The sequence below is a fragment of the Sphingomonas phyllosphaerae genome (genome assembly GCF_029623345.1).
In the GTDB taxonomy this organism is placed as follows: Bacteria; Pseudomonadota; Alphaproteobacteria; order Sphingomonadales; family Sphingomonadaceae; genus Sphingomonas; species Sphingomonas phyllosphaerae_C.
Map to the genome: position 1 here is coordinate 54,811 of NZ_JAPYKH010000011.1, position 54,641 is coordinate 109,451.

56 protein-coding genes (2 of these 56 only partly in view) are annotated in these 54,641 nt (G+C 68.7%); 38 read left to right on the forward strand and 18 right to left on the reverse strand.

The window, feature by feature from the left end; genetic code table 11:
• The 6 genes from QBJ89_RS12040 to cyoA form a co-directional block, all read right to left on the reverse strand.
• Positions 1–327: the 5' portion of an ATP-binding protein gene (locus tag QBJ89_RS12040; RefSeq protein WP_277980736.1), read on the reverse strand. Its footprint begins 972 nt before the window's first position; the window shows 327 of its 1,299 coding nt (coding positions 1–327); it begins with the start codon at positions 325–327; its stop codon lies beyond the left edge, outside the window.
• A gap of 140 nt (positions 328–467) precedes the next feature.
• On the reverse strand, positions 468–1,151 hold the full coding sequence (locus QBJ89_RS12045) for an SURF1 family protein (protein WP_277980737.1): 684 nt from the start codon (positions 1,149–1,151) through the stop codon (positions 468–470).
• Positions 1,148–1,564, reverse strand: a complete 417-nt coding sequence (gene cyoD / locus QBJ89_RS12050; protein WP_277980738.1) for a cytochrome o ubiquinol oxidase subunit IV — start codon at positions 1,562–1,564, stop codon at positions 1,148–1,150. Before cyoD ends, QBJ89_RS12045 begins: the two co-directional genes overlap by 4 nt.
• Positions 1,564–2,196, reverse strand: coding sequence for a cytochrome o ubiquinol oxidase subunit III (gene cyoC / locus QBJ89_RS12055; protein WP_277980739.1), 633 nt, complete (start codon positions 2,194–2,196; stop codon positions 1,564–1,566). Before cyoC ends, cyoD begins: the two co-directional genes overlap by 1 nt.
• 5 nt (positions 2,197–2,201) lie before the next feature.
• Positions 2,202–4,202, reverse strand: coding sequence for a cytochrome o ubiquinol oxidase subunit I (cyoB, locus tag QBJ89_RS12060; RefSeq protein WP_277980740.1), 2,001 nt, complete (start codon positions 4,200–4,202; stop codon positions 2,202–2,204).
• A gap of 7 nt (positions 4,203–4,209) precedes the next feature.
• Positions 4,210–5,349, reverse strand: coding sequence for a ubiquinol oxidase subunit II (gene cyoA, locus QBJ89_RS12065; protein ID WP_277980741.1), 1,140 nt, complete (start codon positions 5,347–5,349; stop codon positions 4,210–4,212).
• A gap of 113 nt (positions 5,350–5,462) precedes the next feature.
• On the opposite strand from cyoA, the gene QBJ89_RS12070 reads away from it, so the two are divergent.
• Positions 5,463–6,785 (forward strand): MFS transporter, encoded by a 1,323-nt coding sequence (locus QBJ89_RS12070; protein WP_277980742.1) that lies wholly within the window; start codon positions 5,463–5,465, stop codon positions 6,783–6,785.
• Positions 6,786–7,149: 364 nt separating this feature from the next.
• Here QBJ89_RS12070 and QBJ89_RS12075 read toward each other — a convergent pair whose 3' ends face one another.
• The 4 genes from QBJ89_RS12075 to QBJ89_RS12090 form a co-directional block, all read right to left on the reverse strand.
• On the reverse strand, positions 7,150–8,940 hold the full coding sequence (locus tag QBJ89_RS12075) for an ATP-binding cassette domain-containing protein (protein ID WP_277980743.1): 1,791 nt from the start codon (positions 8,938–8,940) through the stop codon (positions 7,150–7,152).
• Positions 8,941–9,350: 410 nt separating this feature from the next.
• Positions 9,351–10,691: an HlyD family type I secretion periplasmic adaptor subunit gene (locus QBJ89_RS12080; protein ID WP_277980744.1), complete on the reverse strand. Its 1,341-nt coding sequence runs from the start codon at positions 10,689–10,691 to the stop codon at positions 9,351–9,353.
• Between the two features lies 1 nt (position 10,692).
• Positions 10,693–12,465: a type I secretion system permease/ATPase gene (locus QBJ89_RS12085; RefSeq protein ID WP_277980745.1), complete on the reverse strand. Its 1,773-nt coding sequence runs from the start codon at positions 12,463–12,465 to the stop codon at positions 10,693–10,695.
• A 68-nt stretch (positions 12,466–12,533) separates the two neighbouring features.
• On the reverse strand, positions 12,534–14,825 hold the full coding sequence (locus tag QBJ89_RS12090; protein ID WP_277980746.1) for a TonB-dependent siderophore receptor: 2,292 nt from the start codon (positions 14,823–14,825) through the stop codon (positions 12,534–12,536).
• An 82-nt stretch (positions 14,826–14,907) separates the two neighbouring features.
• On the opposite strand from QBJ89_RS12090, the gene QBJ89_RS12095 reads away from it, so the two are divergent.
• From QBJ89_RS12095 to QBJ89_RS12105, 3 genes are read left to right on the forward strand one after another with little or no spacing between them, the layout of a single operon-like run.
• Complete coding sequence (locus QBJ89_RS12095) at positions 14,908–15,225, forward strand: hypothetical protein (RefSeq protein ID WP_277980747.1); 318 nt, start codon at positions 14,908–14,910, stop codon at positions 15,223–15,225.
• The gene (locus QBJ89_RS12100) at positions 15,222–16,769 is read left to right on the forward strand and encodes a PepSY-associated TM helix domain-containing protein (RefSeq protein ID WP_277980748.1); all 1,548 of its coding nucleotides are present in this window, start codon (positions 15,222–15,224) and stop codon (positions 16,767–16,769) included. The genes QBJ89_RS12095 and QBJ89_RS12100 overlap by 4 nt, the downstream gene beginning before the upstream one ends.
• Positions 16,762–17,109 carry a DUF3325 family protein gene (locus QBJ89_RS12105; RefSeq protein WP_277980749.1) on the forward strand — a complete coding sequence of 116 codons (348 nt, stop codon included), beginning with the start codon at positions 16,762–16,764 and terminating at the stop codon, positions 17,107–17,109. Before QBJ89_RS12100 ends, QBJ89_RS12105 begins: the two co-directional genes overlap by 8 nt.
• Positions 17,110–17,262: 153 nt before the next feature.
• On the opposite strand, the gene QBJ89_RS12110 is transcribed toward QBJ89_RS12105, so the two are convergent.
• The 4 genes from QBJ89_RS12110 to QBJ89_RS12125 all read right to left on the reverse strand — a co-directional run bounded on the left by QBJ89_RS12110 (position 17,263) and on the right by QBJ89_RS12125 (position 22,820).
• Positions 17,263–20,655, reverse strand: a complete 3,393-nt coding sequence (locus QBJ89_RS12110) for a chromosome segregation SMC family protein (protein WP_277980750.1) — start codon at positions 20,653–20,655, stop codon at positions 17,263–17,265.
• A gap of 29 nt (positions 20,656–20,684) precedes the next feature.
• A complete protein-coding gene (locus QBJ89_RS12115) occupies positions 20,685–21,443 on the reverse strand; it encodes a thioredoxin domain-containing protein (RefSeq protein WP_277980751.1) in 759 nt (252 codons plus the stop codon).
• A gap of 190 nt (positions 21,444–21,633) precedes the next feature.
• Positions 21,634–22,311, reverse strand: coding sequence for a thioredoxin domain-containing protein (locus QBJ89_RS12120; protein ID WP_277980752.1), 678 nt, complete (start codon positions 22,309–22,311; stop codon positions 21,634–21,636).
• On the reverse strand, positions 22,308–22,820 hold the full coding sequence (locus tag QBJ89_RS12125) for a DUF721 domain-containing protein (protein ID WP_277980753.1): 513 nt from the start codon (positions 22,818–22,820) through the stop codon (positions 22,308–22,310). The genes QBJ89_RS12120 and QBJ89_RS12125 overlap by 4 nt, the downstream gene beginning before the upstream one ends.
• Before the next feature lie 26 nt (positions 22,821–22,846).
• On the opposite strand from QBJ89_RS12125, the gene mutY reads away from it, so the two are divergent.
• Genes mutY through nudC form a run of 3 tightly spaced genes read left to right on the forward strand, consistent with a single transcriptional unit; the run spans position 22,847 to position 26,129 of the window.
• Entirely contained in the window at positions 22,847–23,890 is a 1,044-nt protein-coding gene (mutY, locus tag QBJ89_RS12130) for an A/G-specific adenine glycosylase (RefSeq protein ID WP_277980754.1), read from the forward strand.
• Positions 23,887–25,251 (forward strand): serine hydrolase domain-containing protein, encoded by a 1,365-nt coding sequence (locus QBJ89_RS12135; protein WP_277980755.1) that lies wholly within the window; start codon positions 23,887–23,889, stop codon positions 25,249–25,251. The genes mutY and QBJ89_RS12135 overlap by 4 nt, the downstream gene beginning before the upstream one ends.
• Positions 25,248–26,129 carry an NAD(+) diphosphatase gene (gene nudC / locus QBJ89_RS12140; RefSeq protein WP_277980756.1) on the forward strand — a complete coding sequence of 294 codons (882 nt, stop codon included), beginning with the start codon at positions 25,248–25,250 and terminating at the stop codon, positions 26,127–26,129. Before QBJ89_RS12135 ends, nudC begins: the two co-directional genes overlap by 4 nt.
• Before the next feature lie 38 nt (positions 26,130–26,167).
• Here nudC and QBJ89_RS12145 read toward each other — a convergent pair whose 3' ends face one another.
• Both QBJ89_RS12145 and QBJ89_RS12150 read right to left on the reverse strand, forming a co-directional pair.
• Positions 26,168–28,282, reverse strand: a complete 2,115-nt coding sequence (locus QBJ89_RS12145) for a S9 family peptidase (RefSeq protein WP_277980757.1) — start codon at positions 28,280–28,282, stop codon at positions 26,168–26,170.
• Between the two features lie 70 nt (positions 28,283–28,352).
• A complete protein-coding gene (locus QBJ89_RS12150; RefSeq protein WP_277980758.1) occupies positions 28,353–29,243 on the reverse strand; it encodes a prephenate dehydratase in 891 nt (296 codons plus the stop codon).
• Between the two features lie 105 nt (positions 29,244–29,348).
• On the opposite strand from QBJ89_RS12150, the gene QBJ89_RS12155 reads away from it, so the two are divergent.
• Positions 29,349–30,053 carry a c-type cytochrome gene (locus tag QBJ89_RS12155; RefSeq protein WP_277980759.1) on the forward strand — a complete coding sequence of 235 codons (705 nt, stop codon included), beginning with the start codon at positions 29,349–29,351 and terminating at the stop codon, positions 30,051–30,053.
• 42 nt (positions 30,054–30,095) lie between these two features.
• On the opposite strand, the gene QBJ89_RS12160 is transcribed toward QBJ89_RS12155, so the two are convergent.
• Entirely contained in the window at positions 30,096–31,235 is a 1,140-nt protein-coding gene (locus QBJ89_RS12160) for a Gfo/Idh/MocA family protein (RefSeq protein WP_277980760.1), read from the reverse strand.
• A gap of 112 nt (positions 31,236–31,347) precedes the next feature.
• Here QBJ89_RS12160 and QBJ89_RS12165 point away from each other — a divergent pair, with 112 nt between their 5' ends.
• From QBJ89_RS12165 to QBJ89_RS12200, 8 genes are all read left to right on the forward strand, one after another.
• Positions 31,348–31,725, forward strand: coding sequence for a c-type cytochrome (locus QBJ89_RS12165; protein ID WP_277980761.1), 378 nt, complete (start codon positions 31,348–31,350; stop codon positions 31,723–31,725).
• 14 nt (positions 31,726–31,739) lie between these two features.
• Positions 31,740–32,780, forward strand: coding sequence for a sugar phosphate isomerase/epimerase family protein (locus QBJ89_RS12170; RefSeq protein ID WP_277980807.1), 1,041 nt, complete (start codon positions 31,740–31,742; stop codon positions 32,778–32,780).
• 62 nt (positions 32,781–32,842) lie between these two features.
• Positions 32,843–34,135 (forward strand): MFS transporter, encoded by a 1,293-nt coding sequence (locus QBJ89_RS12175; protein ID WP_277980762.1) that lies wholly within the window; start codon positions 32,843–32,845, stop codon positions 34,133–34,135.
• On the forward strand, positions 34,132–35,061 hold the full coding sequence (locus QBJ89_RS12180; protein ID WP_277980763.1) for a hydroxypyruvate isomerase family protein: 930 nt from the start codon (positions 34,132–34,134) through the stop codon (positions 35,059–35,061). Before QBJ89_RS12175 ends, QBJ89_RS12180 begins: the two co-directional genes overlap by 4 nt.
• A 49-nt stretch (positions 35,062–35,110) precedes the next feature.
• Positions 35,111–35,680 carry a gluconate 2-dehydrogenase subunit 3 family protein gene (locus QBJ89_RS12185; protein WP_277980764.1) on the forward strand — a complete coding sequence of 190 codons (570 nt, stop codon included), beginning with the start codon at positions 35,111–35,113 and terminating at the stop codon, positions 35,678–35,680.
• Positions 35,677–36,516, forward strand: a complete 840-nt coding sequence (locus QBJ89_RS12190; RefSeq protein ID WP_277980765.1) for a sugar phosphate isomerase/epimerase family protein — start codon at positions 35,677–35,679, stop codon at positions 36,514–36,516. The genes QBJ89_RS12185 and QBJ89_RS12190 overlap by 4 nt, the downstream gene beginning before the upstream one ends.
• A gap of 24 nt (positions 36,517–36,540) precedes the next feature.
• Positions 36,541–38,223, forward strand: coding sequence for a GMC family oxidoreductase (locus QBJ89_RS12195; protein WP_277980766.1), 1,683 nt, complete (start codon positions 36,541–36,543; stop codon positions 38,221–38,223).
• Between the two features lie 65 nt (positions 38,224–38,288).
• Complete coding sequence (locus QBJ89_RS12200; RefSeq protein ID WP_277980767.1) at positions 38,289–39,317, forward strand: LacI family DNA-binding transcriptional regulator; 1,029 nt, start codon at positions 38,289–38,291, stop codon at positions 39,315–39,317.
• A 223-nt stretch (positions 39,318–39,540) separates the two neighbouring features.
• Here QBJ89_RS12200 and wrbA read toward each other — a convergent pair whose 3' ends face one another.
• Complete coding sequence (gene wrbA, locus QBJ89_RS12205) at positions 39,541–40,143, reverse strand: NAD(P)H:quinone oxidoreductase (protein WP_277980768.1); 603 nt, start codon at positions 40,141–40,143, stop codon at positions 39,541–39,543.
• Between the two features lie 137 nt (positions 40,144–40,280).
• On the opposite strand from wrbA, the gene QBJ89_RS12210 reads away from it, so the two are divergent.
• The 22 genes from QBJ89_RS12210 to rplE form a co-directional block, all read left to right on the forward strand.
• Positions 40,281–41,168: a LysR family transcriptional regulator gene (locus QBJ89_RS12210; RefSeq protein ID WP_277980769.1), complete on the forward strand. Its 888-nt coding sequence runs from the start codon at positions 40,281–40,283 to the stop codon at positions 41,166–41,168.
• Positions 41,169–41,245: 77 nt separating this feature from the next.
• The gene (locus QBJ89_RS12215) at positions 41,246–42,529 is read left to right on the forward strand and encodes a metal-dependent hydrolase family protein (protein WP_277980770.1); all 1,284 of its coding nucleotides are present in this window, start codon (positions 41,246–41,248) and stop codon (positions 42,527–42,529) included.
• A gap of 44 nt (positions 42,530–42,573) precedes the next feature.
• The gene (locus tag QBJ89_RS12220) at positions 42,574–42,927 is read left to right on the forward strand and encodes a DUF3140 domain-containing protein (protein WP_277980771.1); all 354 of its coding nucleotides are present in this window, start codon (positions 42,574–42,576) and stop codon (positions 42,925–42,927) included.
• 207 nt (positions 42,928–43,134) lie between these two features.
• Positions 43,135–43,506: a 30S ribosomal protein S12 gene (gene rpsL / locus QBJ89_RS12225; protein ID WP_029936467.1), complete on the forward strand. Its 372-nt coding sequence runs from the start codon at positions 43,135–43,137 to the stop codon at positions 43,504–43,506.
• Positions 43,507–43,601: 95 nt separating this feature from the next.
• Entirely contained in the window at positions 43,602–44,072 is a 471-nt protein-coding gene (gene rpsG / locus QBJ89_RS12230) for a 30S ribosomal protein S7 (RefSeq protein WP_219753909.1), read from the forward strand.
• 30 nt (positions 44,073–44,102) lie between these two features.
• Complete coding sequence (locus QBJ89_RS12235) at positions 44,103–44,372, forward strand: hypothetical protein (RefSeq protein WP_223012380.1); 270 nt, start codon at positions 44,103–44,105, stop codon at positions 44,370–44,372.
• Between the two features lie 45 nt (positions 44,373–44,417).
• Positions 44,418–46,511 carry an elongation factor G gene (fusA, locus tag QBJ89_RS12240; protein WP_277980772.1) on the forward strand — a complete coding sequence of 698 codons (2,094 nt, stop codon included), beginning with the start codon at positions 44,418–44,420 and terminating at the stop codon, positions 46,509–46,511.
• 168 nt (positions 46,512–46,679) lie between these two features.
• Complete coding sequence (gene tuf, locus QBJ89_RS12245; RefSeq protein ID WP_277980773.1) at positions 46,680–47,876, forward strand: elongation factor Tu; 1,197 nt, start codon at positions 46,680–46,682, stop codon at positions 47,874–47,876.
• 263 nt (positions 47,877–48,139) lie between these two features.
• Positions 48,140–48,448, forward strand: coding sequence for a 30S ribosomal protein S10 (rpsJ, locus tag QBJ89_RS12250; RefSeq protein ID WP_007406109.1), 309 nt, complete (start codon positions 48,140–48,142; stop codon positions 48,446–48,448).
• 327 nt (positions 48,449–48,775) lie between these two features.
• Positions 48,776–49,528 (forward strand): 50S ribosomal protein L3, encoded by a 753-nt coding sequence (rplC, locus tag QBJ89_RS12255; protein WP_277980774.1) that lies wholly within the window; start codon positions 48,776–48,778, stop codon positions 49,526–49,528.
• Positions 49,529–49,530: 2 nt separating this feature from the next.
• Positions 49,531–50,145, forward strand: a complete 615-nt coding sequence (gene rplD, locus QBJ89_RS12260) for a 50S ribosomal protein L4 (protein WP_277980775.1) — start codon at positions 49,531–49,533, stop codon at positions 50,143–50,145.
• Complete coding sequence (locus tag QBJ89_RS12265) at positions 50,138–50,452, forward strand: 50S ribosomal protein L23 (protein ID WP_219753903.1); 315 nt, start codon at positions 50,138–50,140, stop codon at positions 50,450–50,452. Before rplD ends, QBJ89_RS12265 begins: the two co-directional genes overlap by 8 nt.
• 1 nt (position 50,453) lies before the next feature.
• A complete protein-coding gene (gene rplB / locus QBJ89_RS12270; RefSeq protein ID WP_277980776.1) occupies positions 50,454–51,287 on the forward strand; it encodes a 50S ribosomal protein L2 in 834 nt (277 codons plus the stop codon).
• The gene (gene rpsS / locus QBJ89_RS12275) at positions 51,287–51,562 is read left to right on the forward strand and encodes a 30S ribosomal protein S19 (RefSeq protein ID WP_277980777.1); all 276 of its coding nucleotides are present in this window, start codon (positions 51,287–51,289) and stop codon (positions 51,560–51,562) included. The genes rplB and rpsS overlap by 1 nt, the downstream gene beginning before the upstream one ends.
• Positions 51,562–51,939: a 50S ribosomal protein L22 gene (gene rplV, locus QBJ89_RS12280; protein WP_277980778.1), complete on the forward strand. Its 378-nt coding sequence runs from the start codon at positions 51,562–51,564 to the stop codon at positions 51,937–51,939. Before rpsS ends, rplV begins: the two co-directional genes overlap by 1 nt.
• A complete protein-coding gene (gene rpsC / locus QBJ89_RS12285; RefSeq protein ID WP_223012383.1) occupies positions 51,939–52,646 on the forward strand; it encodes a 30S ribosomal protein S3 in 708 nt (235 codons plus the stop codon). Before rplV ends, rpsC begins: the two co-directional genes overlap by 1 nt.
• Before the next feature lie 11 nt (positions 52,647–52,657).
• Positions 52,658–53,092 (forward strand): 50S ribosomal protein L16, encoded by a 435-nt coding sequence (gene rplP, locus QBJ89_RS12290; protein ID WP_219753899.1) that lies wholly within the window; start codon positions 52,658–52,660, stop codon positions 53,090–53,092.
• Position 53,093: 1 nt separating this feature from the next.
• On the forward strand, positions 53,094–53,300 hold the full coding sequence (rpmC, locus tag QBJ89_RS12295; RefSeq protein WP_183942615.1) for a 50S ribosomal protein L29: 207 nt from the start codon (positions 53,094–53,096) through the stop codon (positions 53,298–53,300).
• A gap of 13 nt (positions 53,301–53,313) precedes the next feature.
• Complete coding sequence (rpsQ, locus tag QBJ89_RS12300) at positions 53,314–53,586, forward strand: 30S ribosomal protein S17 (RefSeq protein ID WP_277980779.1); 273 nt, start codon at positions 53,314–53,316, stop codon at positions 53,584–53,586.
• Positions 53,587–53,811: 225 nt separating this feature from the next.
• A complete protein-coding gene (rplN, locus tag QBJ89_RS12305; protein ID WP_022687056.1) occupies positions 53,812–54,180 on the forward strand; it encodes a 50S ribosomal protein L14 in 369 nt (122 codons plus the stop codon).
• Positions 54,180–54,497 (forward strand): 50S ribosomal protein L24, encoded by a 318-nt coding sequence (gene rplX / locus QBJ89_RS12310; RefSeq protein WP_277980780.1) that lies wholly within the window; start codon positions 54,180–54,182, stop codon positions 54,495–54,497. The genes rplN and rplX overlap by 1 nt, the downstream gene beginning before the upstream one ends.
• Positions 54,490–54,641, forward strand: partial view of a 50S ribosomal protein L5 gene (rplE, locus tag QBJ89_RS12315; RefSeq protein ID WP_183921110.1) — the 5' portion only. Its footprint extends 436 nt past the window's final position; the window shows 152 of its 588 coding nt (coding positions 1–152); it begins with the start codon at positions 54,490–54,492; its stop codon lies off the right edge, out of view. Before rplX ends, rplE begins: the two co-directional genes overlap by 8 nt.

Here is a 54,641-nt window from a genome sequence, read left to right on the forward strand (position 1 = left end):
GACGAACGGGTTGCTCACCCCGCCGCTGAGGTACAGCTGCGTCGTCAGGCAGGCGACGTCGACCAGCAAGGTGGCAAACAGCGCGGCGTTGGTGATCGGGCGGCGCTCGACCACCTGGTTGACCGCCACGTTGAGCACCACCAGCACCGCCAGCGCGCCGAGCATCGGCACCAGCGGCAGCCGCACCCCGACGGCGAAATGAACCAGCAGGATGGCGGCGAGCTGCCCTGCCACCGCAAGCCAGCGCAGCAGCGCGAGCAGGCGGACGTTGCGTCCGCCCGGTCCGCCGCGCGCGAGCGGTCCGAGCATGTTGGCGAGGTGGGGCATGAGGTTAGACTAGCGTCTTTCGTGCGAGAGCTGAACGTCCTCGGGCATCCCGCCGTGTTCCTGCGTATGCAGGAACCAAGGGTCACACAGACCGGCGCTCGCGGCTTTTGGCGGGGTCCGCCGGAGCACAGGACCGGCGCTCACGCGTCCCGCGGCGCGCGGGCGATGCGATAGGCGAGATAGGCCATCATCGCGGCGAGCGTAAACCAGGTCAGCGCGTAGATCAGGTGCGTGTTGCGGAAGCGGACCACGGTCAGCCCGCCGCGCGGCCAGCCCGCCGCGGCGCTCGCATCGGCGTCGATGAAATAGGGCGCGACCTGACCCAGCCGCCGCGCGCGCGCGATCGCCGCTGTGTCGCGCGAGTACCAGCGGTCGGCGGCGGGGTCGTTGTCGCGGAGGAAGGCGCCATCGGGCTCGGTGACGCGGAGCAACCCGGTGACGCTCGCCTCGCCTGTCGGCGTGTGGATCGCGGCGCGATCACCGAGCGGGACGAAGCCGCGGTTGACCAGGATCGTGCCGCCCGGCGTGTCGAGCGGCGCGAGCACCCAATAGCCGCCGCCGAGGTCGGTCACCGCCTGGACGAACACCGGTGCGGCGGGGCGCCAGCGGCCGGTGGCGCGAACGCGGAGATAGGCGCTGTCGTCGTCGATTCCGCGCCACGCCGCGCGCGGCGGCGTCGTCACCGGCGCGGCGGCGAGGCGGCGCTCCACCCGATCGATCAGCGCGAGCTTCCACGCGCGCCGCTCGACCTGCCACACGCCCAGCCCGGCGAGCAGGACAGTGCCGAGCACCGCCAGCGCCAGGAAGACGTGCCGCCGGGTCACATGCCCGCGCTCGACATCTCCGCCTGCATCTGCGGCATCATGTTGAGGTTCATGTGGTACATAACCCAGAGCGAGCCCGAGATCACGATCACCACGATGATGGCGGTGAAGATCAGCGCCATCATCGTCCAGCCCGCCTCGGACTTGGTGTTCATGTGCAGGAAGTAGATCATGTGGACGACGATCTGCACCATCGCGAGCGCCATCACGATCCCCGCGGTGAGCCGCGGGTCGGTGATCACGCCGCTCATCACCAGCCCGAAGGCAGGCGCGGTGAGCAGCACCGAAAGCAGGAAGCCGATCCAATAGCCCTTGCGCGAGCCATGCGCGGCGCCGCCGTGCGGGTCGTCATGGCCGTGTCCGTGACCCCGCGCGTGATCGGCGGCGTGGCCGTGATGCGTGTCGGCGCTCATCAGCGCAGCACTCCCAGCAGATAGACGAAGGTGAAGACACCGATCCAGATGACGTCGAGGAAGTGCCAGAACAGCGACAGGCACTGCAGCCGGCGCAGGTTGGCGTCGACCAGCCCGCGGCGCGACACCTGCACCATCAGCGTCCCCAGCCAGACCAGGCCGAAGGTGACGTGCAAGCCGTGCGTTCCCACCAGGGTGAAGAAGGACGACAGGAAGGCGGAGCGCTGCGGCCCCGCGCCCTCGTGGATCAGGTTGCTGAACTCGTAGAGCTCGATCGCGAGGAAGGCGGCGCCGAACAGCGCCGTCACCGCGAGCCAGCCGAGCACCGCGCCCTGCTTGCGCTCGTCCGCGCTGATCATTGCGAAGCCGTAGGTGATCGACGACAGCAGCAGCATCGTCGTGTTCACCGCCACCAGCGGCAGCTCGAACAGCTCGCGCGCGGTCGGCCCGCCCGCGTAGCTGCCGCCGTAGACGCCGTACGCGGCGAACAGCATCGCGAAGATGAGGCAGTCGCTCATCAGGTAGAGCCAGAAGCCCAGCATGGTGCTGTGCCCCGGCGGGTGCTCGTGCTCGTCCAGGTCGTAGAAGACCGGGTTTTCCGCGCCGGGCGGGGTCTGCGTCATCGTGCTCATGTGTCTCAGACCCCCGCGCTCTGGAGCGCGCGGGTGCGCACGTCCTCGTTCTTCACCACCTCCTCGGCGGGAATGTGGAAGTCGCGGTCATAGTTGAAGGTATGGCCGATCGCGACGGCGAGCAGCGCGACAAAGGCGAGCGCGGCCAGCCACCAAATGTACCAGATCATGGCGACCCCGAAGACGGTCGACAGCCCGGCCAGGATGATCCCGGCGCCCGTGTTCTTGGGCATGTGGATCGCACGGAAGCCCTCGGTCGGCCGCTCGGCCTTGCGCTGCTTCATGTCGTGCCACGCGTCGAGGTCGTGGATCACCGGCGAGAAGGCGAAATTGTACGCCGGCGGCGGCGACGAGGTGGCCCATTCCAGCGTGCGGCCGTTCCACGGATCGCCGGTGGTGTCGCGCAGCTTCTCGCGATCGCGGATGCTGACGTAGAACTGCATCAGCATGGCGCCGATCCCCGCGGCGATGATCAGCGCGCCCACCGCGGCGATCACGAACCAGATCTGCAGGCTGGGGTCGTCGAAGGCGCGCAGCCGGCGGGTGACGCCCATCAGCCCGAGCACGTACAGCGGCGTGAACGCGACCCAGAAGCCCACCACCCAGCACCAGAAGCTGACCGTGCCCCAGAACTTGTCCAGCTTGAACCCGAAGGCCTTGGGCCACCAGTAGTTCACGCCAGCGAACATGCCGAACAGCACGCCGCCGATGATCACGTTGTGGAAGTGCGCCACCAGGAACAGCGAGTTGTGGAACTGGAAGTCGGCCGGGGGCACCGCCAGCATCACGCCGGTCATGCCACCGATCACGAAGGTCAGCATGAAGGCGACCGCCCACATCATCGGCAGCTCGAACCGGATGCGTCCGCGATACATCGTGAACATCCAGTTGAAGATCTTCGCTCCCGTCGGGATCGAGATGATCATCGTGGTGATGCCGAAGAAGCTGTTGACGCTGGCGCCCGAGCCCATGGTGAAGAAATGGTGCAGCCACACCAGGTACGACAGGATGCAGATGACGATCAGCGCATAGACCATCGACGTATAGCCGAACAGCCGCTTGCCCGAGAAGGTGGAGACCACCTCCGAGAAGACGCCGAACGCGGGCAGGATCAGGATGTACACCTCCGGGTGGCCCCAGATCCAGATCATGTTGGTGTACATCATGGGGTTGCCCCCACCGGTGTTGGTGAAGAAGTTGGTGCCGACGTAGCGGTCGAGGCTCAGCATCGCCAGCACCGCGGTCAGCACCGGGAAGGCGGCGACGATCAGCACGTTGGTGACGAGCGCCGACCAGGTGAAGATCGGCATCTGCATCAGGCCCATGCCCGGCGCGCGCATCTTGATGATGGTGGCCAGCAGGTTGACGCCGGACAGCAAGGTGCCGACGCCCGCGATCTGGAGCGCCCAGACGTAATAGTCGACCCCCACATCGGGCGAGTAATCAAGCCCCGACAACGGCGCCATCGCCAGCCAGCCGGTCCGCGCGAACTCGCCGACGAACAGGCTCATCATCACAATGACCGCGCCGCTGACCGTCATCCAAAAACTGAAATTGTTGAGGAAGGGAAAGCTGACGTCGCGCGCGCCGATCTGCAAGGGCACGACGAAGTTCATCAGGCCGGTGACGAACGGCATCGCCACGAAGAAGATCATGATCACGCCGTGCGCGGTGAACACCTGGTCATAATGGTGCGCGGGCAGGAAGCCCTCGTTGCCGCCAAAGGCGATCGCCTGCTGCGCGCGCATCATCAGCGCGTCGGCGAAGCCGCGCAGCAGCATGACCAGCGCGAGCACGATGTACATGATGCCGATCTTCTTGTGATCGACGCTGGTGAACCATTCCTTCCAGAGATAGCCCCACAAGCGGAAATAGGTCAGCGCGCCGAGCAGCGCGGCGCCGCCGAGCGCCACCATCGCGAAGGTGCCGACCAGGATCGGCTCGTGGATCGGGAAGCTCTCGATCGAGAGGCGCCCGAAGATCGTCTTTACGAGATCGTCCGACATGGTGTCCTCAAGCCTCCTGCGAGGCGTTGGCGCGCAGCGGCGCCGGAAGGTGGAGCTGGGTCATGTTGCGGTTGCTGTCCGCGCCCGGGTCGTTCTGCCCCGGCGCCTGGCCGTGCGGGGCGCTGAGATGCGGCGCGGTGCCCTTCTCGGACGGCTCGCGGGTCAGTGCGCCCTTGGCCTCGCCGGCGCGCGGCGCGCGGTCGTTCACCGCGGGACCGGCGTGCGACATGCCTTCCATGCAATCGCTGCCAGGCTTGACGCAGATGCCGACGACGCGGCGGAACAGCGTGGGATCGACGGTGCCGAAGCCGAGCGGTGGCACCTTCTCGGTCGGCTTCTCCAGCCGCAGGTAGGTGGCGGTGTCGAGCTGCCAGCGGTTGCGCTTCACGCCCGCGGCCCATTGCTCGAACCGCGCGGGCGAGACCGAGTGGGTCCAGAAGGTCATGTGCGAGAAGCCGGCGCCCGAGTAATTGGCCGAGCGCCCAGCGAACTTGCCGGGCCGGTTGAGCACCCCGTGGAGCACCGTCTCCATGCCTGGCATCGTGTAGACCATGCCCGCCATCGCGGGCACCCAGAGCGCGTTCATCACGCTGGACGAGGTCATCGTGAACTTGACCGGCCGGTTCACCGGCACGACCAGCTCGTTGACCGTGGCGATGCCCTGCTCGGGGTAGATGAACAGCCACTTCCAGTCGAGCGAGACCACCTGCACCTCGAGCGGGCGGTCGGTCGCGGCGACGGGCTTGCCCGGCGCGGTGCGCGCGAGCGGGCGATACGGGTCGAGCGTGTGGGTCGCCACCCAGGTGAGCGCGCCCAGTGCGATGATGATCAGCAACGGCGCCGACCAGATCACCAGCTCAAGCCCGGTAGAGTGATCCCAGTCGGGCTCGTAGCTCGCCTCGGTGTTGGTCTCGCGGTAACGCCACGCGAACACCACCGTCAGCGCCATCACCGGCACGATGATCAGCAGCATCAGCACGACCGACCACATGATCAGGTTCGATTGCTGAACGGCGACGTCGCCGGCCGGGCTCATCACCACGGTGTTGCAGCCGCCGAGCAGGGCGAGCGCACCAAGCGCGGACAGGAGGGGTACGGCGGACGTCGCGCGCCGCAGGAACGGCAGAAGGGCGGGCAGGGGCTTCATGGACGCGCAGCTAAGCTTTGCTGCGGCGCAGCGGAATAGGACATTTTGTCCCATCCCGGCGTTGTGGCACTTAGGCTAAGGAGCCCTGAGATACGTCCGATCGGGAACATGTAATGGCCACCGCACATTCCGCGCCGCTCGAGCGCGACGCCCGCAACGTCAACACCCGGGGCGACCATCAGGTCCGTCCCGGCGAGATCGCCATCGGCGTGATCATCGGCCGGACGTCTGAGTTCTTTGACTTTTTCGTCTATGCCATTGCCTCGGTGCTGGTGTTCCCGGCGGTGGTGTTCCCGTATATGGAGCGGATCACCGCCACCTTGTGGTCGTTCGCGCTGTTCCCGCTGGCGTTCATCGCGCGCCCGATCGGCACGCAGATCTTCATGTGGGTGGACCGTCGCCACGGCCGCGGCACCAAGCTGACCATCTCGCTGTTCCTGCTCGGCACCTCCACCGTGCTGGTCGCCTTTCTACCGGGCTATGCGCAGGTCGGCGGCTGGTCCGCGATCATGCTCGCCTTGCTTCGCATCGGTCAGGGTGTCGCACTCGGCGGCGCATGGGACGGGCTGGCCTCGCTGCTCGCACTCAACGCGCCGGAGAAGCAGCGCGGCTGGTGGGCGATGGTGCCCCAGCTTGGTGCCCCGCTCGGGCTGGTGGTGGCGAGCGCGCTGTTCGCCTTCTTCGTCTCGACGCTGCCGGCCGAGGACTTCATCTCCTGGGGCTGGCGCTACCCCTTCTTCGTGGCGTTCGCGCTCAACGTGGTGGCGCTGTTCGCGCGGCTGCGCATCGTCGTCACGCCTGAATATACCGAGCTGTTCAAGAGCCGCGAACTCACCCCGTCGCCGGTCGGCGCGACGGTGAAGGCGCAATGGCGCAACATCATCATCGGCGCCTTTGCGCCGCTCGCCAGCTTCGCGCTCTTCCACATGGTGACGGTGTTCCCGCTCTCCTGGGTCAATCTGTTCACCAAGGAGAGCATCGCCAGCTTCCTGCTGATCGAGACGATCGGCGGCGTGATCGGGATCGGTGCGATCGTGCTGTCGGGTCTGCTCGCTGACCGGATCGGTCGTCGCAGCGTGCTCGGCTACACCGCCGCGGGCATCGCCGCCTACAGCGGGTTCGCGCCGACGCTGCTGAACGGCGGGCGCGCCGGCGAAGTGTTGTTCATGGTGATGGGCTTCCTGCTGCTCGGCCTGTCGTTCGGCCAGTCCTCGGGTGCGGTGACGAGCAACTTTCCCAAGCGCGCCCGCTACACCGGCGCGGCGCTGACCTCGGACCTCGCCTGGCTGTTCGGCGCCGGCTTCGCGCCGCTCGCCGCACTGGCGCTGACGCACGCCTTCGGCCTGGTGGCGGCGGGCGCGTACCTGCTTTCGGGCGCGCTCGGCACGCTCGTGGCGCTGGGGCTCAACGTGGAGCTGGCGCGCCGGCTCGACTGAGCCGCGCCGCCGTTGCGCGCGCGAGGTTGCGCGCGCTCGCGGCGGGGAGCTGACGCTGGTGTCGCGAAGTGGCGTGAGGTTCGGGTTCGACTGACGCCAGCCGCCCCTGAAGGCGCGATCATGTATTGCGGAAAGGGGCGTTCCTCCCTGAACTTCCCCGCTCGCGGGGAGGGTTGTAGGTCGCCACGCTCCCGGACGTGGCTAGAAGTGTCCGGGGAAATTCTACCTGCGCACCAGCCGCAGGCGGGTGGAGCGCGGCATTCACAGATGCCGCGCTTCGTGGAGAGCCCCCTCCACCACGCCGCTCGGTGAGGTCCCCTCCTTGTGCCGGGGGAGGACCTCGACGCCTCCGCCCGACGGCCTCTCACGCCGCCTTGCGCTCGCCCGCGTCGTCGTTCGCCGCAGGTACGGTGAGCCCGCCATCCGCCGCGAGCTGCGCGAACGCACCGCCGCGCGCGAGCAGCTCGTCGAATCCGCCCTGCTCGACGATCTCGCCTTGGTCGAGCACGACGATCCGGTCGGCCGCGCGCACGGTGGAAAGCCGGTGCGCGATCACGAAGGTGGTACGGCCCTGTCGCAGCCGCTCGAGGCTCTCCTGCAACCGCGCCTCGGTGGCGACGTCGAGCGCGCTGGTCGCCTCATCGAGCAACAGGATGGGGGCGTTCTTCAGCAGCGCGCGCGCAATCGCGATGCGCTGGCGCTCGCCGCCCGACAAACCCGCGCCGCGGTCGCCGACCGGGGTGGCGAAGCCCTGCGGCTTGCGCATGATGAAGTCATAGGCGCCGGCGATCCGCGCCGCATCCTCGATCTGCTCCATCGTCGCGTCCGGATCGCCCATCGCGATATTCTCGGCGATCGAGCGGTTGAACAGCCCGGCCTCCTGGAACACGACGCCAGTGGCGGCGCGCAGCGACGCGAGCGTGACCTCGCGGATGTCCTGCCCGTCGACCAGGATACGCCCGCTCTCCGGGTCATAGGCACGCTGGAACAGGCCGAGCGCGGTCGACTTGCCCGATCCGGTCGGGCCGACGATCGCGACCGTCTGGCCCGGCTCGACCTCGAAGCTGAGATCGCGCACCGCGCCCGAGCCGGTGGGATAACGGAAAGAGACGTTCTCGAAGGTGACACGGCCCTCGTTGACCGCGAGCGGCTGCGCGTTCTCGGCTTCGCCGATATGGCTTTGCTGGTCGAGCACGTCGAAGAACTGCACCAGCGCCGGGAGGCGCTGCGCCTTGTCGACGATGAAGCTGGTGATCGTCTCCAGCCGCGCGATCAGCAGCGTCGCGAAGCCGACGAAGGAGACGACGTCGCCGATCGTCGCCAGCCCGCGCGACACCAGCGACGCGCCAAAGCCGAAGATCGAGACGATCGCAATCGACGAGGCACCGCGCGTCAGCACCGCCGAAACCGCCCACCAGTTGAGCACCGGATATTGCGCGTGAAGCAGGTCGTGGAGCGAGCGGCGCACGTTGCCGAGCTCGCCGGGGACCGCGAGGAAGCTCTGAAGCACGGTGACATTGCCGAACAGGTCGCCGAGGTTGCCCGAAATGTCGGTGAAGCGATCCTCCACCTGCGCCTGGCCGGTCGAGGTGTGGCGCATCACCACGACGTTGACCGCTGAATAGACCACCATCAGCGCGACCAGCACCAGCGCGAGCCGCCAGTTGGTCGCCAGCGCGATCGGCAGCAGCACCGCGACGATCGCGAGATTGGTGATCTGGTCGCGCAGCAGCGGCAGCCACAGGTTGAACAACGCGTCGCAGCCCGAAATCATGATCCGCATCAGCCGGCCCGAGCGCGCCTGGGTGTGGAACGACGGCGGCAGCGCGAGCAGGTGCTCGACAAAGCCCGACATGGCGGCGAGGCGGCGTCGGTGCGCCATGCGATCGGCAAGCAGCGAGATGACGACGCTGGCGAGGAACACCGCGACGCTGATCCCGCACCACATCGCGACATAACGCATCGGCCCGGCGCCGCTGGTGAGCCCGTTGACCGCCTTGCCGAACAGCAAAGGCTCGCTGACCTGCAGCAACGCGACGAGCAGCCCCGCGCCGATCAGCGAACCCGCCTTCAGCTTCTCTGGTCGCAGCAAGGCGAGCGCACGAAGAAAATACAGGTGCGAGCGCTTCGGCTCGGCGGGCATGGACTGGGCCATGATCGGTCTCATCGCTGGAGCTCAAAAAGCGTCCCGCCGTCGCCGCTTGCCGAACGTTCGGAACGCTTCCTTCTTTACGCCCGGGATGGTTAATACTTGATGAGGGCGCTCACCATAATGAGGCGGATCATCGATGAGGTGAGATGAGGGCGCTGAACTTTGCCGGTGCGCCATATACCACTCATTGCGTCAATCCCGCGAAGGCGGGGATCCAGAGGCATGAACGTCAGTGAACCGCGAGTGTCGTTCGTCCTAAGCGTCTAGCAAGCGGAACGATGCCGCCCGACTTGCAGCGGCAAATCGCCTAATACCCAGCAGATGATAGCGGGTCTGGAATTCCGCCTTCGCGGGAATGACGGGGAGGGGTAGGTAGGCAGTGTAACCGCACCGCCGCCCCCCTCCCATGACCCTCAATGCTCGCGGAACGAGGCCCAGAAGCCGCCAATCAGCGGCTCCACCGCATAATCGAGCGCGGTGCGCTTGCGCAGCGGGATCAGCACCTGCGCGGGCATGCCGGCGCGTAGCTGGAAGTCCTTGCCGCGGAAGCTCGACAGCAATCGCAGCTGCGACGGCGGCACCACCACCTCGCCGGTAAAATAGCTGCGCCCGGTCTTCTCGTCGGTGAAGCTGTCAGCGGACAGGCGGGTCAGCTCGCCGGTCAGCTCGGGCAGGTCGCGCTCGTGCAGGCTCGGGAATTTGACCAGCGTTTTCTGACCGACGGTGAGATCGTCGGCGTCGTCGGGCGAGATGCGCGCCTGGATCCGCAGCGGCGTGCGCTCGGGCACCACATCCATCAATTTCTGCCCCGGCGCGATCACCCCGCCGGGCGTAAACACCGCCAGCCCCACCACCGCGCCGGTCGCGGGCGAGCGAATTTCGGTCCGCGCCAGCTGGTCGCGCGCCGCGCCCAGCTTGGGGAGCACGTCGCCCAGCTTGGTCTCGACGTCGCGCAGGTCAGCGGCAGTGCGCTCGCTGAAGGTCCGCTCGGCCTCGAGCCGTTCGATCTGGCTCTCGCGCGCCGCCTCGCGGGTCTGTGCCACGCTGGCGGCATATTGGCCGCGCTGACCCTGAAGTTCGGCGCGCATCCGTTCCAGCTCGCGCAGGCGGGTCTGCGAGACGAAGCCCTTGGCTGCAACCGGCCGCAGCGCATCGAGCTGCGCGTCGAGCAGCCGCAACTGCTCCTGCGCCGAGACGACCTGCTCGCCATAGCCGCGGCCCTGCTCGCGCGACTGAGCGCCGCGCTGGCCGAGCGCGTCGCGCTGCGCGGACAGAGTAGCGGTGCGCGCGCGCAGCTCGGTCTGCTGGAGCCGCATCGCCAGCGCGATCTCGGGCTTGTCCTCCGCGGGCATTGACGCGAACTCGACCGGGATGGAGATCTGCCTCTGGCCGAGCTGCTCGGCCTGCAGCCGCGCGCGCTGCGCCAGCAACCGGATCGCTTGCGAAGCAAGCGCGCGCTCGGTGGCGCGCACCTCGGGCGAGGCGAGGCGGATCAGCAGCTGACCGCGCTGCACGCGCTGGCCCTCGCGGACGGAGATGGCCTGCACCACGCCGCCATCGCGGTGCTGCACCGTCTGGCGCTGGCCCGAGACCTGGAGCACGCCCTCGGCATAGGCCGCGGCGTCGAGCCGCGCGAAGGCGGCCCAGCCGAGGAACAGCACGAAAAACAGCACCGCGATCACGACGCCGGTGCGGATGTCGCGGCGCGGGTCGGCGGGCAGGTGGACCGTATCGGTGATCGGCAGGCTAGCCATGTCAGGCGCTCGCGGCGGGAGTGGGGAGGTCAGCGACAGGGGCAGGTGCGGGAGCGGTTCCGCCCGCTGGGACGGTGCGCAGCTTGGGCGGCGAGATGCGCTGGAGCACCTCGTCGCGCGGGCCGAAGAGCTCGACCCGGCCGCCGCGCATCAGCAGCAGCTTGTCCACCACGGGAAGGATGCCGAGCTTGTGGCTGACCACCAGGATGGTGTGGCCGGCGCGCTTGTAGTGATCGATCGCGGCGAGCAAAGCGGCGTCGCCCTCAGAGTCGAGATGCGCATTGGGTTCGTCGAGCACCAGCAGCGCCGGGTCGCCGTACATCGCGCGTGCCAGCGCGACGCGCTGCGACTGGCCGGCGGAGAGGCCGCGCCCGCCGGGCTTGAGCTGATGGTCGAAGCCGTTCGGTAGCCGCTGTACCAGCTCGCGCGCACGCGCGCGCTCGGTCGCAGCGATGGCGGCGGCGTCGAGCGCGGCGCTCTCCTCGCCCAGCTCGCCGCGGAAACGCGCGATATTCTCCTTGATCGTGCCCGCGAACAGCGTCGGCTCCTGCGGCAGATAGCCGACGTGCGCGGCGAGCCGCTCGGGATCCCAGTCGCCGAGATCGGCCCCGTCGATCCGCACGCGGCCACGGTCGGGGCGGACTGCGCCGGCGATGATGCGCGCCAGCGTCGACTTGCCCGCGCCGCTCGGCCCGATCATCGCCACCACCTCCCCGGGCGCGATCTGGAGCGTGACGTCGGAGACGATCGTGCCGTCGCGGGTGTCGTTGAGCAGCGTCACGCCCTCCAGCGCGATCGCGCCGCGGGGAGCGGGCAGCTGGGTGGCGGGCGCGGCGTGCTGTGTTTCGATCAGAAGCTTGTCGAGCCGGCGATAGCTGCCGAACGCCTGGGCGATGCCTTTCCAGCCGCCGATCAGCTGTTCGATCGGCGCTAGCGCGCGCGCGATCAGGAAGGAGGAAGCGAAGATCGCGCCCGCCGAGATCTGGTTGTCGATCGCCAGCAGCGCGCCCAGCCCGAGCGCGAGGCTTTGCAAGGCGAGCCGCACGAACTTCGTCGCGGTGAGATAATTGCCGCCGGTGAAGCCCGCCGCGGTCTGCTGCGCCAGCATGGCCTCGCGCAGCCGCAGCTGGCGCGCGACCATCGCGCGGCGCATGCCGAGCGCGCGCACCGCCTCGGCGCCGCCGAGCATCGCCTCTTGGCTGGCGTAGCTGTTGGCGGCGGAGACTTGGGCGCGCTCCAGCGCGGTGCGGGTCGCGCGCTCGTTGCGCCACGCCAGCACAGGCAGGATCGTGCCGCCGACCAGCGCGACCGCGCCGATCGCGGGATGCACCAGGAAGCAGACGAAGATGTAGATCGGGGTCCAGGGCGCGTCGAACAGCGCGAGCACGCCCGCGCCGCTCAGCGTCTGGCGCAGCGTATCGAACTCGCGCAGCGCCTGGCGCGCCATCGGCAGGTCGGGCCGGCCCAGCGTCGAGTCGAGCAGCGCCGGCGCCAGCGCGGCATCAAGCTGCACGCCGGCGCGCACCAGCAGCCGCGTGCGCACGCGGTCGAGCAGCGACAGCGTCACCAGCGCGAACAGCAGCACGAAGGTCAGAAATAACAAGGTGAGCTGACCCTGAGTCGGCACCACCCGGTCGTAGACTTGAAGCATGTACAAGGTTGGCGCGATGTAGAGCACGTTGACGAGGGCACTGAATCCGAAGGCCGCCGCAACATGGCGGCGGCACAGCGCCACGGCGCGGCGCATCGGACTATCGGCGGCAGGATCGGTCATTCATCGCGCTCCACGGGATACGCGCATCATCGCCGATTTTGGTTAATGACGCTATAACTCCGACGGCTTCACCAGGCGTAGCGCAATGTTCCCACCACCGTTCGCGACGCGCCGTAGTAACAGCTGTTGTTGAAGAAGCAGCTGGCGATATGGCGCGTGTCGAACAGGTTGCTGGCGTTGACGCTAAGGCTCAGCCCGTCCCAGCGACGATCCAGCGCGCTGAAGTCGTAGCCGAGCAGCGCGTCGGCGAGCACATAGCCCGGCGAGTCGAAGCGCTCGACGATGGTGGCGTTGCCGCGGACATAGCTGGCGGTGCCATCCGATTCGCCAACGTAGCGCACGCCGCCGCCAACCGACACGCCGCCCAGCGCGCCGGCGACCGAGTCGCCCAGATCCCAGGATAGGAAGCTCGACGCGCTCCACCGCGGCACCCCGAGCGGGCGCGTGCCGGTGACGCCGGCGAGCTGGCCGCCGCCTCCCACCGCGACGGTGCCGCTGGTGACGAGCGGGTCGGTGTAGCTCCCCGCCACCACGACGGTGACGCCGGGCGCCACCTCGCCGCGACCGTCTAGCTCAATGCCGCGTACCTTGACCTCGCCGACCTGGGTCTGGAAGTTCGGCCGCAACGGGTCGGCGACGGGCACATTCTGCCGTCGCAGGTCGAAGGCGGAGAGCGTGAACAGCGCCTCTGTGCCGCGCGGCTGGAACTTGAGCCCGGCCTCATATTGCCGCCCGGTCACCGGCACGAACGCGGCGCCCTCGAAGGTGGCGCCGGTCTGCGGCTCGAAGCTCTCGGCATAGCTGGCAAACGGCGCCACGCCCCATGTCGTCTCGTACAGCGCGCCGAGCCGCGCGGTGAAGGCGGTCTGCGACGAGCGGGTGACCGCGCCGCTGGTGCGGTTGCGCGTGAGCTGGTCGTACCAGTCCCAGCGGCCGCTCGCGATCAGGTTGAGCCCGCCGAGCGTCATCTGGTCCTGCACATAGGCGCCGGTCTGGTCGATGCGGCGGAAGTTGCGCGTCTGCGTCAGCGCGAAGCTGGGCAGGGTGCCGCCGTAGCGCGGCGCGAACAGGTCGAAGTCGCTGATGCTGGTGGTGGGGTCGCTGGTCTCCCCGGTGAGGAAGCCCTGGTCGTTGCGCCCCTCGTTGTGCGCATAGTCGAGCCCGGCGAGCAGGACATGGCGCACCGGCCCGGTGGCAAGCTCGGCGGCGAGCCGATTGTCGAGCGTGATCGTGCGGAAGCGCTCGTCCGACCCGCCGCCGCCGCGGACGATCGTCGAGAAATCGGTAGCGCGCGCCGCCCCGGTGCCGGTGGTGCGAAAGGCCGAGAGGTAGATCTGGCGATAGTGGAGGTCGACGTCATAGTAGCGCGCGTTGGTGGTCCAGGTCAGCGCGTCCGACAGGCGGTGGCGGAACAGCAACGTCGCCGATCGCTGCTTGCGGTCGAACGCCTCGTAGCCCGGCTCGGAGACGTTGAGGTTGATCGGCAGCGTGCCGAACGGGTTGGGCAGCGCCGAGCCATAGACGGGCACGCCGCTGTAGGACGAGGCCTCGGGGTCGCGCTGGTAGCTCAGGATCAGCGTCACGCTGGTTCGATCGTCGGGCGCGAAGGTCAGCATCGGGCGCGCGTAATAGCGGCGGTTATGGGTGTAGCGAAGGAAGCCGTCGCTGCGCTCGGCGCCGGCGATCACGCGGAATTGCCAGCGGCCGTCGCGGTCGAGCGGCTGGTTGAGGTCGATCGCCGAGCGCAGCAGGTCGAAATTGCCGCCGGCCAGCTCGATCCGTCCGCCCGCTTCGGCATAGGGAAGCTTGCTCGTCAGGTTGATCAGCCCGCCCGGCGTGCCGCTGCCGTAGAGGACCGAAGCGGGACCCTTGATGACGTCGACCGATTCGACGAGGTGAAAGTCGGTCTGCGGGCTTGAATAAACGCCGCCTTGCTGGCGCATGCCGTCCATGAAGACGCCGGGGGTGAAGCCGCGCAGGAAGAGCTGGTCGTAGCGCGTTGCCACGTTGCCGCGCTGGTTGGGCGCGACGCCGGCGACATAGCCGAGCGCCTGGTTGATCGACAGCGCGTTGCGACGCGTGAGTTCGTCCTCGTCGATGACGGTGACGGCCTGCGGCAGCGCGATCAGCGGGGTCTCGGTCTTGGCGCCGCTGCGCCCGTCGCGCCGCGCGCGCTCGCCGGTGACGAGGATATCGTCGCGGTCGCTCGAGTCGTCGACCGGCGCGGGACTCTCCGCCGGCGCTGGCGTCTCGGCGACGGCGATGTCGGCGAACGGTCGCGCCGCAGCCGGCGCGGCCGCCAGCGCGATGCCCCCGGCCACCGTCGACGCGAGTAGCCGCATGGCGCGCTTGTTGTTCATATCGACCCCTTATTTCGCTATTGCTAGTGACTCGCAAACGCCGCTATAAGTCATCGGGCGGCAGAGCAAGGGGAAAGGTCGAATGCTGATGCAGCGAGGGCAGATGCCGCGACGGAGGGTGCTGATCCGCCCTGCCGCGCTCGCGATGCTCGCGCGCTGCACCACCGCGCTCCTCGGCGGCTATGCCGCCACCGCGGCGCTGGTGAGCCTCGTGTCGCGGCTGTTGCCGTTGTCGCGCGCCGAGGCGACCGCCTGGGGCATGATCACCAGCTTCCTCGTCTATGCGGTGATCGGCCTGTGGTGCTTCCACGAGCCGAAGCTCGTTCGGGTCGTCGCGCTGGTATGGAGCGTTGCCGCGCTCGCGGGTGGGGCGGTCTGGCTGATCGGCGCGCGCGCGTGACTCGCTCGCTGCGGCAGTCGATGGCGTGGATCCACGGCTGGCTCGGCCTACTCGCCGGCTGGATCCTGTTCGCCATGTTCCTCACCGGCACCGCGAGCTATTTTCGCCCCGAGATTACGCAATGGATGCAACCGGAGCAGCCTGCCAACCGGGTGAGCGCCGCAGCGGCCGCGCAAGCCGCGGTGCGCTACCTGTCACGTGTCGGTGTCGGCGACGAACAATGGTATATCTACCTCCCCGACGACCGTTCCGCGGTGACGCGCGTGTTCGCCATTCCCGGAGCGAAGGCCATGCCGGCCAAGCGCCCGCGCGCGCCCGAGCTGGAACTCGACCCGCGCGGCGGCGAGCCGATTCACGCGCGTGAGACCCGCGGAGGCGAGCATTTCTACCGCTTCCACTTCCAGCTCCAGCTGCCGCACCCCTGGGGGCGTTGGCTCGCAGGGCTGTGCGCGATGTTTATGCTCGGCGCGATCGTCTCGGGTGTGGTGACGCACAAGCGCATCTTCGCCGACTTCTTCACGCTGCGCTGGAACAAGGGGCAGCGCAGCTGGCTCGACGCGCACAATGTCTCGGCAGTACTTGCGCTGCCGTATCACGCGGTGATCACCTACACCGGGCTGATGACGCTGGTGCTGATGTACATGCCCTGGCCAATCGGCGCCAATTACAAGCAGCCCGCGGACTTCGGCAAGGAAGCCTATGGCTATGTCTTCGACGACAAGGCCAGCGGCCGCGCCATGCCGCTGGTCGCGGTGGCGCCGCTGATTACGGACGCCGAGCGGCGCCTCGGCCAGCACGCACAGCGTGTGGTAATCCGCTTCCCCGGCGACGCCGCGGCGACGGTGGCGGTGGCGTCGGGCGGGGCGAGCAGTCTCAACGCGCGCGGCGGCACGGTCACCTATTCGGGCGTGACCGGGCGCGTCACTGCGGCGGACACCGGCGCGGGGCCGGCGCTCTCCACCGCCGGGGTCATGCTGGGGCTGCACACCGCGCAGTTCGCCGCGCCGGCGCTGCGGTGGCTGCTGTTCGCGCTCGGGCTGACCGGTGCGGCAATGGTAGGCACCGGGCTGCTGCTGTGGACCTCGGCACGGCGCCGACCCAATGCCGCGCCGTTTTTCGGGCTGCGGCTTGTCGAGCGCCTCAACATCGCCGCGATTGCCGCGCTGCCGATCGGCATGGCCAGCTATCTGTTGGCCAACCGGCTGATCCCGGCCGCGGCGGCGGGCCGCGCCGACGCCGAGGTGGCGACGATGTTCTACACCTGGGGTGGTGCCGCGCTGCTCCAGCTGGCGCGCCCGGCCAAGCGCGCCTGGTGCGAGCTGTTCGGATTGGGGGCGCTCCTGTTCGGCGCGATCCCCTTCGTCAACGCGGTGACGACCGATCGCGGCTTCTTCACCTCGCTACGGGCCGGCGACGGGCTGTTCGTCGGCTTCGACGTGGCGATGCTGGCGATCGCGGCGCTGCTCGCGGCGGCGGCGTGGAGCGCGGGGCGCGAGCGACAAGGCAAGACACGCAGGAAGGTGAGGGAATTGGCGCATGTGTGAGGGTTTCGTGCTGTGCGCTCTGGCGTTCGTGCTGCTCGCGGCGGCGTCGCACCGCTTCCACCGCGACGCGGGCGCGACATCGCCGGCGCAGCGGCGATGGCTGCGCGGGCTGGGCGCCGCGCTGATCCTCGTGGCGCTGCTTCGCGCCGGTACCGCGATCGACGGCGAGCGCTGGGTGCGGCTGCTGGTGTGCGCCTCGCTCGCCGCGGTCATGGTGGTGCTGACGCTGTCGGTATGCGCGAGAGCGGTGCTTTACCCGCTGCGGCGGCTGCTGACGCGCCGTAGTTGGGCGTCGACGCGCGCGCGCGACCCGGAGGGGCTGGTCGCGGCGCGCGGATAGATGTGACGCTGCCCTTCTCTCTGCCGTCATTCTGAACTCGTTTCAGGATCTATCCTTCCGCCAATCTCCGGTCGCTTGCTGCGCGGCCCGGTGGATCCTTAAACAAGATCAGGATGACGTTGGTGAGGGGTCGGCGAGCGGCAGAGGGGCGCCTCACTCCGCCGCGAGCAGCTCCGCCGCCTGAAGGTCGACCGACACCAGCCGGCTCACCCCGCGCTCCACCATTGTCACCCCGAACAAGCGGTGCATGCGGCTCATCGTCACCGCATTGTGCGTCACGATCAGGTAGCGCGTGTCGGTCTCGCGGCTCATCTGCTCGAGCAGGTCGCAGAAGCGCTCGATATTGGCGTCGTCGAGCGGCGCGTCGACTTCGTCGAGCACGCAGATCGGCGCCGGGTTGGTGAGGAACAGGCCGAAGATCAGTGCCACGGCGGTGAGCGCCTGCTCGCCGCCCGATAGCAGGGTGAGCGACTGGAGCCGCTTGCCCGGCGGCTGCGCCATGATCTCGAGCCCGGCCTCGAGCGGATCGTCCGAGTCGACCAGTGCGAGATGCGCCTGGCCGCCGCTGAACAAGGTGGTGAACAGCCGCCGAAAATGGCCGTTGACCGCCTCAAAGGCGGCGAGCAGCCGCTGCCGCCCCTCGCGGTTTAGCGTGCCGATCGAGCCGCGCAGACGGTTGACTGCCTGCCCCAATTCCTCGCGCTCCGCCGCGGTGGCGGCGCCGCTCGTCTCCAGCTCCTCCAGCTCGCGCTGGGCGACGAGGTTGACCGGGCCGAGCCGCTCGCGGTCGAGCGTCAGCCGCTCGTGCGCGTTCGATTCGTCCTGCGGCGACCCGACATCGGCCGAAGCGAAGCCGATCTTCTCCGGCAGCACCGGCGCGGGGCATTCGAAGCGCTCGCCCGACACGCGCCCCATCTCGACGCGGCGCAGCTCGTGGTTCTCGGCGCGCACGGTGGCGCCGGCGCGTGCCTCGCGCGCGGTGGCCAGCGCCTCGGCGGCGCGCGCGTGGACGGTGTCGGCGTCGCGCAGCGCGGCCTCGGCGGCGCGCTCCTCGGCTTGGGTCGAGTCGGCGGCGGCGCGCGCAGCGGTCACCTCGCGGTCGAGGTCCGCAATCTTGGCGGCGAGCGCGTCGGGGCGCGCGGCCAGCCCGGTAAGCTCGCGTTCCAAGTCGGTCGCGCGTTGGTCCATGTCGGCGGTTCGCTTCGCCGCCTCGCCCGCGCGTGTGCGCCAGCCCTGCGCCTCGCTCTTGCCAGCGGCGCGACGCTCGCGCGCGTCGGTCAGCTCGCGCTCGCGCGTGGCGCGATCCGAGCGCGCCAGCGCCACCCTGGCGCGCGCCGCCTCGGCCTCGCCGCGCAGCCGCGCGGTCTCGCCCGCCGCGGCGGCACCATCGGGGAGGGCAGCGAGCGCGTCGGCGGCGCGCTCCTGTTCCTCCAAGGCCTCGGCCGCCTCGGCGGTGACCCGCTCGGCGCGTTGCGCGAGATCGGTTCGCTGCCCGGCGAGCCGCTCGAGCTGCGCCGTGGCGCGGTCCTCGTCGCGCTGCGCCGCGCGCACGTCGACCTCGCCCTGCGCGAGCAGAGCACGCGACGACTGCGCCGCTCCGCGCGCGCGGGCGATGCGCTCGTCGATCTGTGTGCGCCGCTGGGTCGCGCGTTCCACCGCCGCTGCGGTCCCGGGGCGCTCGGCCTCGAGCGCGGCGAGACGGTTGCGGCGCTCGAGCCGCTCTGCCGCGGCGGCGCCACCACTGGTGCTGACATAGCCATCCCAGCGTCGCACGCGCCCCTCGCGGGTCACCAGTCGCTGGCCGGGCCGGAGCGGCTGCCCCGAGTCGGTCTCGACCAGGAATACCTGCGACAGGCGCCGTTCCAGTGCCGGCGGCGCGGCGACGCGCGCGGCGAGCGGCAACGTGCCGATCGGGGCGGGGGGATCGTCCTCGCCGAGCGGCGAGCCGTGCCAGTCGGCCAGCGCGGTCTCGAGCTCGTCACCCAGCGCGGCGGCGAGCGCGCGCTCGAAGCCGGGCTCGGCGCTGACCGCGTCGAGCAGTTTCTCGCCTTTCTGCTCGACCGCGCGCGCGAGCGCCGCCGCCTCGCCGTCGAGCGCTGCCAGCGCTGCCAGCGCGGCGGCGCGTGCCGCCTCGGCGGGGTCGCGCTCCTCGCGTGCCTCGGTCTCGCTCGTCTCGGCCCAGTCGAGCGCGGCGCGCGCCTTCGCCACCCGACCCTGCGCGTCGACCTGCGCCGCGCGCGCGGCATCGCGCACCGCCTCCAGCGTGGCCGGATCGTCGAGCGCCTCGATTGCCTCGGCGAGCCGCATCGCCTCGCGCCGCGCGCGCTCGTGGCGCGCGGCGGCAGCGCCGCGCGCGGCGGCGGCGACGCGACGCTCGGCCGCCTCCGCCGCTTCGGCCGACAGCGCCTGGGCGAGTGCGACTTCGACGTCGCGCGCGTGGCGCTCCGCCTCTGCGAGCGCGGCGTCGAGCACGGGAAGCGCGGCGCTGCCCTCGGCAATCCGTTGGTCGAACCGGTCGGCCTCGGCGGCGATCCGCTCCAGCGCGGCGGCCGCGTCGTGCGCGAGCGAGTCCTCGCGCGCCCGGTCATCGCCGATGCGGCGGCGTGCCGACTCCATCTCTTCCAGCCGGCGCTGGACGCCGTGGCGCTGCTCGCGCACGCGTGTCAGCTGATGCGCCAGCTCGCCGGAACGGTCGCGCGCCGCCAGCGCGGCGGCGCGCGCGGCGGCGACCTGTTCGGCGGCGGTGCGCTGTGCGGCCAGCGTCGCCTGCTCCGCCTCGGTCGCGTCGGCGACCTGCGCCGCGGCGGCGTCGGCCTCCTGCTTGGCCGCGGTGGCGGCGGCCGCGGCGTCGCGCCAGCGCGCGAAGATCATCCGCGCCTCGGCCAGCCGGATCTGCTCGGACAGCAAGCGGTAGCGCTCGGCGGCGCGGGCCTGGCGGCGCAGCGCGGCGATGCGCGCGCCCTGGTCCGCCATCAGCTCGTCGAGCCGCGCGAGATTGGCCTCGGTGGCGCGCAGCCGCGCCTCCGCGTCCTTGCGGCGGACGTGGAGCCCGGCGATGCCCGCGGCCTCCTCCAGCATCGCACGGCGCTCGCCCGGCTTGGCCGCGATCACCGCGCCAATGCGGTTCTGGCTCACCAAGGCGGGAGAATGCGCGCCGGTCGCGGCGTCGGCGAAGAGGAGCTGGACGTCCTTGGCGCGAACGTCGCGCCCGTCGAGCCGATAGGCCGAACCCGCGCCGCGCTCGATCCGTCGGACGATCTCGCGCTCCTGCGCGCCGTCGGGCGCGTCGATCTCGGCGAGCAGCGACACCTCGGCGAAGTCGCGCGGCGGCCGCGTCGCGGTGCCGGCAAAGATCACGTCCTCCATGCCGGCGCCGCGCATCGAGCGGGCGCTGTTCTCGCCCATCGTCCAGCGCAGCGCCTCAAGCAGGTTGGACTTGCCGCAACCGTTGGGGCCGACCACTCCGGTCAGCCCCGGCTCGATGCGCAGGTCGGCGGGGTCGACGAAGCTCTTGAAGCCGGTCAGCCGCAGCCGCTTGATGCGCATCGAGGGTCAGCCCCGCGCCATGCTCGGGATCAGGCGCCCGCGGACGTGAGCGCGGTCTCGATCGCCTGCCAGGTGACGCTGTTCTCCAGCTTGCGGCCGTTGAGGAAGAAGGTGGGCGTGCCGGTCACGTCCTGCTTCTCGGTGGCGTCCTGCGTCATCTTGGTCAGCGCCTCGATCGCCTTGGGATCGTTGAGGCAGGCGCGCGCCTGCGCCTCGGTGATGCCGCGCTGCTTGACGAATTCGACATAGCCCATCTTGTCCGCCCAGCCGTTCGCGACCTGCGCCGGAGTGGCGTTCTGCGTCTGCTGGAGGAAGGACTGGTCCTGCGCCGCCTTCATCTGCGCGTCGAGGAACTTGGGCTGGTCGATGTACATTTGCTCGAGAATTGGGAAGAACGGCGCGGCGCCGGCGCAGCGGCCGAGCAGCGAGGCCGCGAAATCGGGCGGCCCGTGGACCAGGAAGTCGCGGAACTCGTACGAGACCTTACCCGACTTGACGTAATTCTCCTCGAGCGGGCGCATGCCGGTCTGGCCGAAGGCGCCGCAGGTGGGGCAGGTTCGCGATCCATACTCGACCAGCTTGAGCGGCGCGTCGGGATTGCCCATGACAAAGCCGCCCTCGGGGGTCTGGCGGACCTGCTGAGTCCAGTCCGAGCCAGCCGGCGCGGCGACTGCCTTCACCGAGCCGGCGGGCGCGCTGGGTGCGCTGCCATTGCCGTCACCGCCGCTGCCGCAGCCGGCGAGCAGCGCCGCGGCGGCGAAGAGCAGGGAGGATGCGAGACGCTTCATTCGGTCACTCCGTTGATAAGACCGTGACGTAACTGGTTCATCCTCCCCTGAAAGGGGAGGTGGCGCGCGAAGCGCGACGGAGGGGTGTCGACGCTGGCGAGTGTTTCGACCATCACCACCGGGGTCACCCCTCCGTCAGCCCTACGGGCTGCCACCTCCCCTTGCAGGGGAGGATCGAAAGGCGAAATTCTCACCGCGCGCCGGCCGCGCGCAACTGCGGCTCGAGCTGCGCCCAGCCGACATTCTCGATCAGCCTGCCGTTGATCTCGAAGGCGGGCGTGCCCTTGACCTTGCTGGTCGCCTCGGAGCCAGCGATGGCGCGCTTCACCTGCGCGTCGGTGGTGAAGCAGGCGTCGATCGCCGCGGCGGGCGCGCCCGCCTGCTTGGCGATCGCGTCGAGCCCGGCGCCCTGTGCCACCGCCTTGAGCTGGTCGAGCTGCGGCCAGGACGCGATGCGCGCGCGATTGCCCTCGCTCCACGCGGCGGCGCGCTCGTACCATTCTTCCTGCTTCACGTAGAAGGCCTCGTGCAGCGCCGGGAAGGCGGCCGGCCCGGCGCAGCGCGCCAGCGTCGCCGCGGCAAGGTCGATCCCGTCGTGGATCTGGTTACGCACTTCGACGCTGGTCGAGCCCGAGCGCACCATCGCGCCGAGCGTCGCCCGCGACTCGGCGGCGAAATGGCCGCAGTGCGGGCAGGTGTAGCTGACATATTCGACCAGCTTCACGCGCGCCTTGGGATTGCCGATCAGGTAGCTGCCGGTGGCCACCGGGCTTGCCACCGCGGTCCAGGGGCGCGGCGCGGCGGCGCCGGCGGTGGTGCCGAGCGCGAGCGCGGCGAGCGGCAGCAGGAGCGAGCGGAAACGGGTCATCGTACCTTCGGCAGCGCGGGAGGGTTGGCAGCGACACCCGAGGCCAGCGCCTCCAGCACCGCCTTGAGCTCGGGGTCGGCGATCGTCTTGAGGCTGCCGCCCAGCTCGGGGGCGGGGGCCAGCGACGGCGGCGCGCGACGCTCGGGGCGCTTGGTCACCTCGCCGTGGCGGATCGCCACCTTGCACACCGCGGCATAGCCGAAGAAGCGGTTGACCCGCTCGATGATCTCGACCGTGAGGTGGCTCATCATCGGCGCGTGCGCGCCGCGGACGGTGAGCGTGAGCGTGCCGTCCTGCTTCTTGCCCACCGGGAAGCGGATCGACTCGGGCGTGCTCGCGGCGGCGAGCTTCTCGCCGACGATGTCGGGCCAGCGCGACACGATCGCGGACTGAACGAAGCCGAAGCGCCGGAACGCCGCGCCGCCGACCGACGGCAGCAGCTCGGCCACCTGGCGCGACCGGTTCTGCCGCTCGGGAGGTTGATCGGAGACGCGAGGGCGCTTGCTCATTCCCGCCCCCATGCCATAGCCGGGGCATGGACGCCAAGCGCGCGATCACTGCCGCCAAGCCCTTGCTACACTGGTATGACCGCCACCGCCGCGCGCTGCCGTGGCGCGCGCTGCCGGGCGAGACACCCGACCCCTATCGCGTCTGGCTGAGCGAGGTGATGCTGCAGCAGACCACGGTGGCGACGGTGCGCCCGCGCTTCGCCGCCTGGGTGGCGCGCTGGCCGAGCTTCGCCGACCTCGCCGCGGCGGACGAGGCCGACGTCATGGCGGCCTGGGCGGGGCTCGGCTATTATGCCCGCGCGCGCAACCTGCTCGCCGCGGCGCGCGCGATCGCGGCGGAGCATGATGGCGCGCTGCCCGACAACGAGGAAGCGCTGCGGGCGCTGCCAGGCTTCGGCGACTATACCGCCGCCGCCGTCGCGGCGATCGCCTTCGGGCGACGCGCGGTGGTGGTGGACGCCAATGTCGAGCGCGTGGTGGCGCGGCTGTTCGCGATCGACGCGCCGCTGCCGGATGGGCGCCGCGCGATCCGTGCCGCCGCGGCGACGATCACGCCCGACCAGCGCGCCGGCGACTATGCGCAGGCGATGATGGACCTGGGCTCGGCGATCTGCACCCCTCGCAAGCCGCGCTGCCTGCTCTGCCCGCTCGCCGACCAGTGCGCCGCGCTCGCGCTCGGCACGCCCGAGGCCTTTCCGGTCAAGAAGCCCAAGGCGGCGCGGCCGCACCGCTACGGCACGATCTTCTGGCTCGAGAACGACGGTCACGTGCTGCTGGTGCGTCGGCCCGAGAAGGGGCTGCTCGGCGGCATGCGCGCGCTGCCGACCGGTCCGTGGGAGCTTGCGCCGCCGGGACTGCGCGATGCGCCCGCCGAGGCGGCGTGGTGCGTGCTGGAGCGACGAGTCGAGCACGGCTTCACGCATTTCACGCTGGACCTGGACGTGGCGGTCGCCGACACCGAGCGCGCGACCAACCTGGGTGAGTGGTGGCCGGTGGCGACACTGGACGAGGCGGGGCTGCCGACCTTGTTCGCGAAGGCGGCAGCACTGGCGAGGAGCAGACAGGCATGACGGTGATCCGGTGGATCGGTACGGCGGCGCTCACCGCGCTGGTGGCGGCGACTCAGCTCTCGGCTCAATATGCTCCCGCTCCACCGCCAGCGCCGCGGCCGCAGACCGCGCCGCCCGCTCAGGGAGCGAGCGCGCTCCAGGGGCTGCCCGGTGCGCAGATCCTGCCCGCGACCCAGGCGCTGTTCGACGGCTATGTCCGCGACAGGAAGATGCCCGGCATCGTCGGCGCCTTCGGGCTGGGCGACCTGCCGACCGTGTTCGTCAGCGCCGGCGCGGTCGCGACCGATCCCGGCGCGCAACCGGCCGGCCCCGACTCGCTGTGGCGCGTCTATTCGATGACCAAACCGATCACCGGCATGGCGGCGATGCTGCTGGTGGAGGAGGGCAAGCTGTCGCTCGACGACCCGCTTTCCAAATATTTCCCCGGCTTCTCCCGGATGAAGGTGCTGACCAGCCCGGACACGTCGCTGGAGACGCGGCCGGCACGCGCGGCGATCACGATCCGCGAGCTGATGACGCACAGCTCGGGGATCGGTTATCAGATCAACGCGCAGGGGCCGCTGCTCAAGGAATATGAGCGGCTCGGCCTCGTTCCCTTTTCGGCCAACGCGCAGACCGAGGCGATGGCACGAAAGACGCGGCCGGCCTCGCTGATCGCCTTCGCCGAGCGCGTCGCGCAGGCGCCGCTCGTCGCCGAGCCGGGGACGACCTGGCATTATTCGATGGGACTCGACGTGCTCGCCGCGGTGATCGAGAAGGTCGCGGGGCAGAAGTTCGAGCGCTTCGTCCACGCGCGCATCCTCGATCCGCTCGGCATGACCTCGACCGACTTCCAGGTCGCGCCCGGCAATGTCGCGCGCTTCGCCACCAACTACGCCTTCGCGGGCGACCAGCTGATCCCGCTCGACCCCGCCGCGCGCTCGGTGTTCCTGCAGCCGCCGAGCTTCCCGTATGGCGGCGCCGGGCTGGTGGCGTCGGCGCGCGACTACGACCGCTTCCTCCACATGCTGCAGGACGCGGGCACGCTCGACGGTGTGACGATCATGAAGCCCGAGACTGCGCGGCTGGCGATGTCCAACCTGTTGCCGGCGGGCGTGAGCTATAAGAACAAGGAAGGCGTGGCGCAGGGGTTCGGCGCGGGCGGGGTGGTGTATCTCGCCGACGAAGCCGGCGGCGCGTCAAAGGGCAGCTATGGCTGGGGCGGCGCGGCGGGGACGGTGGCGATCGTCGACCCGGCGCGGCGCTTCAGGGGGACGATCATGGTCAATTATTTCCCGGGCGAGCGCTATGCGCTGGCCAAGGAGACGTTCGCGGCGCTGGCGCGCGACGCGGCGCGGCTCCACCCCGGCATGCCGCGGTGATCGCGACCGGCTTCACCGGCGGCACGCTCGACCGCGCCGACGCGCTGCGCCACGACGCCGGCGGCCTCGCCGCGGCGGCGGCAGACCCGGCGGCGCGGCTTTTGGTGCTCGACTCGTTCGAGCCGGTGGTGGGGGAAGGCGGCGCGCTGGCCTGGGCGCCGCTGTCCGCCGCGCCGGCGGGTGCCGAGCTGGTGCTGCTCGGGCTCGACGCGGGAGCGCCACGTTTCGCCGCGGTCGTGCCCGGCGCGGCTGCCCCGCCGCCGTTCCGCTCGCCCAGCCTCTTCGGCCTGCTCGACCAGCTGCGCGCGGGCGAGGCGGCGACCTTCGCCGCGGCGCGCTCGCTGCTCGATTGGCACGCGCGCCACCGCTTCTGCGCCAATTGCGGCAGCGCCACCGATCTGTTCCGCGCCGGCTGGGGACGGCGCTGCCCGAGCTGCTCGGCAGAGCATTTCCCGCGTGTCGATCCGGTCGTGATCATGGTGGCGGAACATGACGGCCGCGCGTTGGTCGGGCGGCAGCCGAGCTGGCCGGCGGGGCGCTATTCCGCGCTGGCGGGCTTCCTCGAGCCCGGCGAATCGATCGAAGAGGCGGTGGCGCGCGAGATCGCCGAGGAGGCGGGCGTGCGCGTGACCGACGTTCGCTATGTCGCGAGCCAGCCGTGGCCGTTCCCGTCGCAGCTGATGATCGCCTGCGTCGCGGAGGCGGCCGACGACAGGATCACGCTCGACGCCAACGAGCTGGAGGACGCGATGTGGGTCACGCGCGACGAGGTGCGCGCGGCGCTGGCGGGCGAGGGAGGCCGCTTCATCGCTCCGCCCTCCTATGCAATCGCGCACACGCTGCTGCGTGCGTGGGCGAGTGACCGCAGCCTCGGCTGAACCGGGCTCCGGCTGTCGCGGCGCGCGTCGGACGCCTGTCAGTCCGCGACCTTCAGCCGCTGCAGCGCGAACGCCTGCCATTCCGCGCTCTGGCGGTAGCGCTCGAAACGGCCCGACTTGCCGCCGTGGCCCGCCTCCATGTTGACCCGGTAGACCAGCGGCGCGTCCCCGGTCTTCAGCTCGCGCAACCGCGCGACCCATTTGGTCGGCTCGTAATATTGCACCTGGCTGTCCCAAAGCCCCGTGCTGACATACATCGCCGGATAGGCCTTGGCCGCGACATTGTCGTACGGCGAGTAGCTCAGCATGTAATCGTAATAGGGCTTCTGCGCGGGGTTGCCCCATTCGTCATACTCGAAGGTGGTCAGCGGGATCGAGGCGTCGAGCATGGTCGTGACGACGTCGACGAACGGCACCTGCGCGATGATCAGCGCATAGTCCCGCGGTGCCATGTTCGCGACCGCGCCCATCAGCAGCCCGCCAGCACTGCCACCCATTGCCGCCACCCGGCCGGGCGCCGCGTACTTCTGCGCCACGAGGTAGCGCGTCACGTCGACGAAGTCGGTGAAGCTGTTCTTCTTGTGCAGCAGATGGCCGTCGTCGTACCAGCCGCGCCCCATCTCCTGCCCGCCGCGGATATGGGCGAGTGCGTAGACCACGCCGTGGTCGAGCATCGCGATCCGCGCCGGGTCGACCGCCGGGTCCATCGACAGGCCATAGCTGCCATAGGCATATTGGAAGAGCGGCGCGGTGCCGTCGCGCTTGACGCCTTTGCGGTACACCACCGAGACAGGGACCTTGGTGCCGTCGCGCGCGGTTGCCCAGACCCGCTCGGTGACGTAGTTCGACGGGTCGTAGCCGGGCACCGGCGCGACCTTGAGCACGCGGCGCTCGCCTGTCCTCGCATTGACCTCATAGGTGGTCGTCGGGGTGACGAGCGAGTCGTAGGTGTATCTCACCCAGTCGGTGTCGGGCTCGGCGTTGACCGCCAGCTCCATTTGGTAGGCCGGCTCATCGGCCTTCACCGGTGCGGATCGCCCGTCGGTCAGCAGCCGGATCATGCGGTTGCCGCCCTCGCGCTGGTCGAGCGCGATGAAGCCGCGGAACGGCTTGAAGTCCTCGATGAAGACGCTGTCGCTCGCCGGCGTCAGGTCGCGCCAGGCGGTGACGCCGCGGGCGAGCTCGCGGTCGGCGACAGTGACGAGCTTATAGTTGGGCGCATCGCGGTTGGTGCGGATGATCCAACGATCACCCATGTGATCCGCGCCGTAGCGGAACTCGCGCGCGCGCGGCGCCACCAGCGCGAAGCGGGTCGGCGCCGCGGCGGGGGCGCAGCGCTGCTCGTCGCTGACCGTCGCCGAGACCGAGATGCAGAGGAAGCGATCGTCGCTGGTGCGGCTGATCCCCATCTGGAAGGTGTCGTCCTTCTCCTCATAGACGAGGCGGTCCGCGCTCATCGGCGTGCCGAGCACGTGCGCCATCACGCGATAACCGCGCAGCGTCACCGGATCCTTGGCGATGTAGAAGAGGGTGCGATTGTCGTCGGCCCAGACGAGGTTGGGCTCGACATTGGTGATCGTGTCCGGCAGCAGCTGCGCCGTGGTGAGATCCTTGACCTTCAGCACATATTGCCGCCGGCCGACGGTGTCTTCGGCATAGGCCACCAGCCGATTGTCCTGGCTCACCGACCAATTGCTCAGTGCGAAGAAGTTATGCCCCTTTGCCATGGCAGGCTGGTCGAACAGCACTTCGGCGGGCGCCTCGGGCGTGCCCTTGCGGCGTTCGGTGATCGCATAGTCGGCGCCCGGTGTGAAGCGGCTCTGGTAGTAATAGCCGCGCTCACGATAGGCGACGCTGCTGTCGTCCTGTTTGATATGGCTCACCGTCTCGCCGTACAGCTTGTCCTGTAGCGGCTTAAGCGACGCCAGCGTCGCGTCCGCGTACGCGTTCTCGGCGGCGAGATAGGCGAGCATGTCGGGGTTCTTGCGGGTGTCGTCACGCAGCCAGTAATAATCGTCCTCGCGCGTGCCGTTGGGCGAGGCGACCTGATGCGGCTTCTTCGCCGCGCGCGGCGGCTGCGAAGCGGTCTGCGCCCAGGCGGGCGAACCCGCGACGGCCAGGAGCGCGGCGCCGGCGAGCAGCAAGGTCTTCATCACGCGTCTGTCCCCACCCATGTCGTCGCGTTGCACGATAGGACCGGGCGCGGCGCGTGCAAGGGGGTGGTCAGCCGCGTTTGCGCGCCTGGCGGTAGGAGCCGAGCACGCGTAGTTGCTTGGCGTGGAAACCCAGTTCGGCCATCGCGCGGTCGAAGCCGGGATCGCCGGGACGACCCTCGACGTCGGCGTAGAATTCGGTCGCGGCGAAGCTGCCGCCGCGCTGGTAACTCTCCAGCTTGGTCATGTTGACGCCGTTGGTCGCGAAGCCGCCCATCGCCTTGTAGAGCGCGGCGGGCACGTTCTTCACCGCGAAGATGAAGGTCGTCATCCACGGCCCGTCACCTTCCGGCGGGACGCCCTCGCGCGCCAGCGTGACGAAGCGAGTCATGTTATGGTCGGCGTCGGCGATGTCGGTGGCGAGCAGCTCGAGCCCGTAGATCGCCGCCGCGCCGGGTGGGGCGAGCGCCGCGACGCTCGGGTCGCCCAGCTCGGCCACCACCGCGGCGGCGCCGGCGGTGTCGGGGTAACTCACTGGCGCGATGCCGTGCGCCTTGAGCCAGTGGCGGCACTGGCCGAGCGCCTGGGGATGGCTCATCGCGCTGGAGACGGCCTCGCGCGGGCCTAGGCCGATCAGCGCGTGGCGGATCGGCAGGAAATGCTCGCCGATGATCACCAGACCGGATTCGGGCAGCAGGAAGTGGATGTCGGCGACACGGCCGTGAAGCGAGTTCTCGATCGGGATCAGGGCTCGTGCGGCGCGACCCTGCTTCACCGCGTCGAGCGCGTCGTCGAAGCTGAAGCAGGGCAGCGGCAGCGCCTCCGGGAAGGCCTCGCCAACCGCGACATGGCTGTTGGCGCCGGGCGCGCCCTGGAAGGCGACGGCGTTCTCGGGCGCGCGCGCGGCAGCCTCGCTCAGGCGCGCGACGATCGGTAAAGCGGGGGCGGCGTAGCTGTCCATCTCGGCTCCGGCGCGTAGAAGAGCGCGGCGTGCCGCTCAAGCGCTTGCGGTGCGGTGGCGGCTTTTCTATGGATCGACCTAATTAGAGAGGGGCACACGGGCGACATGGACGATCGTAGCAACACGATTTTCGGCTGGGTCTTGGCGGGTGCCGGAGTCGCGCTGGGGCTGTCGATCGTCGGCAGCCAAGTCTTCCACGGCGAACGTCCGGAGAAGATGGGCTATGCGATCGAGGGTGTCGAGGAGGCCGGCGGCGGCGCCGCCGCTGCCGAGGTGCCGATCGCCGCGCTGCTCGGCAGCGCCGATCCGGCCAAGGGCGCCGAGGTCTTCAAGAAGTGCGCCGCCTGCCACACGATCAACCAGGGCGGCGCCAACGGCATCGGCCCGAACCTTTACGCCACGCTGGGCGAGGGGATCGCGCAGGGCAAGGCGGGCTTCGCTTTCTCGGATGCGCTCAAGTCGGTCGGCGGCACCTGGGACTTCGACAAGATGAACGCGTGGCTGACCAGCCCGCGGAAATTCGCCAACGGCACCAAGATGACCTTCGCCGGCCTGGGCAACCCGCAGGACCGCGCCAATGTCATCGCTTATCTGAACCAGCAGGGCTCGAACCTGCCGCTGCCCGCGGCCCCCGCGGCCGGCGCCGCGCCGGCGGCGGGTGACCAGGCGGTCGCCAACGTCACCGAGAGCGCGAAGGGCAACACCGCCGATCTGTCGAACACCGGCACGCCGGCCTCGGGGGCGCCCTCGGTCGATCCCGCTGCCAAGGAGAACAAGTCGCTCGGTGCCGAGCCGCCGGCCAAGCCCTGAACCGACGGGCGCGGCGGGAGCAGCCCCGCCGCGCCGCCGCGATCACCCCAGCGCGCTCCACTTCACGTCCGACTGGGCGTTGCCGACCACCGCCTCGACGAAGGCCATGGTGCGCACGCCGTCGTCAACGCCGGGATACCACATCGCCGGCGCGGCGCCGCGGATGGCGCCCGCGAAGCCGCGATAGATGTTGGCGAACGCCTCGATATAGCCCTCCGGGTGGCCTGCCGGCGTGCGTGTCCGCGCCGCGGCGCCGTCGCTCAGCGCGGGGCCGCCGGTGCGCAGCACCTCGACCGGCTTGTCGAGCCAGCGCAGCGTCAGCGTGTTGGGCTCCATCTGCGCCCAATCGAGCCCGCCGAGTTCGCCGTGGACGCGCAGCCGCAGACCATTCTCGTCCCCGGCCGCGACCTGGCTCGCCTTGAGCACGCCGCGCGCGCCGCCGGCGAAGCGCAGCAGCACGCTGACGTCGTCGTCGAGGCGGCGGCCTGGTACGTGCGTGGTCAGCTCGGCGCAGAGCGACTCGACCTTCAGCCCGGAGACGTGCTCGGCGAGCTGGAAGGCATGGGTGCCGATATCGCCGAGGCAGCCGCCGAGGCCGGCGCGCGCCGGATCGGTGCGCCACTCGGCCTGCTTGTTGCCGTCACGGTCGATGGCGCGCGCCAGCCAGCCCTGCGAATATTCCACCTGCACGAGACGGATCGTGCCGAAGTCGCCGCGCTCGACGCGCGCGCGCGCCTCCTCGACCAGCGGATAGCCGCTGTAGGTGAAGGCGAGGGCGTAGTGACGCCCGCTGCGCTCCACCGCGGCGGCGATCGCGTTCGCCTCCTCCAGGTTGAGCGACATCGGCTTCTCGCAGATGACGTGGAAGCCGGCGTCGAGCGCGGCGATCGACATCGGCGCGTGGAGATGGTTCGGCGTCACGATCGCGACTGCCTCGACGCGCTCGTTCTCGGGCAGGGCGCGCTCGGCGTCGAGCAGCTCCTCGAACGTGGCATAGACGCGCGCCGGGTCGAGCCCGAGCGACTCGCCGCTGCGCATGTTGCGCGCGGCATCGCTGCTGAACGCGCCCGCGACCAGCCGCCAGTCGCCGTCGACGCCCGCCGCCATGCGATGGACCGCGCCAATGAAGGCGCCCTCGCCGCCGCCCAGCATCGCGAGCCGAAGTGCTTGTCGTTGCGCCATCGTTCATCTCTCCTGTCGCATTGTCCCACGGTGACGCAGCGTCACCAAGCGGGTTGATCCCCGCTTGTTTAGCGCTAAACATACGACAAACAACCAATTGGAGAGAGTCGCGATGAAGCTGATCGCCGGACTAGCCGCTCTTCCGGTCGTCGCTGCCGCGGCGATCGTCCTGATGCCTGCGCCGCTGGCGGCACAGGCCACCACGCCGCCGGCCTTCGCCGCGTGCAAGGCCTGCCACACGGTCGAGAAGGGCGGTCCCAACCGCATCGGTCCGAACCTGTACGGCGTCGTCGGCCGTCCCGCCGGCACCGCGCCTGGCTTCAACTATTCGGCCGCGCTCAAGGCGTCGAAGCTGACCTGGGACGAGAAGTCGCTGAGCGAGTTCATCGCCGGGCCGAGCAAGAAGGTGCCGGGCACGCGCATGCCGATCGGCATGGCCGACCCGACGAAGCGCGCCGCCGTCATCGCCTATCTCAAGACGCTCAAGTGAGCGGCGCGCCGGCGATGCGCGGGCCGGGGGTGTTCCTCGCCCAGTTCATGGGTGAGGCGCCCTTCGACACGCTCGACAGCGCCGCGCGCTGGATGGCGGACGCGGGCTATGCCGGCGTGCAGATTCCGACGTGGGACGCGCGCTGCATTGACCTGGAGCGCGCCGCCGAGAGCCAGACCTACGCCGACGAGCTGATTGGCCGCTGCCGCGAGGCGGGGGTGGAGATCACCGAATTGTCGACTCACCTCCAGGGGCAGCTCGTCGCGGTCCATCCCGCCTATGACGAGCTGTTCGACGGCTTCGCGCCGCCCGAGCTGCGCGGCAAGCCGGCCGAGCGCCAGAAGTGGGCGGTCGAGCGGCTGCGGCTCGCCGCCAAGGCGAGCCGTCGCCTCGGGCTGAGCGCGCACGCGACCTTCTCGGGCGCCTTTGTCTGGGGCTTCGTCTATCCCTGGCCGCAACGTCCCGCCGGGCTGGTGGAAGAGGCGTTCGCCGAACTGGGCCGGCGCTGGACCCCGATCCTCGACGCCTTCGAGGAAGAGGGGATCGACCTCTGTTTCGAGCTGCACCCCGGCGAGGACCTGCACGACGGCATCACCTTCGAGCGCTTCCTTGACCAGGTCGGCGGCCACCAGCGCGCCAACATCCTCTACGACCCCAGCCACATGGTGCTGCAGGCGATGGACTATCTCCAGTTCATCGACATCTATCACGAGCGCATCAAGATGTTCCACGTCAAGGACGCGGAGCTCAACCCGACCGGGCGCGCTGGCGTGTACGGCAGCTACTCGGACTGGGTCGATCGCCCTGGCCGCTTCCGCTCGCTCGGCGACGGGCAGGTCGATTTCGGCGGCATCTTCTCCAAGCTCACCCAGTACGATTACTCGGGCTGGGCGGTGCTGGAGTGGGAATGCGCGCTCAAGCACCCGCAGGACGGCGCACGCGAGGGAGCGCCGTTCATCGCGGCGCACATGATTCGACGCCCCGAGCACGCCTTCGACGATTTCGCCGGCGGCAGCGATCCGAGCGCCAATCGTCGTCTGCTCGGCCTCGGCTGATCCCGCACCGCCTACGATAACGACAGAGAAAAAAGGGAGAGGACCGAGTGGAGCAGGCAGGAGTGAACCGAAGCCGATTATTCTGGCTCGGCGTGCTGGCACTGGCCACCGCCGCGATCAGCGCCTCGTTGCGCGCCGCGGTTGCGAGCAGCCTCAAAGCGGAGTGGATCGATCCCATCGCGCCGGTTCAGGCGGGTGAACTGATCGGCGCGGCCCTGGGTTCCGCCTTTCTCGGTTTCGCGATCACGGTGTTCATCGTCAGCGCCTTGCTCGACAAGATCGGCGCCAAGCGCGTGCTGATCGGTTGCGGTATCTGCTTCCTGCTGGGCACCGGGCTGATCGTCGGCGCCGGGCATCTCGCCACCGGGATGGCGGTCTACAATCTCGTCTGGTTCGGCATGCTGCTGAGCGGGATCGGCTGGGGCCTCGCCGAGGCCTCGATCAACCCGCTGACCGCACGGCTCTACCCGGACGAGACGACGCATCGGCTCAACGTGCTCCACGCCTGGTACCCAGGCGGGCTGATCATCGGCGGCCTGGCCGGGGTTTTTCTCGCCAACGTGCTGCCGTGGCAGGCGATCATGGGCTCGGTGCTGATCCCTGCGGTTGGCGTGATCGTGATCGCGGCCACCACCACCTTCCCGGCGCCGCCGGCCGAGGTGGAGGGCGCCGGCTTCGGCGACATGATCGGCGAGGTGTTCCGCCGGCCGAGCTTCTTCGTGTGGTTCGGCGCGATGTTCCTTACCGCCTCGTCCGAGCTCGCGCCGGGTCAGTGGCTCGACGTCGCGCTGACCAACCGCGTCGGCATGCGCGGCATCCTGCTGCTGGTCTATGTCAGCGCGCTGATGTTCGTGTTTCGCCACTTCGCGGGGCGGCTCGCGAACCGCCTGTCCAACCCCGGGCTGCTGTGGATCTCGAGCCTGCTCGCGGGCATCGGTCTGTTCCTGCTGTCGCTGGCGCAGTCGCCGGTCGCGGCGATCCTCGCCTCGACCGTCTGGGGTCTGGGGGTCTGCGCGATGTGGCCCACCATGCTGGCCTCGGTCGCCGAGCGCTACCCGCGCGGCGGTGCCTGGGCGATCGGGCTGGTCGGCTCGGCCGGCGCGCTGGCGAGCTTCTTCGTGCTGCCGCTGCTCGGCGGGATGTTCGACGAGGCCAAGGTGGCGATCGCCGGCGGGCCGGAGGCGTTCAAGCAGCTGACCGGCGCCGCGCTGCGCCAGGTCGAGGATGCGGCGGCGTCGCAGTCCTTCGCCAAGCTGGCGCTGTTTCCGGTGGTGCTGCTGTTCGTGTTCGGCGGCATCTGGCTGTCGGAGCGGCGCGCACGCGGCGCCACGCTCGCGCGCGGCGACGCCGCGTGACGCCGACGCGCCGCGCGCTGATCGCCGCCGGGGCGGCGCTGCCGCTGGCGGCGTCCGCGGCCACGGCGCGGCGCGGCGCGACGTCCAACGCGGCGCATTTCTCGCTCGGCTTCGCGCCGCACGAGGGCAGCTTCAAGAGCCGCGGGGGCCTGCTCGAGCAGATCGCTTTCGCGGCGGATCAGGGTTTTCGCGCCTGGGAGGACAATGAGGCGAGGGGCCGGCCGGTCGCGCAGCAGGAGGCGATGGCCAAGGCGCTGGAACAGCGCGGCATGGCGATGGGTGTGTTCGTCGCGAGCATGCCGAGATGGTCGGAATTCCGCCCGATCTTCGGCAGCGAAGACGGCGCCGAACGCGAGGCCTTCCTCGCCGACGTGCGCGCCTCGATCGAGGTGGCCAAGCGCCTTAATACGCAACGCGCCACCGTCGTCACCGGCTTCCTCGACCCGCGCGTACCGGTGGAGATCCAGACCGCGCGCGTGATCGACCTGATGCGCCGCGCCGGCGACATCGTCGCGCCGCACGGGCTGGTGCTGGTGATGGAGCCGCTCAACACGCGGGTGAACCACCCGCACGTCTACATGCAGAGCTGGTCGGCCGGCTATGCCGTGGCGCGGGGGGTGAACAGCCCGGCGATCAAGATCCTCGCCGACTGCTATCACGAGCAGATTCAGTCGGGGAATTTGATCAACTCGCTCGCCACCTGCTGGGACGAGATCGGCTACATCCAGTTCGGCGACAATCCCGGCCGCAACGAGCCGGGCACGGGCGAGATCAATTACGCCAACGTCGTCCGCTGGCTGCGCGACAAGCGCTACGCCGGCGTGATCGGCATGGAGCACGGCAATGCGCGCGAGGGGCGCGCGGGCGAGGAGCGGCTGATCGCCGCCTATCGCGCGATCGATCGGGTCGCAGGGGAGGAAGCATGACCAACACGAGCAGCGGCGCCCGCGCGGGCGCACGGAACGGAGAAACCAAGTGATCGACCGCAGAGACGCGCTCGCGGGCATCGTCGCGATGTTCGGCAGCCAACTCTTCGCCCCCATCGCGCGCGCCGCCGGCGCGGCCTCGCAGCAGGCGTTCGGGGTAATCAACACCGGGCCGCCCTCGGTGCAGGTGTTTACACCGGCACAGAAGGCGCTGATGACGGCGCTGAGCGACCGCGTGATCCCCGCCACCGACACGCCCGGCGCGATCGCCGCGGAGGTGCCTCAATATATCGAGAAGCTGCTCGCCGACTGGTCCGAGCCGAGCGACCGGGTGCCGATCATCGCCGGTCTCGACGCGATCGAGGCACGCAGCCGCGCCGACTTTAAGAAGAGCGCCGCCGCGGTCACCCCGGCGCAGCAGGACGCGCTGCTGACGCTGGCGATGAACGACACGATCCCGGGCGGTGCGGCCTTCTTCGAGCCGTTTCGCCAGATGGTGGTCATCGGCTATTACACGTCCGAGATCGGCATCACGCAGGAGCGCGAGTATCTGCCGGTGCCCGGCCAGTATGACGGCGCCTTCCTCTACTCCAAGGTCAATAAGGTCTATTCCTCATGATGACGGATCGTCGCACGTTCCTGGCCGGCAGCGCCGGTCTCGCCGCCCTCGGTGTCGCGGGCGCGCTGCCCGCGTCGGCCGCGCAGCTCGGCAAGGTGGGCATCCAGCTCTACACCGTCCGCGAGCTCTTCCAGAAGGACCCGGTCGCCACGCTCGCGCAGATCGCGAAGATCGGTTATCGCGAGGTCGAGTACGGCGGCGGTGGCTATGACAGCATGGATCACGCCATGCTGCGCAAGACCATGGACCGGTTGGGCCTGACCTCGCCCTCGATCCACGTCGGCTACGACCTGCTGCTGAACAAGTTCGACGACAGCGTGAAGATGGCGAAGACGCTGGGCGCCGACACGATCGTGCTGCCGTTCATGACGCCGGAGCATCGCACCGCCGAGGGGTGGGAGGCGGCGCTGCCGAACTTCAACAAGTTCGCGCGCGAGCTGGCACAGAACGGGCTGGGCTTCGCCTATCACAACCACGATTTCGAATTCACCACCAAGCCGGATGGCATCAGCCTTTATGACCGCTTCATCAAGGCGACCGATCCCAAGCTGGTAAAGGTCGAGATCGACCTCTACTGGGCGATCCACGCCGGTGAGGACGCCGCTGCGCTGATCAAGCGCATGGCGGGGCGGATCTACGCCTATCACGTCAAGGACCAGCGCCCCGACGGCAACATGACCTCGGTCGGGCTCGGCACGATCGATTTCGCCAAGCTGTTCAAGCTCAACAGCATGGCCGGCGTGAAGCATTTCTACGTCGAGAACGACGAGTCGCCCGCGCCCTACATCCCCGACATCACCACCAGCTTCCAGACGCTGCGCAAGCTGCGCTTCTGACGACACTTATCCCGGGAGGGGATCATGGCTGCTACCAACAAATACGACGCGATCGTCATCGGCTCCGGTGTCAGCGGCGGCTTCGCCGCCAAGGAACTGACCGAAAAGGGCATGCGCGTCCTGATGCTCGACCGTGGTATCATGGTCGAGCATCAGACCGACTATACTTATGACGGCAAGCCCGCTTATGAGATCCCGGCGCGCGACATGATGCCGCCGGAGCTGGTGAAGAGCGACTATTTCATCACCACGCACGGCTATGTCTCGCCCAGCACGCAGAAATATTACAACAACGACCGGCTGAACCCCTATGCCTATGACGAGGGCAGCAAGTTCTACTGGATCCGCCCCGCCGCGGTCGGCGGCAAGTCGCTGATCTGGGGTCGCTGGTGCTTCCGCTGGAGCCCGGCGGACTTCGAGGCGAACAAGAAGGAGAATGTCGGCGGCGACTGGCCGATCCGCTACGACGACGTGTCGCCGTGGTACGACTACGTCGAGAAGTATATCGGCGTCTCCGGCTCGCACGAGAACCTGCCCTACCTGCCGGACAGCCAATTCCAGCCGCCGATGCCGATGAACGTCGCGGAGAAATGGTTCAAGCAGCGGCTCGAGGGTGAGTTCCCCGGGCGCAAGCTGATCAACACGCGCCTGTCCAATATGACCGAGGACAAGCCCGACCAGAACCGTAGCAAATGCCAGGTGCGCAACCAGTGCGGGCGCGGCTGCTCGTTCGGCGCCTATTTCTCGACCCAGGCGGTGACGCTGCCGGCGGCGCGCGCCACCGGGCGCTTCACGCTGCGCTCGGACGCGGTGGTGACCAACCTCGAATATGATCCGCAGCGCAAGCGCGTGACGGGCGTGCGGTTCGTCGATGCCAAGACCGGGCAGGCCGAGACGGTCAACGCCGACATCGTCTTCCTCTGCGCCTCGGCGATGGCGTCGACGCAGATCCTGATGAACTCGCGCGCACCGGGCAGCACCAAGAGCTATTTCGACAATAGCGGCACGCTCGGCCGCTACGTCATGGATCATATCTTTCGCGTCAACATCGCCGGCGAGATCCCGGGGATGCAGGAATACATCGAGTTCGGCCGTCGCCCCGGCGGCGTCTACATTCCGCGTTTCCGCAACAACAACGGCGACGAGGGGCTCGGTTTCAAGCGCGGCTACGGCTACCAGGGCAGCGCGCGGCGCGATCCCGCGAAGCCGCAGGGCTTTGGCGCCGCGATGAAGCAGGGCATGCGCCAGTACGGCCCGTGGCAGTTCTCGATGGGTGCGTTCGGCGAGTGCCTGCCGTACGAGGACAATCACGTCTCGCTTCACGCGAGCAAAGTCGACCGCTTCGGCGTGCCGCTGATGCGCTTCGACGTGCGCTTCCGCGACAACGAACTGAAGATGATGGCGGACGCGCGCGTTCAGGGCGAGGAAATGCTCAAGAAGGCCGGCCTGCTCAACGTCCGCAGCAGCGAGGACGAGCATGTCCCCGGTGACGCGATCCACGAGATGGGTGGCGCGCGCATGGGGCGTGATCCGCGCGCGTCGGTGCTCAACGGCTTCAGCCAGGCGCACGACGCGCCCAATCTGTTCGTCACCGACGGTGCGCAAATGGCCTCGATCTCGTGCATCAACCCGTCGCTGACCTTCATGGCGCTGACCGCCCGCGCGGCCGATCACGCGGTGAACGCCAAGAAGGCGGGGTTGATCTGACGACGTGCCACCCCGCGCCCGGCGGCTGAGCCGATGCGGCGCCCGCCCGTGACCGGCCGCGCGCGATGAGCGAGCGGCGCGGCGAGCGCGGGGTCACGATGCGCGCGGTTGCGGCGCGCGCCGGCGTCTCGCCGATGACGGTCTCGAACGTCATCAACGGCGCCGGCCGCGCTGCCCCCGCGACGGTTGCGGCGGTGCGCGCCGCCATCGACGAGCTGGGCTATGTCCCCAACGTCAGCGCGCGCCTGCTCGCGCGTGCGCGCGCCACGACAGTGGGGCTGATCTACAGCGGCGCGCGCACACCCTTCCTCGATGCCATTCTCACCGGCTCGCTGCGCGCCACCAACGCGCACGGGTTGCAGCTGCTGTTGCGCGAAGAGCAGCGGCTCACCCACGATGCCGCGGAGGCGGCGGCGCGCGCGTTGGTGCGCGGCGGCGCCGATGCGCTGCTGCTGATCCCGCCCTTCGCCGAGCTGCTGAGCGAGGCGGGGGTGGTCGATGCGCTCGGCGTGCCCGCGGCCGCGATCGCGACCGGTGCGACGCTACCGGGCACTGCCACCGTCAGGATCGACAATCGCGCAGCGATGAGGGCGCTGACGGGGCGCCTGATCGAGCGCGGCCATTACCGCATTGCGCTCGTGTCAGGCCCGCCGAACCACTCCGACAGTGCCGACCGGATCCACGGTTATCACGATGCACTCGCCGCGGCAGGGATCACGGCGGACGCGCGGCTGCTCTTCGAGGGCCGGTTCGACCATGAATCGGGTATCGCCGCCGGCTCGGCACTGCTGTCGCCCGCCGATCGTCCGAGCGCGATCATGTGCAGCAACGACGACATGGCGGCGGGGGTGATCGGCGAGGCGCATCGCCGCGGGCTGCGGCTGCCGCGCGACCTGGCGGTGACCGGGTTCGACGACACGACGATGGCGTCGCTGATCTCGCCCGCGCTCACGACCGTGCGCCAGCCGATCCAGCTTATGGCCTATCGCGCCGCGGAGATGCTGATCCGCGCGGGCCGCCGCGGCGAACTCGCCGAGGCCGAGGACGAGCTGGTCGACTATGAGCTGATCGAGCGCGAGTCGACCGCTGGGTGAGGTAGGTTCGGGAGTTCCCGTTTCATGGCGTTCGTTGACGCGGCTGCTCACAGAGGCGAGGCGCTTTAACCTTCGGCACCAGTTACAAACGCCCGTCATCCCGGCCTAGCGCCGGGATCCGTCTCATCGCGAAAGTCGAAGCCGTTGCTTTCGCGGAACCACGGATCCCGGCGCAAGGCCGGGATGACGATCATCGTCGTCGGAAACCTCGTCCGCTCGCCGTTCAGGCCTTCAGCTTGGCCGCGGTCTCGGCGATGCGCTTGCCCTGGTAGCGTGCGCCGTCGAGATCGACCTGGCTCGGCTGGCGGCTACCGTCGCCATCGGCCAGCGTCGAGGCGCCATAGGGCGTCCCGCCGTGCACTTCCTTGACGCCCATCTGGCCCTGGAAGCCATAGTCGAGCCCGACGATCGTCATGCCGTGGTGGAGCAGGTTGGTGATGATCGAGAAGAGCGTCGTCTCCTGCCCGCCGTGCTGGCTCGCGGTCGAGGTGAAGGCGCCGCCGACCTTGCCGACCAGCGCGCCCTTCATCCACAGCCCGCCGGTGGTGTCCCAGAAGGCCGCCATCTGGCTCGGCATGCGGCCGTAGCGCGTCGGCGCGCCGACGACGATCGCGTCATAGCCGGCGAGCGCGTCGGGGCCCTCGATTTCGGGATGCGCGGTGTCGGTCTTGAAACCGGCCGCGGCGACAACCTCGGCGGGGGCGGTTTCCGCCACGCGGCGGATGTCGACCTCGGCGCCGCCGGCCCGCGCGCCCTCGGCGACCGCGTCGGCCATCTTTTCGATATGGCCGTAGGACGAATAATAGAGGACGAGGACCTTGGTCATGTCAGTGGCTCCTGGTGCGGGTTGGGGCAGGGCGCGCGCCGTTGACGCGCTCGGGTCGGATCAACCTAGGTAAGCGAAGGCCTGAACGGAACGCGCCCGATTGAAACGGATCGTTTCGGCCTCTAGGCCAAGCTGTGATGCGGCTCCCCGATCTTGAGGCCTGGGCGATCTTCGCCGCGGTGGCCGAGCATCGCTCGTTCAGCGCGGCGGCCGACGCGATCGGGCTGAGCAAGGCGACGGTCTCCAAGGGTGTGTCGCGGCTGGAAGCGCAGCTGCAGGTGTCTCTGTTCCATCGCACCTCGCGCCGGCTCGCGCTGACCGAAGCGGGGCGCCCGCTCGCCGACCATGCCGCACGGATCGTCGCCGAGGCGCATGCCGCTGAGGAGGCGGCGCGCGACGGCGCGCTCGCGCCGGCCGGGCGCGTGCGGTTGGCGGCGCCGATGAGTTTCGGGCTCAAGCATGTCGCCCCCGTCGTCGCCGATTTCCTGGCGGCACATCCTGCGATCGAGATCGAGCTCCACCTCGCCGACTCGCGCGTCGACATCGTCGCCGAGGGATTCGACGTGGCGCTGCGGATCGCCGACCTGCCCGACAGCTCGCTGCGCGCGCGGCGGCTGTGCACGATCACGTCGCATGTCGTCGCCGCGCCCGCCTATCTCGCGGCGCACGGAACGCCGACCCATCCGTCACAACTCGGTGAGCATCGGCTGCTGGGCTATACCAACCTCACCGGACCGTGGCGCTTCCGCTCGCGCGACGGCAGCGAGGTCTCGGTCAAGGCGCGGGGGCCGCTCGCGGCGAACAGCGGCGACGCGCTGGTGCCCGCGCTGGAAGCGGGGCTGGGCATCGCGCGGCTGCCGGGCTTCATCGTCGGCGCCGGGATCGCTGCGGGGCGGGTGGTAGAGATCATGCCGGACTGGGCGCCCGCGCCGATCGGGCTGCACCTGCTCACCCCGCCGAGCGCGCTGCGACCGGCGCGGGTCGAGGCGCTGATCGCCTTCCTCAGCGAGCGGCTGCGCGACTGACGGCTGCGATCGACCGCAGCCCTCTTCCTTCGCCGTTTGAACTCGGCCATCGTGCCGGGAAACAAGGGGAAACTGACATGAGACTGACCGTCCTGCCGCGCGTCGCCGCGGCCTTCGTCGCGCTCGCCGGCGCGGCGTCCGCGAGCGCGGAAACCGTTGTCGTCACCGCGGCGCGGATGCTTGACGTCGATAAGGGCGCGATCGTGTCCGACCCGGTGATCGTCGTCACCGATGGCCGCATCGCCGCGGTCGCCGCCGGCGGGGCGAGCCGACCCGTGATCCCGGCGAATGCGCGCCGGGTCGATCTCGGCGACGTCACGCTCGTCCCCGGACTGATCGACATGCATGTCCATCTCACCAGCCTCGCCGAGATCGGCGGCTATCAGACGCTCAAATACACCGACAGCTTCTGGGGTGCGGTGAGCGTCGCCAACGCGGCCAAGACGCTGCGTGCCGGCTTTACCACGGTGCGCAACGTCGGCGCCGGCGACTTCCAGGACATCGGGCTCAAGGAGGCGATCGACGGCGGCTGGGTGATCGGGCCGCGCATCGTGCCCGCGGGCTACGCCATCGGCGCGACCGGCGGCCATTGTGACGACAATGCGCTGCCGCCGTCCTACGACAAGAAGCTGCCCTCGGTGATCAACTCGCCCGAGGAAGCGCGCGCCAAGGTGCGCTGGCTGCACAAATATGGCGCCGAGGTGATCAAGATCTGCGCCACCGGCGGCGTCTTCTCGCTCGGCGACTCGGTCGGCGGGCAGCAGCTCAGCGAGGAGGAGATGCGCGCGATCGCGGACGAGGCGCACATGCTCCACCTCAAGGTGGCGGCGCACGCGCACGGCGACGAGGGGATCAAGGCCGCGATCCGCGCCGGGATCGACACGATCGAGCACGTCAGCCTCGCCTCGGACGAGGCGATGAAGCTCGCGATCGAACACAAGATCTGGTTCGACATGGATATCTACAACGACGACTACATCCTGGCGACCGGCACCAAGAACGGCACCGAGCAGGAGAGCCTCGACAAGGAGCGGGTGATCGGGCTCAAGCAGCGCCAGACCTTCCAGCGCGCCTTCCGCATGGGCGTGGCCATGACCTTCGGCACCGACGCGGGCGTCTATCCGCACGGTGATAACGCCAAGCAGTTCGCCAAGATGGTGCAATGGGGCATGACCCCGCTCGACGCGATCCGCGCCGCCACCACCAGCGCCGCGCGCGCATTGGGACGTGAGGGCGATGTCGGTGCGATTGCGGTCGGACATTATGGCGACATGGTCGCGGTGCGCGGCGATCCGCTGCGCGATGTCTCCGTGCTGGAGCATCCGGTGGCGGTGGTGAAGGGCGGTGTCGAGGTGCAGTGAAACCCTTCGTTCTCCTCGCGCTTTCACCGTGCGAGGAGAACGACATGGCCGAGCGGCACGACGATCACGACCAGGTCGCCAAGGACTTCAACGAGGCGGTCAACATGGCGCCGGCTGAGCTGGAGGGCTTCCTTGACAGCGACGACAGCAAGCGCGTCGGCTGGAAGGGCGAGGACGGCAAGGGCGACGGCGAAAGCGTCGGTCATCGCTCCGGCCGACGCATCATCGAGCTGAAGCGCACGAAAAGAGCGGATCTCACCGACGAGGATTACGCGCACATGAAGAAGGTGGTCGGCTACGTCCATCGCCACCTCGCGCAGGGAGGCCCGGCGAAGGACAAGGAACAGTCGGACTGGCGCTACTCGCTGATGAACTGGGGACACGACCCGCTCAAGTGAGCGGGACGGCGGGCGATTGACCGAGGCGCCCGGCGCGCGTATAGGCGCCTCCGTTCGGGTGGAACGCAATTTCTGCCCGGCAGCTTGAACATTGCTGGATGCATCAAGGGCCTGAGGCCGCCGAGATCGGCTGCCGCACGGTCCTTTTCGTATTCCAAGTCTTGTCAGGGCTCCAGCAAAGTAACCTCCAGATAAGGTGAAGGCTTCATGCCGACGATCAACCAGCTGGTCCGCAAGGGCCGCGAGCCGCAGAAGGCCAAGTCCAAGGTCCCTGCGATGGAGCAGAACCCGCAGAAGCGCGGCGTCTGCACCCGTGTCTATACCACGACCCCGAAGAAGCCGAACTCGGCGCTGCGCAAGGTGGCCAAGGTCCGCCTGACCAACCAGCGCGAGGTCATCAGCTACATCCCGGGCGAGGGCCACAACCTGCAGGAGCACTCGGTGGTGCTGATCCGCGGCGGCCGTGTGCGCGACCTTCCGGGCGTGCGCTACCACGTGCTGCGCGGCGTGCTCGACACACAGGGCGTCAAGGACCGTCGCCAGTCGCGCTCGAAGTACGGCGCCAAGCGGCCGAAGTGACCGGAGGGCGGCGCCTGGCCGCCCGGTACGTCAACTCGGCGCAGGCCGGGACCCGGAGCCGCAAGCGGCTCGGTTGATCTAAGAAGGAAATCCACATGGCGCGTCGTCGTCGTCCCGAGAAGCGGGAAATCCTGCCTGACCCCGTGTACGGGGATGAGGTTCTCTCCAAGTTCATGAACTCCGTGATGTACGACGGCAAGAAGTCGGTCGCGGAAGGCATCGTCTATTCGGCGATGGAGACCGTCGAGACCCGCGCCAAGCGCGAGCCGATCGGCGTGTTCCACGACGCGCTGAACAACATCAAGCCGGGTATCGAGGTCCGCAGCCGCCGCGTCGGCGGCGCGACCTACCAGGTCCCGGTCGAGGTCCGTCCGGAGCGCGCGCAGGCGCTGGCGATCCGCTGGCTGATCACCGCAGCGCGCGGCCGCAGCGAGAACACCATGTCGGCACGTCTTTCAGGCGAGCTGCTCGACGCCGCGAACAACCGCGGCAACGCGGTGAAGAAGCGCGAGGATACGCACCGCATGGCCGAGGCGAACCGCGCCTTCTCGCATTATCGCTGGTAAGCGACTATATCGGGTGCAGGAGGCCGAGAGATGGCGACTGCACCCGATCCCTCCGTCGACGAACTGAACCGGGAAACGGCGCGGATCGAGGCGGAGGCTCGCAAGCTGCGAGCGGAAGCGGAGAAGCTGAGCGCCGAGCAGTACAAGCTGGTCGCCGAGCAGTACAAGCTTGAGGCGGAACGCTTCAAGCTGGAGCGTGACAGGATGCTGTCGCCGTGGCTGCTTCTCGCTCAGGGGCTGATCGGTGGTGCCGCGCTGTTCGGTGCTGCTCTGGCGCTCCTCAAATATCTCGCCCCGTAGGCGAACCGTCTCACGTCCGACCCCTAGTCCGAAGGACCACCTGTCATGGCCCGCAGCCATCCGCTCGAACTCTACCGCAACATCGGCATCATGGCGCACATCGACGCCGGCAAGACGACGACGACCGAGCGCATCCTCTACTACACCGGCAAGTCCTACAAGATCGGCGAGGTCCACGAGGGCACCGCCACGATGGACTGGATGGAGCAGGAGCAGGAGCGCGGGATCACGATCACGTCGGCCGCCACCACCTGCAAGTGGAAGGCCGAAGAGGGCAACGGCCCCGAGCATCTGATCAACATCATCGACACGCCGGGCCACGTCGACTTCACCATCGAGGTGGAGCGTTCGCTGCGCGTGCTCGACGGCGCGGTCGCCTGCTTCGACGGCGTCGCCGGCGTGGAGCCGCAGTCGGAGACGGTGTGGCGCCAGGCCGACAAGTACGGCGTGCCGCGGATGTGCTTCGTCAACAAGCTCGACCGTACCGGTGCCGACTTCTACTTCTGCGTCCAGTCGATCATCGACCGCCTCGGCGCGAAGCCGGCGGTGCTGTACCTGCCGATCGGCATCGAGGGTGGCTTCAAGGGTCTTGTCGACCTGGTCGAGAACCGCGCGATCATCTGGCTTGAGGAATCGCTCGGCGCGAAGTTCGAATATCAGGCGATCCCGGACGACATGGCCGAGAAGGCGGCGAAGTATCGCAGCGAGCTGATCGAGCTCGCCGTCGAGCAGGACGATGACGCCATGGAGGCGTATCTCGAGGGCAACGAGCCCGATGCCAAGACGCTGAAGGCGCTGCTCCGCAAGGGTACGCTGAGCATGGCGTTCGTGCCGGTGGTCTGCGGCTCGGCGTTCAAGAACAAGGGCGTGCAGCCCCTGCTCGACGCCGTGGTCGACTATCTGCCGAGCCCGCTCGACGTCCCGGCGATCAAGGGCGTCAAGCTCGACGGCGAGACGCCGGACGAGCGCCCGTCGTCGGACGAGGCGCCGTTCTCGGCGCTGGCGTTCAAGATCATGAACGATCCGTTCGTCGGCTCGCTCACCTTCGCACGGATCTACTCGGGCGTCCTCACCAAGGGCACCTACATGAATTCGGTGAAGGACAAGAAGGAGAAGGTCGGTCGCATGCTCCTGATGCACGCGAACTCGCGTGAGGACATCGAGGAGGCACGCGCGGGCGACATTGTCGCGCTGGCAGGTCTCAAGGAGACCACCACGGGCGACACGCTGTGCGATCCGGCGCATCCGATCATCCTGGAGCGCATGGAGTTCCCGGAGCCGGTGATCGAGCTGTCGGTGGAGCCGAAGACCAAGGCCGATCAGGAGAAGATGGGCGTCGCGCTCAACCGCCTCGCCGCCGAGGATCCTTCGTTCCGTGTGTCGACCGATCACGAATCGGGCCAGACCATCATCAAGGGGATGGGCGAGCTCCACCTCGAGATCCTGGTCGATCGCATGAAGCGCGAGTTCAAGGTCGAGGCGAACGTCGGCGCGCCGCAGGTGGCGTATCGCGAGTACCTCAAGAAGCCGGTCGACATCGACTATACGCACAAGAAGCAGTCGGGCGGCACCGGCCAGTTCGGTCGCGTGAAGGTGAAGCTGACGCCGGGCGAGCGCGGCGCGGGCATCATCTTCAAGGACGAGGTCAAGGGCGGTAACATTCCGAAGGAATATATCCCCGCGATCGAGAAGGGCTTCCGCGAGACCGCAGCGACCGGCTCGCTGGTCGGCTTCCCGATCATCGACTTCGATATCGTGCTGTACGACGGTGCCTATCACGACGTCGACTCGTCGGCGCTGGCGTTCGAGATCACCGCGCGCGGCGCGATGCGCGAGGCTGCCCAGAAGTCGGGCATCACGCTGCTCGAGCCGGTCATGAAGGTGGAGGTCGTCACCCCCGAGGATTATCTGGGCGACGTCATCGGCGACATGAACTCGCGTCGCGGCCAGATCCAGGGCACCGACACGCGCGGCAACGCGCAGGCGGTGACCGCGATGGTGCCGCTGGCGAACATGTTCGGCTACGTGAACTCGTTGCGTTCCTTCACTCAGGGGCGTGCGAGCTACTCGATGCAGTTCTCGCATTATGACGAAGTGCCGCAGAACGTCGCCGACGAGGTCAAGGCGAAGCTGGCCTGAGGCGCACGGGGCGGAGGCGACTCCGCCCCGAGACGCCGCAGGCTCGGCCCGCCGGTTCCGGCCCTGACGGGGCTAGGGATTTGCGCAACCCGAATTGAGCCGCTATGGGGCCGCCTTCACGGCGAGTCCTGAGTGCGGCTCCAGTGGAAATCAGAAGGTAGGGAAACAATGGCTAAGGCTAAGTTTGAGCGGACCAAGCCGCACCTGAACATCGGCACCATCGGTCACGTCGACCATGGCAAGACCTCGCTGACGGCAGCGATCACGAAGGTGCTGGCGGAGAACGTCGCGGGCAACGCCGCGGTCGATTTCGCGAACATCGACAAGGCTCCGGAAGAGCGCGAGCGCGGCATCACCATCTCGACCGCGCACGTCGAGTATGAGACCGCCAACCGTCACTATGCGCACGTCGACTGCCCCGGGCACGCCGACTACGTCAAGAACATGATCACCGGCGCGGCCCAGATGGACGGCGCGATCCTGGTCGTGTCGGCCACCGACGGCCCGATGCCGCAGACCCGCGAGCACATCCTGCTCGCGCGCCAGGTCGGCGTGCCGGCGATGGTCGTGTTCATGAACAAGGTCGATCTGGTCGACGACGAGGAGATCCTCGAGCTCGTCGAGCTGGAAGTCCGCGAGCTGCTCAGCTCGTACGAGTTCCCGGGCGACGACATTCCGATCATCAAGGGTTCGGCGACCTGCGCGCTGTCGGGCTCGAACCAGAAGCTCGGGCCGGATGCGGTCATGGAGCTGATGAAGGCGGTCGACGAGTACATTCCGCAGCCGGAGCGTCCGCTCGACAAGCCGTTCATGATGCCGATCGAGGACGTTTTCTCGATCTCGGGTCGCGGCACCGTCGTTACCGGTCGTGTCGAGACCGGCATCGTCAAGGTCGGTGAGGAAGTCGAGATCGTCGGTATTCACCCGACCGTCCGCAAGACCACCGTCACGGGCGTCGAGATGTTCCGCAAGCTGCTCGACCAGGGCCAGGCCGGCGACAACGTCGGCGCGCTGATCCGCGGCGTCGCCCGCGACGAGGTCGAGCGTGGCCAGGTGCTCTGCAAGCCGGGCTCGATCAAGCCGCACACCGACTTCCAGTCGGAAGTGTACGTGCTGTCGAAGGACGAGGGTGGCCGTCACACGCCGTTCTTCGCCAACTATCGTCCGCAGTTCTACTTCCGCACCACGGACGTGACCGGCACCGTTGAGCTGCCCGAGGGCACCGAGATGGTCATGCCGGGCGACAACGTCGCGCTCGGCATCAAGCTGATCGCGCCGATCGCGATGGACGTCGGCCAGCGCTTCACCATCCGCGAGGGTGGCCGCACCGTGGGTGCGGGCGTGGTGAGCGCGATCTCCAAGTAAGTCGTACCGGGCCGGTTCGCCGGCCCGTCACGAAAGCTGCCGCCCGATGCGCCGAATGGTGCGTCGGGCGGTTGCCTTTTAATGGAAGCGCGGTTATGGCCGCGCCTTCGCTTTGGGTTCGAGAACAGCAAGAGGTGCTCTCGTCCCGTCAGCCCGGTCTCGGCCGGGGTCTTGTGGCAGCGTAGCGCTAGCGTAGCAGGGCTTCGGTCTCGGCCGGAGTGACGGGGGAGGAAGTGCCCCGCTCTTTCGCATTGGTAGGGATCATGGACAGCAACATCCGCATTCGCCTCAAGGCGTTCGATCATCGCGTGCTCGATCAGGCGACCGGCGACATCGCCGACACCGCGCGCCGCACCGGCGCGCTCATCCGTGGTCCTATCCCGCTGCCGACGCGCATCGAGAAGTTCACGGTCAACCGTGGCCCGCACATCGACAAGAAGTCGCGCGAGCAGTTCGAGGTGCGCACCTATAAGCGCATGCTCGACATCGTGCAGCCCACCCCGCAGACGGTGGACGCGCTGATGAAGCTCGACCTCGCCGCCGGTGTTGACGTCGAGATCAAGCTCGCGTAAGCGCGCCTCTTCTCGCGAGAGGTGAGTCATCCCTCTCGCGTCATCCCGACCCAGGTCGGGATCTTTACGGAGAGGGTGGGGCGTCTGCCACCATCCCTCACCAGAAGGTGCCGGCACCCGCCGGCATGACGACAGGACAGAGATACCGCCGGCCGCTCTCGGGTGGCCGGGTCAGCGTCTCCCGTCTGCTTCCCCTTGGGGAAGCGCCCAGCCCGGGACGGGGGCACGCTTCGCACATTCCGGGCTGACCGATCCGCGCCGTGAGGCGAGGGTCACAAGCACCGTGGGGATGGGCCTCGCGGTGCCTCTGTCAAGGAGCTAGGGATCATGCGTACTGGCGTGATCGCGAAGAAAATGGGGATGACCCGCCTGTTCCAGGACGACGGCCGCCACGTGCCGGTCACCGTCCTGCAGATCGAGGCGCTTCAGGTCGTCGCCCGTCGCGAGAAAGACCGTGACGGCTACACTGCCGTCCAGCTTGGCGCCGGTGTCGCCAAGAGCAAGAACGTCGCCAAGCCGCAGCGCGGCCATTTCGGCAAGGCCGAGGTGGAGCCCAAGGCGGTCTTGCACGAGTTCCGCGTGACCGAGGACAATCTCCTCGATGTCGGCGCCGAGCTCGCCGCTGACCATTATGTCGCCGGCCAGCTGGTCGACATCCAGGGCCGCACCCAGGGTAAGGGCTTCGCGGGTGCGATGAAGCGCTGGAACTTCGGCGGTCTGCGCGCGACGCACGGCGTGTCGGTGTCGCACCGTTCGCACGGTTCGACCGGTAATCGCCAGGATCCCGGCCGCGTCTTCAAGAACAAGAAGATGGCGGGCCACATGGGTGACCGGAACCGCACCCAGCAGAACCTCGAGATCGTCGGCACCGACGTCGAGCGCGGCCTCATCTTCGTGAAGGGCTCGGTGCCCGGCTCGAAGGGAGGCTGGCTGTTCGTCAAGGACGCGGTCAAGCAGGATCGCCACGAGAGCGCGCCGTTCCCGGCGTCGATCAAGTCGGCGGCCAACAACAACAGCGCGGCGAACACGCCGGCCGACACGTCGGCCGATGCCCCCGCGACCGACGGCCAGGAGGGCTGAACGTGAAGGTCAAGGTTTCCTCCTTCGCCGGCACCGACGCAGCGGACATCGAGCTCAACGACGAGGTCTTCGGCCTCGATCCGCGCGCCGACATCCTGCACCGCGTCGTGACCTGGCAGCTCGAGAAGCGCCGCGCCACCGCGCGTGGCACGCGCGAGCGCGCCGACGTCGCCCGCTCGGGCAAGAAGCTCGGTCGCCAGAAGGGCGGCGGTGTCGCCCGTCACGGCGATCGCCGCGCCCCGGTGTTCATCGGCGGCGGTAAGGCGCACGGCGCCCGCGTCCGCGACTTCAACCCCGGGCTCAACAAGAAGATTCGCGCGCTCGGTCTCAAGATGGCGCTCAGCAGCCATGCCAAGGCCGGCTCGCTGATCGTGCTCGACGCGTTCGAGGTGCAGAAGACGAAGGAGCTCAAGGGCCACTTCGCCACGCTCACCACGGGCAAGCGCACGCTGGTGATCGACGGCGAGGCGGGCGAGAGCTTCCGCGCCGGTCGCAACCTGCCGGGCGTGGACATGCTCCCGGCGGTCGGCGCGAACGTCTACGACATCATCAAGGCAGACACGCTGGTGCTGACGCGCGCGGCGGTCGAGAAGCTGGAGGCGCGCTTCAATGGCTAAGCCGGCAGAGGCGATCGACAACCGTCACTATGACGTGATTGTCGCGCCGCACATCACCGAGAAGGCGACCCTGCTCTCCGAGCAGAACGCGGTGGTCTTCAAGGTCGCCACGAAGGCGACCAAGCCCCAGATCAAGGCGGCCGTGGAGGCGCTCTTCGGCGTCAGCGTCACGGGCGTGAACACGATCGTCCAGAAGGGCAAGACCAAGCGCTGGAAGGGTGCGCCCTACCGTCGCTCCGATGTCAAGAAGGCGATCGTGACGCTCCGCGAGGGGCAGTCGATCGACGTCACCGAGGGGGCCAAGTAAGATGGCACTCAAGCATTATAATCCGACGTCGCCGGCGCAGCGCGGCCTCGTCCTCGTCGACAAGTCGTCGCTCTGGAAGGGCAAGCCCGTCAAGGCGCTGACCGAGGGCAAGCGCAAGTCGGGCGGCCGCAACAACAAGGGCCATGTGACCTCGCGCGGTATCGCCGGCGGTCACAAGCAGCGCTACCGCTACGTCGACTTCAAGCGTCGCAAGTGGGACGTCGAGGGCATCGTCGAGCGGCTCGAGTATGATCCGAACCGGACCGCCTTCATCGCGCTGGTCAAGTATCCCGACGAGGAGCTGGCGTACATCATCGCACCGCAGCGGCTCGCGCCGGGTGACAAGGTGATCGCGGGTCGCAAGACCGACGTGAAGCCGGGCAATGCCATGGAATTGGGCCAGATCCCGGTCGGCACCATCGTCCACAACGTCGAGATGAAGCCGGGCAAGGGCGGTCAGATCGCACGGTCGGCCGGCACGTACGTGCAGGTCGTCGGCCGTGATCGCGGCATGGTCATCGTCCGCCTCAACTCGGGTGAGCAGCGCTACATCCACGGCGAGTGCATGGCGACGATCGGGGCGGTGTCGAACCCCGACAACCAGAACCAGAACCTCGGCAAGGCTGGCCGCTCGCGCTGGATGGGCAAGCGCCCGCTGACGCGCGGTGTGGCCAAGAACCCGGTCGACCACCCGCACGGCGGTGGTGAAGGCCGGACCTCGGGCGGCCGTCATCCGGTCACGCCGTGGGGCAAGCCGACCAAGGGTGCGCGCACCCGCCACAACAAGTCTACGGACAAGATGATCATCCGTAGCCGCCACGCGAGGAAGAAGTAATGGCTCGCTCTGTCTGGAAGGGCCCGTTCGTCGAACTGAGCCTGCTCAAGAAGGCCGAGGTAGCGCAGGACGCCGGTGGGCGCGCGCCGATCAAGACCTGGTCGCGCCGCTCCACCATCCTGCCGCAGTTCGTCGGCCTGACGTTCTCGGTCTACAACGGCCGCAAGTTCGTGCCCGTCTCGGTCAACGAGGACATGGTCGGCATGAAGCTCGGCGAGTTCGCGCCGACCCGGTTCTTCCCGGGTCACGCGGCTGATAAGAAGGGCAAGCGCTGATGAGCAAGCCTGCATCCCCCCGCAAGGTCGGCGAGAAGGAAGCCCTCTCGGTCGGCACGCAGATCCGCGGTTCGGCGCAGAAGCTGGGCCTCGTCGCGGCGCTGATCCGCGGCCGTTCGGCGGCCGACGCGATGAACATCCTCGCCTTCTCGCGGAAGTCGATGGCGATCGACGCGCGCAAGGTGCTGGCCTCGGCCATCGCCAACGCCGAGAACAACCACAACCTCGACGTCGACGCGCTTGTCGTCGCCGAGGCCTCGGTCGGCAAGTCGATCACCATGAAGCGGTTCGCCACGCGCGGCCGTGGCAAGTCCACCCGCATCCTCAAGCCGTTCTCGCGGCTGCGGATCGTCGTGCGCGAGCAGGAAGAAGCCTAATGGGTCACAAGAGCAATCCCATCGGTCTGCGCCTGCAGATCAACCGCACCTGGGACAGCCGCTGGTACGCCGAGGGCGACGATTACCGTCGCCTGCTGCTGGAGGATCTCAAGATCCGCCAGTACATCATCAAGACGCTGCCGCAGGCGGCGATCTCGAAGGTGGTGATCGATCGTCCCGCCAAGCTGTGCCGCATCTCGGTCTTCGCCGCACGCCCCGGTGTGATCATCGGCAAGAAGGGTTCGGACATCGAGAAGCTGCGCAAGACGCTCGGCGCGATGACCAGCTCGGACGTGTCGCTGAACATCGTCGAGATCCGCAAGCCCGAGGTCGACGCCAAGCTCGTCGCGCAGGGCATCGCGGACCAGCTCGAGCGCCGTATCGCCTTCCGTCGCGCGATGAAGCGGGCGGTGCAGTCGGCGATGCGTCTGGGTGCCGATGGCATCAAGGTGTATTGCGGCGGCCGTCTCGGCGGCGCCGAGATCGCGCGCTCGGAGAGCTATCGCGAGGGTCGGGTGCCGCTGCACACGCTGCGCGCCAACATCGATTATGCCGATGCCGAGGCGCACACCGCGTATGGCGTCTGCGGCGTCAAGGTGTGGGTGTTCAAGGGCGAGATCCTCGGGCACGATCCGATGGCGACCGATCGCCTCATGATGGAGGCTCAGACCTCCGGCGTGCGCCCCGCGCGCGATGACCGCCGCTAAGGAATAAGGCAATGCTGCAACCGAAGCGCACCAAGTTCCGCAAGGCGTTCAAGGGCCGTATCCACGGCGATGCCAAGGGCGGCACCTCGCTGAACTTCGGCTCCTATGGCCTCAAGGCGATGGAGCCGGATCGTATCACAGCGCGTCAGATCGAGGCGGCCCGCCGCGCGATCACGCGCCACATCAAGCGCCAGGGCCGTCTCTGGATCCGCATCTTCCCGGACGTGCCGGTGTCGAGCAAGCCCGCCGAGGTCCGCATGGGCTCGGGCAAGGGTTCGCCCGAGTTCTGGGCCGCGCGCGTCAAGCCGGGCCGGATCCTGTTCGAGCTCGACGGCGTCGAGGGGCCGCTCGCCGCGGAAGCGTTCGAGCGCGCCGCGATGAAGCTGCCGATCAAGACCAAGGTCGTGGCGCGTCTCGGCGACACCTCGCACCTGGGAGGCGAGTAAGATGGCAAATACCACTGACTTCACCGGCCAGAGCGACGACCAGCTCGCCGAGAGCCTGGGCAACCTGAAGCGCGAGCAGTTCAACCTCCGCTTCCAGGCGGCGACCAGCCAGCTGGAGAAGCCGAGCCGCGTGCGCGAGGTCCGCAAGGACATCGCCCGCATCAAGACCCTGCAGGCGCAGCGCACCGCTGCGGCTGCGGCCAAGTAAGAGGACGACGCACATGCCGAAGCGCGTGCTGACCGGAGTGATCGTCTCCGACAAGGGCGAGAAGACGGTGATCGTCAACGTGGAGCGCAAGGTGAAGCACCCGCTCTACGGCAAGATCATCCGCCGCTCGAAGAAGTATCACGCCCATGACGAGGCGAACGAGTATAAGCAGGGTGAGACCGTGCGCATCGAAGAGACCGCGCCGATCTCCAAGCTGAAGACCTGGAAGGTCGTCGACCGCGTGAACACGCATGTCGCGCCCGATCGGGTTGACGTCGACGCGTAAGCGTCGCTGAACGCGCCCGCGCGCGTTTCGGGAAGGGTCCGCGACCGTCGTGTCGCGGAGACCAGCCGAGCGCGGTGGGATGACGTAGGGCGCGGGGCACTTGCCTTTCGCCCGCGGAGCGGCTAACCGGCCGCTCCCCTCGGTTGGCGCGCGCGCCTGCCGGGGGTCGTTTTTTTAGGCGGGGCTGGGTCGGAATCCACCCCAAGGCGAGAAGGAAGCGGATCAATGATCCAGATGCAATCCAATCTCGACGTCGCTGACAACAGCGGCGCGAAGCGGGTGCAGTGCATCAAGGTGCTCGGCGGGTCCAAGCGCCGCACCGCTGGCGTGGGCGACATCATCGTCGTGAGCGTCAAGGAAGCGCAGCCGCGTGGCCGCGTGAAGAAGGGCGACGTTCACCGCGCGGTGATCGTGCGTACCGCCAAGGATATCCGCCGCGCCGACGGCTCGGTGATCCGGTTCGACGGCAACGCCGCGGTGCTGGTCAACAAGAACGAGGAGCCGATCGGCACCCGTATCTTCGGCCCGGTCGTGCGCGAGCTGCGCGGCAAGAAGCACATGAAGATCATCAGCCTCGCGCCGGAGGTGCTGTAATGGCCGCCGCGAAGATCAGGAAGGGCGATCAGGTCATCGTCCTGTCCGGCAAGGACAAGGGCAAGACCGGCACGGTCACCCAGTCGATGCCGAAGGATAGCAAGGTGATCGTCGGCGGCGTCAATGTCGCGACGCGCCACCGCAAGCCGACGCAGGCGAACCCGCAGGGCGGTCTCGAGAAGATCGAGGCCCCGATGCACGTGTCGAAGGTGGCGCACGTCACGGCCGACGGCAAGCCGACCCGCGTCCGCTTCGAGACGCAGGATGGCAAGAAGGTCCGCGTCGCCGTTAAGACGGGGGAGAAGATCGATGGCTGATGCCTACAAGCCCCGTATGAAGGCGATCTACGAGGATCGCATCGTTGCGGCGATGACCGAGAAGTTCGGTTACAAGAACGTCAACGAGATCCCGCGGATCGACAAGATCGTGCTCAACATGGGCGTCGGCGAGGCGACCCAGGA

Coding starts and splice junctions, on each gene's coding strand:
- cyoD (WP_277980738.1), bottom strand. CDS start 1,564: ATGAGCGCCGACACGCATCACGGCCACGCCGCCGATCACGCGCGGGGT.
- cyoC (WP_277980739.1), bottom strand. CDS start 2,196: ATGAGCACGATGACGCAGACCCCGCCCGGCGCGGAAAACCCGGTCTTC.
- cyoB (WP_277980740.1), bottom strand. CDS start 4,202: ATGTCGGACGATCTCGTAAAGACGATCTTCGGGCGCCTCTCGATCGAG.
- cyoA (WP_277980741.1), bottom strand. CDS start 5,349: ATGAAGCCCCTGCCCGCCCTTCTGCCGTTCCTGCGGCGCGCGACGTCC.
- QBJ89_RS12070 (WP_277980742.1), top strand. CDS start 5,463: ATGGCCACCGCACATTCCGCGCCGCTCGAGCGCGACGCCCGCAACGTC.
- QBJ89_RS12075 (WP_277980743.1), bottom strand. CDS start 8,940: ATGGCCCAGTCCATGCCCGCCGAGCCGAAGCGCTCGCACCTGTATTTT.
- QBJ89_RS12080 (WP_277980744.1), bottom strand. CDS start 10,691: ATGGCTAGCCTGCCGATCACCGATACGGTCCACCTGCCCGCCGACCCG.
- QBJ89_RS12085 (WP_277980745.1), bottom strand. CDS start 12,465: ATGACCGATCCTGCCGCCGATAGTCCGATGCGCCGCGCCGTGGCGCTG.
- QBJ89_RS12090 (WP_277980746.1), bottom strand. CDS start 14,825: ATGAACAACAAGCGCGCCATGCGGCTACTCGCGTCGACGGTGGCCGGG.
- QBJ89_RS12095 (WP_277980747.1), top strand. CDS start 14,908: ATGCTGATGCAGCGAGGGCAGATGCCGCGACGGAGGGTGCTGATCCGC.
- QBJ89_RS12105 (WP_277980749.1), top strand. CDS start 16,762: ATGTGTGAGGGTTTCGTGCTGTGCGCTCTGGCGTTCGTGCTGCTCGCG.
- QBJ89_RS12110 (WP_277980750.1), bottom strand. CDS start 20,655: ATGCGCATCAAGCGGCTGCGGCTGACCGGCTTCAAGAGCTTCGTCGAC.
- QBJ89_RS12115 (WP_277980751.1), bottom strand. CDS start 21,443: ATGAAGCGTCTCGCATCCTCCCTGCTCTTCGCCGCCGCGGCGCTGCTC.
- QBJ89_RS12120 (WP_277980752.1), bottom strand. CDS start 22,311: ATGACCCGTTTCCGCTCGCTCCTGCTGCCGCTCGCCGCGCTCGCGCTC.
- QBJ89_RS12125 (WP_277980753.1), bottom strand. CDS start 22,820: ATGAGCAAGCGCCCTCGCGTCTCCGATCAACCTCCCGAGCGGCAGAAC.
- mutY (WP_277980754.1), top strand. CDS start 22,847: ATGGACGCCAAGCGCGCGATCACTGCCGCCAAGCCCTTGCTACACTGG.
- QBJ89_RS12135 (WP_277980755.1), top strand. CDS start 23,887: ATGACGGTGATCCGGTGGATCGGTACGGCGGCGCTCACCGCGCTGGTG.
- QBJ89_RS12145 (WP_277980757.1), bottom strand. CDS start 28,282: ATGAAGACCTTGCTGCTCGCCGGCGCCGCGCTCCTGGCCGTCGCGGGT.
- QBJ89_RS12150 (WP_277980758.1), bottom strand. CDS start 29,243: ATGGACAGCTACGCCGCCCCCGCTTTACCGATCGTCGCGCGCCTGAGC.
- QBJ89_RS12155 (WP_277980759.1), top strand. CDS start 29,349: ATGGACGATCGTAGCAACACGATTTTCGGCTGGGTCTTGGCGGGTGCC.
- QBJ89_RS12160 (WP_277980760.1), bottom strand. CDS start 31,235: ATGGCGCAACGACAAGCACTTCGGCTCGCGATGCTGGGCGGCGGCGAG.
- QBJ89_RS12165 (WP_277980761.1), top strand. CDS start 31,348: ATGAAGCTGATCGCCGGACTAGCCGCTCTTCCGGTCGTCGCTGCCGCG.
- QBJ89_RS12170 (WP_277980807.1), top strand. CDS start 31,740: ATGCGCGGGCCGGGGGTGTTCCTCGCCCAGTTCATGGGTGAGGCGCCC.
- QBJ89_RS12190 (WP_277980765.1), top strand. CDS start 35,677: ATGATGACGGATCGTCGCACGTTCCTGGCCGGCAGCGCCGGTCTCGCC.
- QBJ89_RS12195 (WP_277980766.1), top strand. CDS start 36,541: ATGGCTGCTACCAACAAATACGACGCGATCGTCATCGGCTCCGGTGTC.
- QBJ89_RS12200 (WP_277980767.1), top strand. CDS start 38,289: ATGAGCGAGCGGCGCGGCGAGCGCGGGGTCACGATGCGCGCGGTTGCG.
- wrbA (WP_277980768.1), bottom strand. CDS start 40,143: ATGACCAAGGTCCTCGTCCTCTATTATTCGTCCTACGGCCATATCGAA.
- QBJ89_RS12210 (WP_277980769.1), top strand. CDS start 40,281: ATGCGGCTCCCCGATCTTGAGGCCTGGGCGATCTTCGCCGCGGTGGCC.
- QBJ89_RS12215 (WP_277980770.1), top strand. CDS start 41,246: ATGAGACTGACCGTCCTGCCGCGCGTCGCCGCGGCCTTCGTCGCGCTC.
- QBJ89_RS12220 (WP_277980771.1), top strand. CDS start 42,574: ATGGCCGAGCGGCACGACGATCACGACCAGGTCGCCAAGGACTTCAAC.
- rpsL (WP_029936467.1), top strand. CDS start 43,135: ATGCCGACGATCAACCAGCTGGTCCGCAAGGGCCGCGAGCCGCAGAAG.
- rpsG (WP_219753909.1), top strand. CDS start 43,602: ATGGCGCGTCGTCGTCGTCCCGAGAAGCGGGAAATCCTGCCTGACCCC.
- QBJ89_RS12235 (WP_223012380.1), top strand. CDS start 44,103: ATGGCGACTGCACCCGATCCCTCCGTCGACGAACTGAACCGGGAAACG.
- fusA (WP_277980772.1), top strand. CDS start 44,418: ATGGCCCGCAGCCATCCGCTCGAACTCTACCGCAACATCGGCATCATG.
- tuf (WP_277980773.1), top strand. CDS start 46,680: ATGGCTAAGGCTAAGTTTGAGCGGACCAAGCCGCACCTGAACATCGGC.
- rpsJ (WP_007406109.1), top strand. CDS start 48,140: ATGGACAGCAACATCCGCATTCGCCTCAAGGCGTTCGATCATCGCGTG.
- rplC (WP_277980774.1), top strand. CDS start 48,776: ATGCGTACTGGCGTGATCGCGAAGAAAATGGGGATGACCCGCCTGTTC.
- QBJ89_RS12265 (WP_219753903.1), top strand. CDS start 50,138: ATGGCTAAGCCGGCAGAGGCGATCGACAACCGTCACTATGACGTGATT.
- rplB (WP_277980776.1), top strand. CDS start 50,454: ATGGCACTCAAGCATTATAATCCGACGTCGCCGGCGCAGCGCGGCCTC.
- rpsS (WP_277980777.1), top strand. CDS start 51,287: ATGGCTCGCTCTGTCTGGAAGGGCCCGTTCGTCGAACTGAGCCTGCTC.
- rplV (WP_277980778.1), top strand. CDS start 51,562: ATGAGCAAGCCTGCATCCCCCCGCAAGGTCGGCGAGAAGGAAGCCCTC.
- rpsC (WP_223012383.1), top strand. CDS start 51,939: ATGGGTCACAAGAGCAATCCCATCGGTCTGCGCCTGCAGATCAACCGC.
- rplP (WP_219753899.1), top strand. CDS start 52,658: ATGCTGCAACCGAAGCGCACCAAGTTCCGCAAGGCGTTCAAGGGCCGT.
- rpmC (WP_183942615.1), top strand. CDS start 53,094: ATGGCAAATACCACTGACTTCACCGGCCAGAGCGACGACCAGCTCGCC.
- rpsQ (WP_277980779.1), top strand. CDS start 53,314: ATGCCGAAGCGCGTGCTGACCGGAGTGATCGTCTCCGACAAGGGCGAG.
- rplN (WP_022687056.1), top strand. CDS start 53,812: ATGATCCAGATGCAATCCAATCTCGACGTCGCTGACAACAGCGGCGCG.
- rplX (WP_277980780.1), top strand. CDS start 54,180: ATGGCCGCCGCGAAGATCAGGAAGGGCGATCAGGTCATCGTCCTGTCC.